This window comes from Alexandriicola marinus, from assembly GCF_004000435.1.
In the GTDB taxonomy this organism is placed as follows: domain Bacteria; phylum Pseudomonadota; class Alphaproteobacteria; order Rhodobacterales; family Rhodobacteraceae; genus Alexandriicola; species Alexandriicola marinus.
In genome coordinates this window covers 1,244,136-1,301,255 of the sequence record NZ_RBVZ01000001.1, presented here as the reverse complement: position 1 = coordinate 1,301,255, position 57,120 = coordinate 1,244,136, and the positions used below count along the sequence as shown (strand labels likewise).

Here is a 57,120-nt window from a genome sequence, read left to right as displayed (position 1 = left end):
CCTTGGGCCGACCGCCATAATGCTCGGCCGCCGCCTTGGCCGACGTGAGACGCGGGTTATAGATCACCTCCAGCCGCAGGCCGGGGTGGGCGTTGATCTTTGGGCCATAGACATGCGCCATGCGTCCGGTGCCCATCAGGGCCAGTCCCAGCGTCTGCATCAGGCATGCTCCTTCGCGTCTTCAAGGATCATCGCGGCGGCCTTTTCGCCGATCATGATAGCGGCGGCATTGGTGTTGCCCGTGACGATGCGCGGCATGATCGAGGCGTCGGCCACCCGCAACCCGTCTATCCCGCGCACCCGCAGGCGCGGATCGACCACCGCGTCGGTGCCCACCCCCATCTTGCAGGTGCCGACCGGGTGCAGCAGGGACAGGCCATTGGCGCGGCAATAGGCCAGTAGCTCGGCGTCGGACTGGACCTCTTTGCCGGGGGACAGCTCGTACTCCACACAATCCGACATCGGGGCGGTCGCCGCGATCTTGCGACCGAATTTCAGCCCCGCGATGGCGGCGCGCTGGTCGGCCTCGTTGGCGAAGAAATTGAATTGGATCTCTGGCTGGTCCGTCGGAGACGCGCCGGAGATCCTGACATGTCCGCGTGAGTTGGGGCGCATATGTTCGGCAAGAATGGTGAAGCCCGAGAACGGGTGCGGCTTAAGCTGTTCGTCAGTGCACCACGCCATGAAGGTAACCATCATGTCGGGCCGGTCGATCTCCTCGCCAGAGCAGATGAAAGTATTGGAATAATTGCCATTATCGGCAAAAGGTCCGGTCCGGGAAATCAGGTGCCGCAAGAGCTGCAAACCGCCCTTGAGCTTGTTGTTATACAGGTCGTTGACAGTGCTGTGGACGGTGGAGCGATACTCGGCCCCGATACCGAAATGGTCCTGAAGATTCTCGCCCACTCCGGGCAAGTCGTGTTTCACTTCGATGCCATGCTGCCTCAGCAATGGCCCCGGCCCGATACCCGACAATTGCAGAAGCTGCGGAGAGTTGAAGGTGCCGCCGCTCAGGATGATCTCGCGCCGGGCGCGGGCCTCATGGGTGCCGCGCCGATCCGTCCAGCGCACCCCGGTTGCATGTCGCCCGTCGAGCATGATCCGCTCGACCATGGCATGCAGCGTCAGGTCGATATTGCGTTTCGCGGCGCCACGAAGATAGCCCGCTGCCGTGCTCCAGCGCAGGCCGTTCTTGGTCGTGGTCTGGACGTATCCGGTGCCCTCCTGCTGCGGGCCGTTGAAATCGTCATTGCGCGGCACGCCAAGCGCCTCGGAGGCCGCGTGAAAGGCTTCGCCAAGCGCGTGAACGGTGCGGATATCCGACACCGCAACAGGGCCTCCCGTGCCATGGAACGCATCGGCGCCGCGTTCCTGGTCTTCGCAGGATTTGAAGTATGGCAGGACGCCGTCCCAGCCCCAGCCGGTACACCCGCTCTCTTCCCAGCCGTCGAAATCCTGCGGCTGGCCGCGCATATAGATCATGCCGTTGATCGACCCGGTTCCGCCCAGCACCTTGCCGCGTGGCTGAAAAAGGCGACGGTTGTTGAGATGGGGTTCCGGGGCGCTTTCGTAGCACCAGTTCACCGATGGGTTCGCGTAGAGCATCGAATAGCCCAACGGAATATGGATGAAGGGGTTGCGATCCTTGCCGCCGGCTTCCAGCAGCAGAACGGTTTGACCTGCCTCGGCCAGCCGACCGGCGACTGCACATCCGGCCGAGCCTGCGCCAATCACGATATAGTCGTAGTCTGATTGCGCCATGGTCTCCTCCCCGACATGTCTTGTGGGATAGCGTTGCATGGCGTGACCTTATCGATGAACATGGGAAATATCAGATTTGGACGAATCGTTTCTGGTTTGTCAGTCCGGCTCTGAAATCGTGGGGCCGTCTGCCCCGCCTGATGACAGGAGTGTTCTCAGATGACGCGCGAGGAATTGTTGCGGATCCTCAGCTTCGTAGAAGCGAACCGCGAGATATCCGAGGAGAGAACGCGCCTGTCGACGGTGGATCCGCGCTGGAACATCGTCGCCTATGCCATGCGTCGGCATCTTGAGGGCAAGCTGCTCACCGTCACCTCGGCGGCCATGGCGGCGAACGTGCCCTATGGCACCGCGATGCGGCGCATCACCGAGCTGATCGACGAAGGACTTCTGCACAAGCGTCCCAAGTCGCGGACCGGCAAATCCTTTTCACTGCATCCGACGCGCAAGCTGATCGCGGAGTTCGAGAGTTTTGCCATGCAACTCAAGGCGATGGTGGGTAATACCTTCGGTTTCACCACCGGTGAAGGCGAGATGGGAGATTTCTATTTCGGGGGTTACTACATGGCCTCCCGCACCTTGCCTTATCCAAGCGCAATGCGGCAGGGTGTCGGGGCGGACCGAACATTCCGCATTCTCAGTCCCATAGACCCGACCTTCAAGACGCTGAGCGAGTTTTCGTCCAATCTGGACGAGTTGTGCGGCACCAACATCGAAATCGTGAACCTGCCGCTTGATGAGCTGCATGGCGAGATCATGAGAAATGCCGGTCAGCAGATGTCCAAATATGACCTGATGGCGGTCGATCTGCCGTGGATTGGCCAGTTGGCCACCGAAGGCGTCATCGAACCGCTCGACGAAGTGATGCGCGACGAGCGGTATAACCCGTCGGATTTTCACAACGCCGCTTACAAGGGATCGTCGTGGAACGGCAATCAATACGGCCTGCCCATTCAGCCGACGGCGGAATTGCTTTTCTGCCGTTCCGACCTCGTCGAAGAGGCCGGGTTGTCCTACCCGAAGACCACGGATGAGCTATTGCTTGCGGCGCGGGTGCTGCACCGTTCGGGCTTCAACATGTCGGGGATTGTCATGAACTTCGGTCGCGGCACGCCGGTTGCGCATACGTTCATGCAGACGCTGGCGGATTTCGGCCAGCCGATCATCAACCTCGATCCGCTGGGCGATGAATTCAACGTGTCCGAGATCGACAAGGAGAATTATCGCCCACAACTTGATACCGACGCCGCTCGGGACACTGCGGAATTCCTTTTGGAACTGGCCGAATTCTCCCACAAGGACAGCCTGAACTGCAATTGGGACAGGCGGATCGGTATCTTTTCGCGGGGCGAGGCGGCGATGACTTATGGCTGGAGCATTCGCGCCGCGGCCTTTGAACTGGACAAGAATTCTCCGGCCCATGGCAACGTGAAATTCATACCGCATCCGCACGGTCCGGGGGCGCGCACCGTGTCTCCCATCGGGGGATTTTCGCTGGCGATGCCTGCCGGGCTGAGCGCAGAGCGCAAGAAAGCCTCGTGGAAGGTCATGGAATATCTGACGCGGCCGGAAATGCTCAAATGGTATGTGCTGAACGGCAATCTCACCAGTCCGCGATTTTCCACAAGTGCAGACCCCGAGGTGCAGGCCAGTTCGTCGCTTATCAGCGAAGTCGACGGAATGGAGCGGCGCGGCGAATTGCAGATCTGGCCGCGCCCGCCGATTCCAGAATTCAGTGAATTGCTGAATGTCCTCGGCGACGAGATCTACATGATGCTCCAAGGGGCGCTTTCCGTCGAGGACGCGCTTGGCCGGTCGCAGAACCGAATCGACGCGATCATGCGTGAGCGGGGACGATATTGACGGTATTCACAATCCGTCATTCAGGATGATCTGCGTCTTCAGATCCTGTGGACGCTCTGGCAGGGTCTCGAACGCAGCTTGGATGTCCTCCAGCGGATAGGTCGCCGCGGTGAAGGCGGTCGTCTCGAAACGGTGATGAGACAGAAGGGCAAGCGCCCGGTGCATCGCCTCGCCGGGCCCGGCCACGCTGCCCATCAGGCTGTATTCCCGCAAGACCGTGCTCAGCAAATCCAGCCTGAGCTCAGAGCCTTCCGGCGGTAGACCAAACGCGGCCAGATGACCGCCGGGGCGCAATGCGTTCTGCGCAACTTGATAGAGTGCCGTATTACCAACGCTTTCGATCGCCAGATCGACACCCCGTCCGCCTGTCATGTCATGAACGACTTCAAGCAGCTTTTCGGGATGACTGATGACCGCATCCGCACCGGCCGCTTCTGCCAGCCGAGCGCGTTCCGACGACGTTTCGGCAACGATGATCGGCGCCGCTCCGGACAGTCGCTGCATCTGAACGTGCAGATTTCCGATCGGACCAGCCCCGATGATCAGGACCGAACGCGCCGGATCCAACCCGCTGCGACTGGCTGTATGCACGACACAGGCAACCGGTTCTGTCAGGGCCAGCACATCGAATGGCGTGGTTTCCGGCGCCTCGATGACAAGATGCCCGGGCGCGCGAACATATTCTGCAAATCCGCCATCAACGTCGATTCCTATCTGTTCGATTGTGGGGCAATTCATCAATTCACCGCGTCTGCAATAATAGCAGCGTCCGCAGCCATCATTGATATCGACGACCGCGCGGATACCCTCGGTGACGCCGCTTTGCGTTCCAGCCTGAACCACGCGACCGGAAAATTCATGTCCGGGGATCAATGGCAACCGATGCGCCATGAACCCGCCATCATAGATATGCGCGTCCGTTCCACAAACGCCGCAGCGCGCGACTTGCACAAGGACCTCATGTGGCTGAATCTCGGGAACCGGGCGCAGATCGATTTCAAATCTTCGCGGCTCGACCAGAACCGCTGCCCGCATCTTTTGTGTCATTTCGTCCCCCTTTCCCCGGTACCTGGTGAAACGAAAAAGCGCAGGCTTGCCGACGGCAGGCCTGCGCAAGTCTGTCATCTGGATTACCAGGTCGGGCGTTCGAACTCTTCCACGTTCTCGGGCGTGATCTTGGCGCGCTCGATTTCACGCAACTCCGGAACCTCGATGCCATTGGCAACCTGGATCGCGGTCTGAATTGCCAGGATCGCATCATCGATCGGGGATTGCTTGCCAGAGCCGGAGATCCAGCCTTCCCGCATTGCGTCCCAACCTTCGCCGAACTGGTTGCAGCTCACGACCTTGACATCGCCCGGCTCGAATCCGGCACCCTGCAGCGCGCTGACGACCCCGAGTGCCATGCCATCATCGAATGCATAGACACCGTCGATCTCGTCGCCGAACTGGGTCAGGAAGGTTTCGGTCACTGTCTGGGCCTTCTCCCGGTTCCACTCGGCGGTCTGGCTGCCGAGGACATTGATGTCGGGGTAGTTGTCGGCAAGACGATCGAGGAAGCAGTTGCCGCGCAGGATGGACACCGCATAGCCCGGCGTGCCTTCGACAACCACGATGTTGCCTTCGCCGTCGAGTGCGTCACCCAGCATATCAGCAGCCTGGGACGCCAGAGCACAATCATCAGGGCCGGTATGGCTCTCGATGTAGCGGCGGCCCGCTTCGCCAATGGGCGAGTTGGACGTGATCACCGGAATGCCTGCACGCGACGCATTGCGAATCGCCGGGATCAGCGCGTTCTGAGACGTCGGCCAGACGACAAGCGCGTCGAGATTCTGCGATGCCATGTCCTGGATCTGGTCGAATTGCACGGCGGGGTCGCCCTGCGGGTCCATTACGGTCGCCTGAATGCCCAGCTCGGCTGCATATGCCTCGGCGGTTTCTGCATACATGGCCTGATAGGAATTCGAGCCGGGATAGAGCACGGTAATCCCGATCCGGGTCTCGGACAGCGGCTTGACAAGGTCACCGCCAAGCCAGTCCGGGGCTTCCTGCGCGCTCGCAAGACCCGCGGTGAAAGCGACCGCGGTCGCGAGGGTCAGTGTTGTTGTGAATGTCGTCATAAATTCCTCCTCTGGACGCTGCCGTTCCTCCCGTGAGCACGCCCCGTTGGCAGCGTTGCGGGGTGCTTGCCTGAAACTGTTCGGCATAAGCTGGACCCGCTCAATTGCTTAAATGTCCAAATCTGATTTTCGGCAATTTGCCCACGCGTCTGTTCTTCTTGATGTGTCTGCTACTGGGGCAACATGAAGATTCATTTTGGATATAACTGTAGTTTTTTGCTCCCTGAGCGCTGCCTATCGTCGCGGGAGGGAGGACATCTTTACATGGGACAGACGATTAACGGCCTATTGCGACGTCACGGCTTGTTGCTGGCCTTCCTGGTGTTTCTGGGTGGCGTGGCGGTGAATGCGGACGCCTTTCTGACCCTGGGCAACATACTTGATGTGCTCAGGCAGGTATCGATCACCGGCATGATGGCGTTGGGGGTCACCTTCGTGGTGCTGACCGGGAGGCTGGATCTCTCTGTCGGCTCAATGCTGACATTGCTGACGGTCATCGTGGTGGATCAGCACAACGTCGCCGGGCCGTTCCTGGCCATCGTCATGACGTTGCTGGCCGGGTTGGCTTTGGGGGCGTTCAACGGGCTTCTTGTGGGCTTCGTCGGGCTGAATTCCCTGATCGTGACGTTAGCAATGTTGTCCTTTTTACAGGGGCTTGTGCTGTTCTATTCAGGTGGTTCGAACGTCAACATAGCCAATGCTCAGGAGACCTGGTTCAAGGTGTTCGGGCGGGGTGATTTTCTGGGTTTGCCGGTGCCTGTGATCGTATTCCTGATGGGGGCTGTGATTGCCGGTTTCGTCTTGCAGTTCACGACTTTCGGCCGGCGGATCTACGGCGTGGGTGGCAATGAAACCGCCAGCATCTTTTCCGGGATCGATGCGCGCTGGACCGTGTTTTGGGCCTATGTCGTGTCCGGCCTCACCACGGGTGTCGCGGCCATCATCATGGGCAGTCGGGTCATGGGCGCTCAGAACACGATAGGCCAGGGCTATGAACTTACCGTGCTGGCCGGCGTGATCCTTGGCGGGACCTCGCTGTTGGGCGGCTCCGGCAGCATCTGGCGCACGGTGATCGGCATCTCGATGCTGGGTTTCATCCAAAACGGACTGCTGTTGCTGGGGTTTGCCTACTACGTGCAGTGGCTCGTCACATGGGCTGTCATCATCATTGCCGTCTGGATCGACCTGGGCGCCAAGCGGGGGAGGATCTTCGCATGAGCGTTGTCACCGACAATCGGGCAGGATCGCCGCTTTCCGGCCTGCTGAGACTGCTGTTGCGCAACCATATCTGGGTGTTTCTAGCACTGACCGTGATCGTCTTTTCACTGTCCAGCCCCTATTTCCTGACCGTCAACAATATCGGCAATATCCTCACGCAGGGCGCCTTCATCGGCATTCTCGCCATCGGCATGACCATGGTGATGATCGACGGCGAGATCGACCTGTCTGTCGGCGCGATTCTGGCGCTGGCCTCGGCGCTGGCGATCGGGTTGCAGGATCACATGGGTGTCTGGCCGGCGGTGTTTCTTGGTCTCATGTCCGGCGCGGCGCTTGGCTTTTTGAACGGGACGCTTGTGGCGCTGTCGGGGATGCATTCCTTCATCGTCACGCTGGGCGGTCTGATCGGTATTCGCGGTCTTGTCTTTGTCTATAGCGGCGAGAACGCGCTGATGGTGCCGGATTTCAGCTATACCGAGATACCCGAAATCTACCTTGGTCCGATCTCGCTGACGGCGATGCTGTTCTTTGCGCTGGCATTCTTCTTCCAGTGGGTGTTGTCGAGCACACGGCACGGGCGCGAAACCTATGCGGTGGGCGACAATATCGAAGCGGCGCATGATGCGGGTATCAACGTCAAGCGTCACAAGATCATCAATTTCACCATCTGCGGCACGCTGGCGGCGGTCTGTGGCATCCTGCTGTCCATGCGGCTTGGCACGGCCGAGCCCAATGCCGGGAAGATCTGGGAACTCTGGACCATCATCGCCGTGGTGCTGGGCGGGACGCGCCTGCAGGGTGGGTTCGGTAGCATGTGGATGACGATTGGTGGCGTGTTGACCTTGGCTGTGCTGCGCAACGGTCTGCGGCTGCTCAATACCCCGAACTATGTCGAGCTGATGGTCATGGGCGGGGTGTTGGTGCTGGCACTGGTGCTGGACAAATTGCTGAACCACAAGGGGGACACATGATGGACGACGTCATTCTGAAAGTCGAAGCCATCACGAAGACGTTTCCGGGCGTCAAGGCTCTGGACGATGTCAGCTTCGATATCCGCCGTGGTGAAGTTCATGCCTTGGTCGGTGAAAACGGCGCCGGCAAATCCACCTTGATGAAGGCGCTGGCCGGGCTGCACAAACCTGACAGCGGTCAGATCGTCTATCAGGGCGTGCCGACCGAAGTGGCCGGACCTCTGGACGCGCGGCAAAAGGGGATATTGTTGATCCACCAGGAATTGTCCCTGTCTCCAGAGCTTTCCGTGGCCGAGAATATCTATCTTGGGGCCTGGCCGACCAATCGTTTCGGCGTGTTGAAGAAACGGGAATTGCGCCGCAACGCGTCAGCGGCCCTCGAAGCGCTGGGATGCGGATTTGGACCGGACGTGCGGGTGGGTACATTGTCGGTGGCCATGCAGCAGATGGTGGAGATCGCCCGGGCCGAAGCTTTCAGCGCCAATGTGGTGATCTTTGACGAACCTACCGCATCGCTCACCGATACGGAAAAGGACCAGCTCTTTCACACCATTCGCGGGCTTAAGGCACGTGGTGTGGGGATCGTCTATATCAGCCACAAGATGGACGAAATCTTCGACATCACGGACCGGATCACCGTGCTGCGTGACGGTCAGGTGCAGGGCACCGTCGAGACCGGCGAGACCGACCTGAACCATGTTACGCGCATGATGATCGGGCGGACGCTGGATTCATTCTTCGTCAAGGCGAAACCCGAATTCGGCGCAGAGGTGCTGCGCGTCGATGGCCTGAGCAAGCATGGGCATTTCCGCAATGTCAGCTTTTCAGTCCGCGAAGGCGAGGTGCTCGGGCTGTATGGCCTTGTCGGAGCGGGACGCTCGGAAGTGGTTGAAACGATCTTCGGCGTGCGTAAGGCCGATGACGGCAAGCTGTTCTGGAAGGGCAGCGAAATCGATCTGCCAACACCGCGCCAATCCATTGACATGGGCATGGCCCTGGTGCCGGAAAGCCGAAAGGAACAAGGGTTGGTCCTGATGATGGGCGGGCGCGAAAACACCTCGCTGCCGCATCTTCGCCTGTTCTCGGAACTGTCGCTTATGAATCGCACCAAGGAACTGGCCACGTTCGAGAAATACCGCTCGGCGCTCTCGATCAAGACCACCGGACCGGATCAAGCGGTGTCGCAGCTGTCGGGGGGCAACCAGCAGAAATTCGTGCTTGCAAAATGGCTTTGCGCCGATCCGAAGCTGATCATCCTTGATGAGCCGACGCGCGGTATCGATGTGGGCTCGAAATCGGCGATCCACAAGCTCATCGCCGAACTGGCGGAACAAGGCCTGGCGGTGATCGTCATCTCTTCGGAAATGCCCGAGGTTCTAGGCGTCAGCCATAGGGTCCTTGCCATGTCAGAGGGTGCCGTGGTGGCTGCGTTCGAAGAGGGTAACATGTCCGAGGAAAACCTGATCGATGCGGTATCCCACCATCAGGGCGAAGCGGCGGCGGCCTGAGCGGGCGGAGGGCACAAGGATGCGCAAACCTGAGATTGGCATCGGACTGGTTGGCTCCGGCTTCATGGGCCGCTGCCATGCAAATGCGTTTCGCTCGGTATCAGGGCTTTTTGACGTGCCGGCTGAGCCTCGACTGGAACTGATCGCAGATGCAAATGACGATCTGGCCGCGCATGCGGCGCAGGCGCTGGGTTTTGCCCGCAGCACCGGAGATTGGCGGACGCTGGTAGCCGATGACGCGATCGACATCGTGGCCATCACCGCGCCCAACGTGTTGCATGCGCCGATTGCCCATGCGGCGATCGCGGCGGGCAAGACCGTGTATTGCGAAAAGCCGTTATCGACCACGGCCGCGCTGGCGCTTGAGATGACCGAAGCCGCTGACGCTGCCGGCGTGATCACGATGGTGGGGTTCAACTTCCTGCGAAACCCGATGGTCAAGCTCGCGCGCGAGATCATCGCGGCAGGCGAGATCGGCGACGTCACCGGCTTCCGCGGACGCCATGCAGAAAACTATATGGCCGACCCCGATGTGCCGCATTCCTTTCGTACCGATCCTCAGGGCGGCGGCGCATTGGCGGATATCGGCAGTCACATCATCTCGATGGCACGCTATTTGCTGGGTCCGCTGGCCGAGGTTCAGGCAGATTGCCGGACGGTCCACGCGACACGACCCATGTCATCCGACACCGATCAGCGCTCCTCGGTCGAGGTTGATGACATGACGCACGCATTGATCAGGTTCGAAAGTGGCGTCAGCGGGAGCCTCGAGGCGAATTGGGCGGCAACGGCACGCACGATGGACCTGTCGTGGGAAATCACCGGAACCAGGGGGGCGCTGGCCTTCACCCAGGAACGAATGAACGAATTGCGTCTCTGGAGAGGCGCGCCCGGGCGCAGCGGCTATACCAGGATCGAGGCGGGACCCGCGCATCCGCCCTATGGTGCGTTTTGTCCGGCTCCCGGTCACCATCTGGGTTTCAACGATCTGAAGGTCATCGAAGTCGCCGAATTGCTGGCAGCTCATGCAGGCCACTCTGTCTGCAGCCCGGATTTTCGAGAGGCCTATGAAGTGCAGCGCACGGTCGAAGCGATGCAACAGTCGCACAGGCTTCGGCAATGGGTTGCCCTATAGGGTCTCAGCGCTGTTCTCACGCCGCTGCATGTGCCGGAAACGACAGCGTTGAGTCGGGCAACAGTTCTGTCGCGCGTTCCTGGTCTCGTCCAGTCAGACCTGGTCGCAGTCATGGCCCGGGCAGGTCTTGACGCGATCACGCCAGAGCGGGCCACGGCTCGGGCCTGTGGATGATCTCGGCCTTGAAAAGACCAATGATCGTCTCCGTCGTCGGCCGCTCGTCGCTCGGCGGGTTCAGAGTCGCCAGCGGTTCGATCTGTTGTGCTCTTGCAAGGCGCCAATCATATCCGGGCTATGGAGCCACAAAAGCAGATTTGAAATGTCACTCCGGGCCGATCCGGACAAACCATTAAGGCTATGACCCTACTGGCTTTTCGAGATGCGGACTTGCGCTTTCACGTCGATCTCGTTCGATCAGTATGAAGATGAACCAAACCGCAAGTTGGGAACGTGAATGGCGGCTCGAAAGGGATGTTGCAGTGCTACCTTGGTCACGACGAGGGGCGGTCGGGCGTCAGTCGAAGGCCGCGCGGATATCCGTGTGCGCGGCACCGGCTGACAGGAGCAACTGCAAGAGAAGACGTGCCTTGATTGCCGGAAGGCGCCCCGCGGGGATCAGACCACGCCCGATCAGGTCGGTTTCAGAGCCGTTGAACCCGTAGGTTCGTTGAAAGACCGGGCCGTCACCGGTGCGACTGGCGAGGATGACAGGCATCGTCACGGCCAGTTGCCCCAGAGGTTCAGACAGGACCTCGGCCACATGCCCGGCACCCATGCCTTCGACGACGACCCCCGCATACCCGAGATCGGGCAGCACCGAGAGAAGCCGGGCGTCTTCGCCGAGCCCGGGCTTGAACAGGGCCACTGGGGGCACGCTGTCGCCCGGAAGCGGCAGGGTGCGGGCCTGCCGTGCCACCGACGCGAGGACATGCAGGCGCCCCTCGAACACCTCGCCCATCGGTCCCGGTCCGATTGAACGGAAGGCCGAGCAGAGCCCCGTATGGGTCTTGGCGACATATTCTGCGGCGTGCACCTGATCATTCATGACGACCGTCACGCCCCGACCACGCAATTCCGGGCTGGCCGCGGCAATGGCCGCCGACAGAAGGTTGGCCGGACCGTCCGCGCCTGCGGCCTCGGGCCCGCGCATCGCCCCGGTGACGACCAGCGGCGCATCCAGCGACCACAGGCAGTCCAGCGCAAAGGCCGTTTCTTCGATCGTATCGGTGCCCTGCACCACGATGACACCGGACGCGCCTGCCGCCACCGCTGCTTGTGCGGCAGCGGCGACCTGACCCAGTTGCGGCAACGTCAGCGAGGCGCCCGGAATGCGGAACGGCGACGACGGTGTGACATGCGCCACCTCGCTGAGGCCGGGCACAGCCTCGATCAGCGCCTCCGCCGAGAGCGAGGGCACGATGCCGCCAACCGTGTCCTTTGTCATCGTAATCGTGCCCCCGAGCAGGATCAGGGCAATTTCGGGCAGGGTGTCGGTCATCGGGGCCTCGGTTGGCAGTGGATAATGTCCGGGGTCGCGTGGATAGGGCAGGGACGGTTACTCGGCCCCTGACGTCTGTTCAAGGTACCAGTCGAGGATCTCTGCCCCCGTCCACATCTGGGCACCGCCATGATCCAGGATGTAGTCGTAGAGCTGTTCGAGATATTTCATCCGGTGCGGAACACCCGTCAGGTACGGATGTATGGAAATGGCCATGACCCGGGGCGTCGTCGCGCCATCTTTGTAGAGCTGGTCGAACTGATCCTTGCCGCGCCTGAAAATCTCGTCCGATGGCTGCCCCTGAACGGCAGTCATGATCACATCGTTGATCTCGACCGTATAGGGAACAGAGGTCAGTCGACCGGTCTCGGTCTTGATCGGCACGGGCTGATCGTCCAGCACCCAGTCCGCGACATATTCGATGCCGGCCGCGGCAAGAATATCGGCCGTCTCGTCGGTCTCGGTGATGCCGGGGCTTTCCCATCCCCGGGGCGGCTTGCCCGTGACACTCCGGATCGCCTCGATGGTCTTGGCGACTGCCTCGGCCTGATCCTCAACCTTGTGCATGGGTTTTTGGTGAAAGCCGTGGCCCATGAAGTCCCAGCCGGCCTTGTGAGCCGCTTCGGCGATTTCGGGATAGGCCTCGATGACGGAGCCGTTGATCGCCAGCGTCGCCTTCAGGTCGCGCGACTCGAGCGCCTCGAGGAAACGCCAGAACCCAACACGCATTCCGTATTCGTGCCACGCCCAGTTCGGGACATCCGGCAGCATCGGCACGCCCATCGGCGGTGGCAAGACCGTGCGCGGCATCGGACCCGCAGGATCCCAGCATTCGACATTGACGATGGTATAGACCGCGACCCGGGCATCTCCCGGCAGGGTCAGTGCCGGGCGGTCCGTGATCGGGCGGTAGGGAATGCGGCCACGGACGCTGTGGCCGACGGGGGATGAGGCGTTCGACATGGTTGAGATCTTTCGTCTTGTCTTGGGGCGATCAGGCGGCGAAATGACCGAGCGCTTCTTCGGCACTCATCACCCAGCCAAAGGCAGCGCGCAGGCAGGTGAGCGCCGCCTCGTGCAGCACCGGTCCGTCCATCGTATCCACGCAATCCTCGATGCAGACAGAGGCATAGTCGAGGACGTTGGCCCGGATCGCCGTGGCGAGCACGCAGCTGGAGGTATTCACGCCGGTGATCAGCAGGGTGTTGATGCCGTGCCGCCGCAAGGTGAAGTCCAGATCGGTCGCAACGAAGCAATCATAGCGCTTCTTGGTGTCGACCACCCTGTCGCCCTCGCGCCAGAGACGCGGCATCACCTCGCAGCCGGGCAGCCCGTCGAGATTGTGCCGCTCCACGTTCTTGCGTGTTGCATTGGGGTCGTCTGCCCGGGTGCGCCAGAACGGGTTGGACCGGATCTCGGCCACATCGCGGTAACGCGTGACGATATGATAAATCGGGATGCCGGCCTCGCGGCATGCGTCAAAGAAAACGCCGTTCGCCTCGACGATCTTGGCGGCGCGCTCGGCCTCCAGCGGCATCGTCGCGACCTCCGGGTCGAGATGGCCGCGATGCAGGTCGATGGCGACGACGGCGGGTGTCGGATTGTCTACGCCGAAATCCATGTGTTTCCTCCGGTTTGTGTATGAAGCGTCTAAAGTCGCACGAGCCACATGATCGACGTTGGCAGATAGGTGGCGACGATCAGCACGCCGAGCGCGATGGCGATGAAGGGAAGCAGACTGCGCACGACTTCGAGATAGCCGATGCGGAACGTTGTCATGCCGATGAAGATGTTCAGGCCGAAGGGTGGGGAGATCATCCCGATGGCAAGGTTCAGGACAAGCACCGCGCCCAGATGCGTCGGATCGACCCCTGCCGCCGTGGCCGCCGGATAGATCAGAGGGGACAGAACGATAATGGCCGAGTTCGGATCGACGAACATCCCCGCGATAAGAAAGATCACATTGATGATGGCAAAGATCGACCATGCCGGCATGCCTTCGAGCCCGCCACTGATCATCTGTGGCACTTGCAGCAACGTGAGATACCAGCCCATGCTGCCGCCAACCGCGATCAGGATCAGCAAGGTCGCGATCACCGCCCCCGATGTGCGCGAGATCGAGAACAGCTCCGACACCGACATGTCGCGGTAGATCAGGCATTCGACGACAATCGCATAGACACAGGCCGCCGCCGCAGCCTCCGTGGGGGTGAACACGCCGCCATAGATCCCGCCGAAGATCACGGCAGGGAGACCAAGCGCCCAGCCCGCATTTCTTGCCGCGGTCATCCTCTCGGCGCGGGTGGCACGCGCGGTGCCCCCGATGCCCTTCATGCGCGCGTGGATATAGACATAGACGGCAAGCGCCACGACGAAGAGGAGCCCGGCGCCAAGCCCCGCGAGGAAGACGGAGCCGACCGAGGCGGAGGTTTGCACCGAATAGAGGATCATCGCGACCCCGGGCGGGATCAACATGGCCAGCGTCGAGGCCGACAGGATCAGCCCAGCCGAAAAGGCGCGCCCGTATCCCTGCCGCAAGAGGGCGGGGTAGACCAGCGGACCGATCGACACGACCGCCGCGGCACCGATCCCGCTGATGGCGCCGAAGAGCGCACAGGAGATCACGGTCGCCATCGCCAGACCGCCAGTCACATGCCCCACCAGCGCCTCGACCAGCGCAACCAGCCGCGCACCGATCTGGCCCCTTGCGATGATGTCTGCGGCAAAGATGAACAAGGGCACCGCGAGCAGCGAGAAGACGTTGACCCCCTCGATCACCCGCTGCGCCATGACAAGCGACGGCATCTGCGGACCGAAGATTTCGAACGTGCCGATTGTCGCGGCGAGGATGCCGAGAAAGATCGGCACCGACAGCGCCAGCAACCCGATCATGATGACCGCGAATACGGTGACGGGCATGGCGATCAGCTCTCTTCTATCGGGAGGGACGGTTTCGGGTCCGGACCTTCGGACGCGCGCGCCAGCTCTGTCGCCGGGTCGAACAGGAACGACAGACACATATGGACGAAGGCCAGCACACTCAGCCCTGCCCCGACCGGAAGTGACAGGTGCAGCAGGCCGCGCGGAACCGGCAGCACCGGGCTGAGCTGACCTCCGGCAAGCATACGGGCGGCCAGTGACCAGCCGTTCCAGAACAGGTAGAACATGAGAACCGCGCCCAGTGCACCGATGAAGACCCCGAGCCATCGGGTGACGAACGGCGGAGCAAAGCGCGGCAACACGTCGATGGCGATATGCCTGCGCTGGCGGATCAGAACATAGGTACCCAGAAAGGTCATCCAGACCATCAGGTATCGCGCCGCTTCTTCGCCGCCAAGCAGGCTCTGACCGATGGTGTAGCGGCCAACTGCACTGACAAAAAGCGTGCCGGTGATCACCAGCAGCGCCAGCCCGATCAGAACGCTGGCAATAAGGTCAGGGCCCCGCAGAGCCCTGTCCAGTAATCTAACGGCGCGGATGGCCGCGGAGGGCACATCGCCATCCCCGACCGACCCGCCCGGTGTCATTCGAGCCGACCCATTTCGGCCTTGAGAGCATCGATGATGGCCTGGCCCTCAGCACCGACTTCCTGCACATAGAGCGCCTCGACGCCAGGCAGCGTCGCGTCGCGCAGGGCAAGGAATTCCTCTTCCGTCAGTTCGGTGACCGTGATGCCCATTTCGGCAAAGGCCGCCATGGCCTCACCTTCCATGCTTTCCGTCGCATCCATGACAATCACCGATGCTTCGGCCGAGGCGGCGCGAATGGCGTCCTGACAGCCGGCGTCGAGACCGTCGAACCAGCTCTTGGAGACCATGAACAATTGGTCAAGGTTGCCATGGCTCGTCAGGGTCAGGTGGGACTGAACTTCCATGAACTTCATCACATAGCTGGTGACGACCGGGTTTTCCTGTGCGTCGATCGTGCCGTTCTGAAGCGCGCCATAGGTTTCCGGGAACGGCATGTTGACGGGGTTGAGGCCCAACAATTCCTGCTGTTCCACAAGGATCGGCGAAGGCATCACGCGTGACCGCAGACCTTCGAAATCGGCCAATGTGCGCAGCGGCTTGTTACCGGTCCATTCCTTGTAGCCCGTGTGCCAGACGCCGATGCTTGTCACGCCGATCTCGTCGGTGGTGTCCAAGACGCTGCGCATCGCGTCACTCTCGAGCACCTGGGTCAGGCTGTCAGTGTCGGTCGGCCAAAAGAACGGAAAATCGAAAATGCCGATCTTTGGCTGGAACCCGACCATGAAGGCCGCGGGAAGGATCACCGCCTCGATTGAGCCGATCTGCATGCCCTCGATCAGGTCGGTGGTGCCGCCCAGCTGACCCGACGGGAAAACGGTCGCGGTCAGGTCGCAGCTGTCGGACGCGGCCAGGAAATCGGCGACGGAATGGGCGCCCAGATCACGCGGATCGCCCGGAGGGGCCACGTGGGCGATCTTCATGTCCTGGGCCATCGTTACGGCGGGCAGTGCGGCGGCCGGGATCGCGGCGGCCATCATCATCATAAGTGTCGTGCGGCGCATTTCAGTGTCTCCAATCTGTCGGTTGTCATGCAGGCAGGAGCCGCTTTACGCGGCTTTCTTGCGTCCCTGCACATCAGCGCAGGGACGAGTTCTTTCAGGTTGCATAGGGCCGTTTTTGATCCAGCCCGAAGCGGTCAGCCAACCAGTCAGACATTTTTTCCTGTCCGATGGAGGGGTTGTCGTGCTGGCAATGTTCGGCGCCGGTTTCTTCGACCTGGATCATCTCGAGCGTCACGTCGACCCCGTTCTCCTTGGCGTAGTCATAGACCTGCTTGGCCTGCTGAACGCTCAGAACATCGCTGCCGCCATGACAGATCAGGTAGGGGCACGAGATCTTGTCGATATGCCCCTCCAGCTTGAACGGTTCGCCCTTTTCCAGAGCGCCCGCCATGTCGTCCGCGCCGAACACCCACTTGATGTGATCGGCAAGACCGTGACTTTCGCCCGCCTTGCCCCAGAGCGCGTTCACATCCCAGACCGCGCCATGCGAAATTGCCGCTGCAATCCGCTTTTCATACGATGCGGCGCGTGCGGCATAGAAACCGCCAAGGCTGGAACCGCAGACCCCGATGCGGTCCGGGTCGATATCGCCGCGCTCCAGCAACCAGTCGATCATGACGCCAACGGGCGTTTCATAATCCACCTGCGTGTTGATGCCGTGGCGGCGAAGCGTGCCACCTTGTCCGGGGCCGTCGATCATCAGCACCGAGATGCCACGCTGATACGGCCCGCGCGCGCTCATGAACCACATCTCGTCCTTGATGCTGTCCAGGCCGCCGAAGCAGATCAGAACCGGCGACGGATCGGCGGACGTGGGCGATTTCAGAAAGTAGCCATACATCTTGCCGTCAAGATAGGGGATCTCGACCTCTTCCATCGCGGGCGTCAGCCACTTGCCCCATTTCTTGGAGCAGTTTTCCATCTTCGTGAAAATCTCGAGCCGACGCGGGTCCGTGCCTTCGAGCCAGAATTCCGCCTGCCGGTAGTAATCGGCAGCCCGAAGCCAGCAGGCCTTGGCGGTTTCGATGTGACCCGCCTTTTCCTCGCGATCGCCGCGCTCGTCGTTGCGTTCGGCCACGCGCAGCCACTCGATCCGCCAGCTGTCCTTATCGCCCGGGATCATGCGGGAGGCGGCTTGGAAACACTCCGAAACGGCGCCGCCGCCTTCTTGCGTCTCACCCAATGCGCGCCGGAACTGGTAGGCCATCCACGGATGATCAGGCCAATGATGCCAGCCATAGGGCTGATAATGTGCGTCATGCCGGTCGCTGACGGCGTCGATAAGTTTCTGCTCTGCGGCCACGGTACGTCCCCCACGTTAGATCATGCAGTCGTAGAACTGCCTTTGAGAGGGGAGACTACAGGGATGTGCACACAGGTCAAGTTACTTGAATTTTGTTACCGGCAATCTGCACAAAAGTGTATTTTTTAGAATGATGGCGGTGTGTTGAGCCAGATAACCCGTGCCGTTTCGTCCCCGACATTGCGGTATCCATGCGACCGCTCCGAGCGAAAACAGAACGAATCTCCGGCCTCCAGCGCATAGACCCGGTCATCGAGAAGAAGTTCGATTCGTCCGTTCAGCACATAGCCGAACTCTTCGCCCTCATGGCGCAGTGCCCCTTCGCTGCTGCCGCCCACCTCGATGTGGTGAATGTTGCCCTGCAGCAGGTGTCCGTCATCATAGGGGATGAGCCGTTCAAGCATCAGCCCGTTTCCACGACGCTGCGGATCGGCGTGAATCATCGTGCGTTCATTGGCCTTTGTGACAGGACCTTCGTTCACGGGGGCTTGTGCGAACATCTGCCCCACCGTCATCTCGAGCCCGCTCGACAACTTCTGCAGCATCTTGAGAGACGGGGTCGCCCGACCGTTCTCGATCTTGGACAAGAGCGATTCAGAACACCCTGCCGCGTCGGCCAGCTGCTTGAGGGTCAGGCCCTTGACCTTGCGCGTATGGCGAAGTTTCACGCCGATTCCGATCTCGGCCTGCTGCCCGTCCAGATCTACTTGACTCATCCAAGACCTCATTAATGCGTCCACTGAGAATACCCATACTTGAACGATTTTCAAGAATCTCGCAATGTCATCGCGCCTGCTTCTTCATGAGGGGGTGTCAGCCCGGTTCGGCAGAGGTCTGAAACCCCGACACGATTGGGACATTCGAATGGAAACTAACGCGCGCAAGGCGCATATCGACCTCGTCAGGATCGAGACGGACACCCATCCCCTCGATGGGCTCTATTATTCGCCGGTGGGGCCCACCCGGGCGCAGGCTATGATCCTCCATGGCAATTGCATGAACTTCTATACGGGCGCGGCGCGATTTCTGCCTGAACGACTGGCCGACCTCGGGATCGCCACGCTGGCGTTCAACCGGCGCGGCCACGATATCTTGGCCACGCTCAACAGTCGCGAAGCCGTCGGCGGGGCATTTCAACGCATCGACGAGGCGATTGCCGACAACAGCTACGCCGAGGGGTGGCTGCGTGCGCGGCGCGATCAGGCGCCTATCGTGATCGGCCATAGCAACGGTGGCATGCTGGCTGTCCGCCATTGCGCGGGTCGATCGGACATACCCGGCATGATCCTGCTTTCGGCACATCAGGGCGGCACTGGCATGGTGCCGTTTGCCAGCGGAAACGGGCTTCTCGCGCAGGACAGATTGGCGGAGGTCACCCTTGACGCGCGCGCAAGGGTTGCCGAAGGCCGGGGCGAGGAACTGATGCTGCTTCCGGGCTGGTGGTACGCGGTAACGGCGAACAGCTTTCTCGACAATCTGGAGCGGTTGCCGGAATTGCTGCCGCTTGCGGCGGAAATCCAATGCCCCAGTCTCTTTGTGGCGGGCGGCCTCGAGCCGCCCGAAATGTATCCGGCCGAAGCGTTTGCAGCCCGCACCCCGCACCCCTGCACGGTGCAGATTGTCCCGGATTGCGACCACTTCTATTCGAACCATGAAGAAGAGGTGTCGGGCATCGTGACGGATTGGCTGGTGCAAAATGTCCTGGAGCCATAGCGCGGGATCAGGTCGCCATAGACATCGACACGCGCGTTTCGGCGGCAAAATTCAGAATGGCGCGAGCCTGCGGTTTGCCGACGCCGTCATGATTGGCGGCCGAGGGCAGGGCGCGTCATTGAATTCTATCCGTCGGAATTGTCGGGGACACTCGGCTTGATCTGGGGCAGGGTCGTCTCGTGGCCGCGCTGAAAGATCAAGCGGCCGATCATCGAGTCCGACGAGTTCAGACCTGAGCGGACCCGTCGGGCGAATATGTTGCATCTCAGGTCACCTCTTTTGCATTCCAACGCCCATGATCGTCCGCGCGAGGGCAGTATGGATAGCGTCGGGTTGGGGCATTTCTCACCGGCGATCGCGAGTGCGCGGGGGGAGTCGTCGAAATCTCGGCTCCTGGCAGATATTGCCCACCTGAATTCAAGGCGTGTCCTGTCGGGGGCGCGACCCGCGCGGCCGGTTGAACGGCACCGGGCTATAATCCGGGGTGGGGTTATCCGCCGAACTCAAGCACCATCTTGTAGGCGTCGGGCCGGAACAGGGCTTCGGTGAATTCGATGATCGCGCCCTGCGTGTCATAGCCTGTTCGGGTCAGGCGCAAGGCCGCAGCGGCGGGCAGGGCCTGCAGGCGGGCGGCTTCGCGCGGGGCCATGTTGACGGCTGTCACGCTTTGAACCACCCGGACGGGCAGGGTGCCGCGATCTGCCAGAACTGCGTAGACGGATTGGTCGAGGGTCGACAGATCGGGCAGGGCGCTGGTACGGAACAGGGACCGTTCCGTCGACAGGGGGCGTTCGTCGACAAGCCGCAAACGCTCAAGCCGGGCGATGCGTTCCGGTTCGGCCAACTCCAGCACCGTCATCTCCCGATAGCTGGCGCGCGTGATCTCGCGATGAAGCCAGATCGTGCGGCTCACCTGGCCCTTGTCGCGCAATTCGTCGCTCAGCGAGACGACGGGCATGATGGCGCGTTGGTTCGTCTTGGTCGCGGCGACGAAGGTTCCGGCGCCCTGACGTTGCTCGACGAGGCCCTGTTCGGCCAGCGTGGTGAGCGCCTTTCGGATGGTGACCCGGCTCATCCCGCTCAGATCCGTCAGCTGGCGTTCCGAAGGCAGCCGGTCGCCGGGCGCGAGGGCGCCTGTTTCGATCAGTCGGGCGAGGATGTCGCGGACCTCCTGATGGAGGGCCTGGTCTGGGCGCCGTGCGGCCAGAGCATCGCGAATCGTGGCCAGTTGCATGGCGGTCCTTTCCAATGCGGAAGGGATACCACTTTAATACAAGTGACGCAATGGGCCTGGATTTAGTTGCCGGCCGCGCGATGTCGACCAAAAAAGAGCGATATATTCCGACCATTTCGTTAAAAGGTATTTTAGTGGTATTGTTATATTGGAAATACCGGTTGAAATTGGTTTGCTGCTTGGTATGGTCACCTCTGCTGGGAGGGTGGCATGGCACAACTATCGCTGCGTGGTGTGCGCAAGAACTTCAAGAATGTTGAGGTTCTTCAGGGAATAGATCTCGATATCCGGGACCGCGAGCTGATCGTGTTTGTCGGGCCGTCGGGCTGTGGCAAGTCGACCTTGCTGCGCCTGATCGCTGGTCTCGACCCGATGACCGCGGGGGAATTCGTGCTGAATGGCAAGTCCATGCAGGGCGTGGCGCCGTCCAAGCGCGACATCGCGATGGTGTTCCAGTCCTACGCGCTTTACCCGCACATGAACGTCTATGACAACATGGCCTTCGGGGCGCGGCTGATGGGGCTGTCCAAGGCCGAGGTTCAGGCCCGCATCGACGAGGCCGCCGGCATGCTCCAGCTGGAGCCGCTGCTGGATCGCAAGCCGCGCGAATTGTCGGGCGGGCAGCGTCAGCGGGTCGCGATCGGCCGGGCGCTGGCGCGCAAGCCTTCGGTGTTCCTGCTGGACGAGCCGCTGTCGAACCTCGATGCGGCGCTGCGTTCGGATGTTCGGCTTGAGATTGCCAAGCTGCACCGCAAGATCGGCGCGACGATGATCTATGTCACGCATGATCAGGTGGAGGCGATGACGCTGGCCGATCGGATCGTGGTGATGCGTGGCGGCCTGATCGAACAGGTCGGCACCCCGCGGGAATTGTATGAAACGCCGGCCAATGCATTCGTCGGCACCTTTATCGGCTCTCCCCGGATGTCGCTTCTCGAGACGACCCGTGACGGGCCGCATTTCGGCATCGAGGGCAGCGGGTCGATCGCTTTGCCCGGCGCGCCGGAGACAGGGCAGAAGGTGACGCTGGGCCTGCGCCCGGACGCCATGCACCTTGGTCTCGCGGATGCGCCGGACGGGTTCGACGCCGAATTCGAATATGCGGAATACCTTGGCAACGAGGCCTATCTGTATGCCCGGCTGGGCGATGGCACGCGTGTCAGCCTGAAAGGCGACACCGCCAGTTGCGCGCATCAACCGGGCGATACCGTCCGGATCTGCCCGGACCCGGCCCAACTCCACTATTTCGATACCGAAACCGGCCGGAGTTTCCGGTCGGCATAAAACCTACCCCAACTTGTGAGGCTAACATGAAGAAAACATTCAAATTGCTGACGCTGGGCCTCGCGGCCACGGCCATTGCCGCGCCTGCCGTCGCGCAGGACCTGTCGTTCTGGAGCTGGCGCCAGGAAGATCGCGCCGTCTATGAAGACCTGATCGCCGCCTTCGAAGCCGCGAATCCGGGCATCACCGTCGAATTCGAAGCCTTCGAGGCATCGAGCTATGCCACGATCCTGTCGACCGCGCTGGCGGGCGAGTCCGGGCCGGACATGATGATGGTGCGGGCCTACGGGGCCTTCGAGGCCGTGGCCGGTGCCGATTACCTCATGCCGATCACGCAAGATGACGTGCCGGGTCTGGCGTCGATGAATGAAACCGCCCTGCTGGCGCAGACCCTGCGCGAAGATGGCGAGATCTATGGCGTGCCCTTTGCATCGCAGACGATGCTGGTGATCTACAACAAGGGCATCTACGACCAGCTGGGCCTGTCCGAGCCGGACACCTGGGATGAATTGCTGGCGAATGCGCAGGCGATCGAGGACGCGGGCATGTTCGCCTTCGCCAACGGCACGGCCACCGCCTGGCAGAACGAAACCATCGTATCGGCGCTGGGTTCTTCCACCATCGGTCAGGATTTCTTCCGGGAGGTCGTGGCGGGAACCACCGACTTCACCGATCCGCGTTTTGTCGCCGGTCTGGAAAAGGTTCAGGAGATCAGCGCCTATTTCCCGGACGGCTTCACCGGGCTTGATTATGCCTCCTCGCAGCAGCTGTTCGTCTCTGGTCTTGCGGCCATGTTCGCCGGTGGATCGTTCGAGATTGCCAACTTCCGCAATCAGAACCCCGATCTGGAGATCGGCGTCTTCGCGGCACCCGGACCTTCGGCGGATGACGCCAAATTGGTCGGTGTCTTCTTCGATGGGGGCTATGCGGGCAATGCCTCGACCGAACATGCCGAAGCGGTCAAGAAGTTCCTTGCCTATACGGCAACGACCGAATTCGGTCAGGTCTTCGCCAACGAGTTGCGCAACATCACCCCGATTCAGGGCGTGACGCTGACGGACGACCTGCTCAACGAAGTGGCTCAGCTCAACCAATCCGCGGTGCCCTACATCATGCTGACGAACTTCCGCTATGAAGAGCCGTCGGGCTCGGTGCTGCTGCAGGCCGAAGTGCAGAAGATGCTGGCCGGCGAGACAACCCCGCAGGATGCAGCGCAGGCTGTGACCGACGGGATCGCAACCTACTACGCGCCGTTCCAGGACTGATCCTGGAACCCCGGCCGGGTGTTTCGGCACCCGGCCACCGCGTCTCTCTTTTTTTCGTCGCCGGCATTCACCCCCCGGAGGTCCGCATGGACGCGCCCGACACGACTGAGGCCCCCACGCAAAAATCCAGATTGCCCCGCCTGAGGATGTCCGGGCGCGGGATGTGGATCACGTTCCTTCTTGTGCCTCCGCTGGCGGTGATGGCGCTGTTCGTGATCTATCCGATCGTCTCGGCGCTGGCCTATGCGTTCTATGACTGGCAGGGGCTGCGGCGCGGCGAGTTCGTGGGCTTTGCCAATTTCAGCAAGGTTCTGTTCGACGAGCCCTTCGCGACCACCACCTGGAATGCCTTCAAGAACAACGTGTTCGTCTTTTTCGCGCTGATGATCATCCAGAATGGTCTGGGCTTCATCCTGGCCTACGCTCTGTGGCGCGATCTGCCCGGTGCGCGGTTCCACCGAATTGCGGTCTTTCTGCCGGTCGTGCTGTCGACGGTCATCATCGGCTATGTCTGGAAGCTGTTCTTCCATCCCATCTTCGGGGCGGTGAACCAGCTGCTGCGCTCGGTGGGACTCGATGTTTTCGCGGGACCATGGCTGGGCGATCCCGACACTGCGCTGAATGCGCTGATCTTCGTGAATGCCTGGGCCTGGGTCGGGTTTCCTACGCTGGTCTTTCTGGCCGGCCTGCAGCGCATTCCCTCCGAGATTCTCGACGCGGCCCGGATGGAGACGGACTCGGAGCTGCTTCTGATCCGCAAGATCATCTGGCCGCTGATTGCGCCCTCTGCGACGGTGTGTTTCATCCTGCTCTTCATCGGCTCGTTCAACTGGTTCGAACTGCCCTACATCATGGTGGGGCTCGATGGCTCGCCCTTCGGCACGACCGATGTGCTGGGCCTGTATTTTTATCGCACCGCCTTTGGGAACCAGTCGGCAGGGATACAGGATTTCGGCATGGGTTCGGCCCTTGCGGTGCTGATGTTCCTGTTCATTGCCGTGGTTGCGACGGTCTGGACCATCTATCTGCGCCGCCGGGAGATCGAGGTGTGAGCAACACGGGCACATATGAGAAGCCGGGTCTTCTGGGGACCTTCGGGCGCGACGGGCTGATGCAGATCATCCTGATCGCCAACACGATCGTGATGCTGTTTCCGATCATCATCATGGTGATGTCCGGGTTCAAATCGAATGTCGAAATCTTTCAGAGCCCGTTTTCGATCCCGGATTTCACGGACATTTCCAATTTCGTCGCCATGGCGACGCAGACCTCCTTCCTGCGTTATCTGATGAACTCCTTCATCGTGACGGGCGCGTCGATCCTGCTGCTGCTGACGTTGGGAACGATGGCGGCCTATGCCATCGCGCGCTATGACTTCTTCGGATCGAGCTTCATCCTGCTCTTCTTCATGGCGGGGCTGATGGTGCCGCTGAAACTGGCGATCATTCCGCTGTTCATCCTGTTTCGCGATCTGGGCATCCTGAACAGCCACTGGGCGCTGATTTCCGTCTATACCGCGATGGGTCTGCCCTCGACGGTGTTCATCATGACCGGATTCATCCGGACGCTGCCCAGAGAGTTGGAGGACGCCGCGCGAATGGACGGCGCGTCCGAGCTTCGCATCATGTGGAGCGTGATGATCCCGCTGTGCCGTCCGGCACTGGTGATCGCGGGGATCTATAACCTCGTGCCGATCTGGAACGATTTCTTCTTTCCTCTGGTTTTCATTCAGGATGACGCGCTCAAGACCCTGCCGCAGGGGATGACAACCTTCATCGGCGAGTTCAGTACCAATTGGGGCGTGATGTTCGCGGGCCTGACGCTTGCGGCGGCCCCGATCACCATTCTGTACATCGTCCTGTCCAAGCAATTCATCAACGGGATGACAGCGGGGGCCGTGAAATGACGCTGATCCCGCAAGGAGGCCTTGTGGTGTCCTGCCAGGCCCGGGCCGACAACCCGCTGCATGGACCGGTCCATATGCGCGCGATGGCCCAGGCGGCAGAGCAGGCTGGGGCGGTGGCGTTGCGGGCCAATGGCCCCGAGGATATCCGCGCCATTCGGCATGACACATCCCTGCCGGTGATCGGCATCAACAAGGTCTTCGGTCAGGCCCCGGTCTACATCACGCCCGACCGTGCGGCGGCAGAGGATGTCATGGCGGCCGGGGCGCAGATCATCGGGCTGGATTGCACGGATCGGGAGCGCGGCACACCAGATCGCTGGCAGGAGGTGCTGCGCGCGATCCTCGACGCCGGCTGTGAGGCCTTTGCCGATATCTCCACCCTCGACGAGGGGCGCCGTGCGGCCGATGCCGGGGCGAGCTATGTAGCGACCACGCTGTCCGGCTATACCGATCCGGCCGCGCTGGTGCCCGATGGTCCGGATTTCGCTCTGGTGGAGGCGCTGGCGAAAGCGGTGCGGGTTCCGGTCGTGGCCGAAGGCCGGATCGCCACGCCGCAACAGGCGGCCGAGGCCCTCGATCGCGGGGCGCATGCAGTCGTGGTCGGCACGATGATCACCAATCCCCGAGCCATCGCGCAGGGGTTCGTCCGGGCAGTGGCCCGGCAAGGCAAGGGGTCCTGAACGTGTATCTTGGCATGGATATCGGGGGAACCGCATCGCGCTGGGTCGTCGTCGACGCCGCGGGCAAGATGATCGACCGGGGCTTGTGTGACGGGGCCAGCGGGCTGATCTACGATGCCCGCAGCCTCGCGCGGTTTCGCGGTGCGATGGAGGCGGTCCGGGATGCGCTTCCCGGACCAGTGAGCTTTGCCGAATTCGGCATCACCGGGGCGGGGTTCTCGCACCACCCGCAGATCGAAGCGCAGGTCACCGAAATCCTTGGCCTGCCGCCCGAGCGGTTTAGCTATGCCAGTGACACGAGCCTTGCATGGCAGGCGGTGTTTTCTGGGCGGCGCGGGCATCTGGTGTCCGCGGGCACGGGCTCAGTGGGGATGTCCTATGACCAGAACCACGAACAGGTCGTGGTGGGCGGGCGTGGCATCCTCGTCGACGATGCAGGGTCCGGCGTCTGGATCGCCTTGCAGGCCCTGAACCTTCTCTTTCGCAAGATCGACGAGGGAGAGGGGCCAAAGGGCGCGGAAATCCTGGCCTCCGCGGTGTTCGCGGCCCTTGGCGGCAACACCCATGATGCGATGCGCAACTATGTCTATGGCGGCGACCGGGGCCAGATCGGCCGCCTTGCGGTCGCTGTGGCCGAGGCCGCGCGCGAGGGCGACGCGATCGCACAGGACCTGCTGCGCCGCGCCGGGCGCGAACTTGCGCGTCTGGGCAAGACGATGCTGAAGCGTTGCGGCCCGGCCCCTGTGGCCTTTGTGGGCGGGGTGCTGGCGCTGGACCCGGTGATCCGTGCCGAGATCCTTTCGGAGCTGGAGGGCTGCGAGGTCGAGTTTCCCCGTGTGGATGCAGCCTTTCAGGCCGCTCAGATTGCGAGAGAAAAGGACAAGGTTGCCCATGATACCCACTGAGCGTGCCGCTCTTCGCTACAGGTCGGTCGAAACCTGGCCGACCCGCGATATCGTCGATGCGATGCTGGAGGCGCAGATTGCAGCCGTCTCCGCGGCACTTGGCACGGCCGAGGCGATGACCGGGGCGGTCGATGCCGCCGCCCGTCGGCTCGAGGCAGGCGGACGCCTGATCTATCTCGGGGCGGGCACGTCGGGCCGGCTCGGCGCGATCGACGCGGCAGAACTTCCGCCGACCTTCGACTGGCCCGCCGTGCGGGCGCTGAACCTGATGGCGGGCGGGCAGGGAGCCTTTGTCACCGCGGTCGAGGGGGCCGAGGATAACGGAGCCGCCGCCATCGCCGCGTTGCAGGAGTCTCAACTGGGCGCGCAGGACGTGGTGATCGGTCTGGCGGCGTCGGGGCGGACGCCCTACGTGGTTGACGGGTTGCGCCACGCGCGCGAGGTCGGCGCGCTGACAGTCGCGGTGGGCAATGCGCCCAATGGCGCGATCGGCGCCGTGGCGGAATACTATCTTGTCGCGGATACCGGCCCGGAGATCGTGGCGGGCTCGACCCGGATGAAGGCCGGGACGGCACAAAAAGCGATCCTGACCTGTTTCTCGACGGCGATCTTCGTGCGGATGGGATATGTCTACCGGGGCCGGATGGTCGAAATGCGTCCCACCAATGAAAAGCTGCAGGGCCGTGCGGTGGCGATGGTGGCGGAACTGGCCGATGTGTCCCTCGAGGAGGCCGACGCGGCCCTTGCTCAGGCCAGTGGCTCCATCAAGACCGCTGTCGTCATGTTGATCCGTAAGCTGACCACCGCCGAGGCAAAGGCCTGCCTCGAACGCGCGAACGGCAGGCTGCACCTCGTGCTGCAAGAGGCGCCCGGGCCCTGAACATCAGTAAGCCCCGGCGAGAGAGGGGCGTAGCAACGCCAAAACCTCAGCGGGAAGCTGTGCCGTTGCGGGGCGTGGCAAGCTGTCCGCCGGTCATGGGGGCGGGGACACCCGTCGTTCCCGGGTAGCTTATCGGTCGGCCCAGCAAACGGCGCGCGGCAAGGAATGCAAAACCCTCCGCTTCCACCGCGTCACCCCGCAAGCCGTGGATGTCTGCATCCTCGACCCCGACGCCGGCGCGCTGCGCAATGGCCTTCATCAAAGTCGGGTTGCGGCGCCCGCCGCCTGCCACGATCAGCTTGGTCGGCCGGACCGGAAGCAGATCGAGCCCTTTGCCAACGGCCGCGGCGCTGAAGGCGGTTAGCAGTGCTGCCCCATCCTCGGGCGACAGGCCCCGGGCCATGTCGGCCGTGAAATCGAACCGGTCGAGCGATTTCGGGTAAGGCGCGGACAGGTAGGGATGCTCCAGAAGGGGCGCCAGCCGGCTTTCATCCACATGCCCCGTTGCCGCCAATGCGCCGTCGCGGTCCATCTCGTCCAGACCAAGAGACTTCATCCAGTCGTTGATCGGTGCGTTCGCAGGCCCGGTATCGAAGGCGACAAGCTGACCATCCTCGCTTTGCCAGCTGAGATTTGCCACACCGCCCAGATTCAGAATTGCCGTATCCGCGCCGGCCCCGGCCCGCGCGAGCAGCGCGGCGTGATAGGTTGCACACAAGGGGGCGCCCTGTCCGCCGGCTTCGACGTCGGCGGTCCGCAGATCATAGACCACGGGGATGCCAAGCCTGTCGGCCATGAGCTGCCCGTCCCCAAGCTGGCGGGTCTTGCCCCTCCGGGCGGCCGTCGGGGCCCGGTGCAGAACCGTCTGGCCATGAAAGCCAACGGCGGCAATGTCCGTCAGGGGCAGCCGTGCGGCTTGCGCGACGTCGGCCACGGCCTCTGCCTGCGCCACGGTCAGGGCGTGTTCGGCGCGCGTGAATACCTCGGGCTCCGCGCCCTCGAAATTCCATGTACGGGCGGCGGCCAGCGTCTCTTCCAGCAGGTCGCGGATGTTCTGCGGGTAGGGCACCAGATCATAATGCCCGAATTCGGCGATGCTGTCCCCATCCGTGCGCACAAGCGCCACGTCGATCTGCCCGTCCAGTACCGTTCCGGTCATCAGACCGGCGAACCATTTCGCCGTCATCGGGATCTCCATTGTTCCGAGTTGATTGCATCCCCGACGGCGCGGCGCAGGTCGGCGATGCCGCTGTGTGTATGGCGCGAGGGGTGGACGCGGTTGGTCAGCAAGGACCACGCCAGTCCCCGGTCGAAATCGACCCAGAGCCCGGTCCCGGTAAAGCCCGTATGGCCGATCACGCTGCCGTTGCAGTGATCGCCTCCGCTCCAGCCCGGGTGACTGCGCTCCCAGCCGTGGGTGCGTGTGTCGCTCAGCGCGGTGCGCATGAGCGCCACCGTTTCAGTCGCGAGGCCTCGGCCCGTCAAGACATCCTGCGCGACGTCGAGAATGTCCTGCATCCGGCCAAAAAGCCCTGCATGACCGGCGCCCCCGAGGGCGAAGGCGTTTTCATCATGCACCGCACCGCGCATCACGCGGCCACGCCATGTGCAGTTTTCGGTCGCCGCACAGGCCTCTGGGGGCGGCGCGAAACGGAACCCCCAGCCCGGGTCCATCGCAGACACCTCCTTGCCGCGCAGGCGTTCCAGCGCGAGGCCCAGTAGGATGAAGTTGATGTCCGAATAGACGCTTGGGCCCCGTGGCCACACGCGTTGTAGGATGAAGGCGCGCAGTGTCGGGCGATCCTGCCCATAGGTGTAAAGCGGCTCGACGGCCGGGAAAGCTGTCTGATGCCCGAGGCATTGGCGAAAGGTGACCTGACGCTCCCAGCAGCCGGTGTCATACTGGCGAAAGTCGGGCAGGAGCGTCGTGAGCGGCGCATCGAGGTCGATGGTGCCCTGCGCGGCTTCCTCGAGGATCTGAACCGTTGTGAACAGTACCTTGGTCAGCGACGCGAGGTCGAACCACGTGTCTTCATGCATCGGCGCGCGGTCGGGGCGGATCTGTGCCGCTCCACCGTGCAGAACCGCACGCTGCCCGTCGGCACGCAGCACGCCCAGAACCGCGCCCGGAATGGCGCCGGTCTCGATGGCCGCGGCGACGGGCGCGAAGGCCCGTTCTGTCAGGTCGTGTACAGATGACATGCGGTTTCCGACCCGGCCGGTGCGCCGTTGCCTGCCCCCAGTTCGGGCCGGGTTCTCCTGCAGATTTCCATGACTTTCGGGCAGCGGCCGTGAAACGCGCAGCCTTGGGGCGGGTTGGCCGGATCCGGCGGCTCTCCCGTGACGATGGGCCGTGCGGCATGGCGGTCGCCGCCGATTTTGGGCACCGCCGCCAAAAGCGCCTGCGTGTAGGGGTGCCGTGGATCGGTCATGATCTGCGCGGCCGGCCCGATTTCCACGAGGCGCCCCAGATACATCACGGCGATCCTGTCACTGACGTGACGGATCACCGACAGATCGTGGCTGATGAAGATGATCGACAATCCCAGCTTTTCGCGCAGCTCAGCGATCAGGTTGAGGATCTGCGACTGGATCGAGACGTCGAGCGCCGAGACGGATTCATCGGCGACGATCAGTTTCGGATTGAGTGCGAGGGCCCGCGCAATGGCGATGCGTTGTCGTTGACCGCCGGAGAATTCATGCGGGTAGCGATCGACGGCTTCGGCGGGCAGCCCGACCAGATCAAGCAACTCTTTCACCCGCGCAAGGCGCTCGGGCCTGGTGCCGATCCTGTGAACGATCAGCGGCTCCGCGATCACATGGCCCACCTTGTGGCGCGGATTGAGGGAGCCGAACGGGTCCTGAAAGATGATCTGGATGTCGCGCCGGCTGTGCTTGAGTTCGGCCTTCCGGGCCTTCGCTAGATCGAGGCCGCCGAAGGCGACTTCGCCCGCATCCGGCTCGATCAGCCGCACGATGGAATGGCCCAGTGTGGATTTGCCGCAACCGCTCTCGCCCACAACGCCAAGGACCTCGCCTTCTTCCATGGAAAAGGACACATCGCTGACGGCCTGAACGCGCGTACCGTTCGGGCCGGGAAATGTCTTTGTCAGATGTCTGACGTCGATCAGGCTCATGTGACGGGGTTCCAGCAGGCGGTCTTGTGAGTGTCGCCCTCGAGCGGCGGGATGTCCTGCGCGCATCGCGCCGTCGCCGCAGCACAGCGGGGATGAAACGCGCAGCCCGACGGCCGATTTGCCGGCTGAGGCACGGTTCCCGCGATCGCGGGGAGCCGGTCACCCGGCGCGTTGGTCGAGGGGATCGTCCGCATCAGCGCCTCGGTATAGCGATGGCGCGGGTTGGCGAACAACTCATCGGCCGCCGCGTATTCCACGATGCGGCCCAGATACATGACGGCCACGCGGTCGCAATGCTGCGACACCACGCCAAGGTCATGGGTGATCAGCAGGACCGCCATGGCGGTTTCTTGTCTCAAACGGTCGATCAGATCGAGGATTTGCGCCTGAATGGTCACGTCGAGCGCCGTGGTCGGTTCGTCCGCGATCAGGAGTTTGGGCTCGCAGGCAAGTGCGATCGCGATCATCACCCGCTGGCGCTGACCGCCTGACAATTGGTGCGGATATCTGCGCAGCGTCGTGGCGGGGGACGGGATGCCGACGCGGGCCAGCAACTGCTCTGCCTGCTGATCCGCCTGCCGCTTGCTGACATCGCGGTGGAGCCGGATCATCTCGCGGATCTGCTGCCCGATGGTGAACACCGGATTGAGAGAGGTCATCGGCTCCTGAAAGATCATGGCGATCTCTTCGCCGCGAAGCGCGCGCAGGTCCGTCTCGTTCATCGATGTCAGCTCGTGGCCGTCAAACCGAATGCTGCCGCTTGCGATCTTCATCGGGGGCTCGGCCAGAAGGCGCATGACCGACAGCGCCGTCACGGATTTGCCGGACCCGGACTCGCCCACGAGGCCCACCATTTCACCCGCTCTGATATCAAGGGAGACAGCCTCGATGATCGGGACTTTGCCGACATGGATACTCAGGTTTTCCAAACCCAGAAGTGCCTCGTTCTGCACCCTGTCGTCCTTCCTGGTCGCTATGAAAGCAGCCTGTCGTGATCACCAGCGAGCCCTATGACCCACCGCTGATCTAGAATACCAAAGTAAAACCAAATCAACAAGAGAATGACCTTGGATTATTTTGGTATCATGCTAGGCTTTTCAGGGAAAATCCATCGCGGCCGCCTTGCGGGCAGTCTGCCCCGCGTTTCAGTTCAGGGCCGGAAAAGGAGGGAATATGCGAATTAAGACACTTGGTGCCGCGTTACTGGCATCCACCTGCCTGTTTTCCGCGGCGCAAGCCGCGACGCTCGACGTGGCAGTCGATTCTTCGCCCGCGGGTCTTGATCCACATCTGGTGACGGCCTTTTCCTCGGTCGTGGTGATCGGTGACACGATCTATGAAGGTCTGACAACCATCGCAGAGGATCTTTCGGTGCAGCCGGGCCTCGCGAAGTCTTGGGAAATTTCCGAAGACGGTCTGACCTATACCTTCAGTCTGCACGAGAACGTCACGTTCCACGACGGCTCCGCGATGACCGCAGAGGACGTTGCAGCCTCGATGCGCCGTGTTCTGAACGAGGAAATGGGCTCGCCTCTTGCCAGCCGGATTTCCCCGATCACCGAGATCACCATCGTCGATGACACGACCATCGCCCTGACGCTCGATGCGCCGTTCGCGCCGATCCTGACCTCGCTCGCCGGGATCGCAATCGTTCCGTCCGAAGCGGAAATGGATACCGAGGCCCTGCAGCAGGTCCCGGTCGGCACCGGGCCGTTCATGTTCTCGGAATGGGTGCCGAATTCCTACATCAGCCTGACCGCGTTCGATGGCTACCGGGACGCCGAGTTGCCCAAACTGGACGAGGTGAAGTTCCATATCGTGCCAGAAGCGGCCACCCGTCAGGTGGGCCTTGCCTCTGGCCAGTATGACCTTCTGCCCGGCGTCGATCCGGCAACCGCGCTTCAGCTTCAGGCCTCCCCCGGTGTGACGGTGCTTGAAACCCGGGATCTGTCCTACACGCTGATCGGTATCAACACGAGCCGTCCGCCATTTGACAATGCAGTTGTGCGCCGGGCGTTGAACATGGCCGTGAACCGCGACGAGATCATCGCCGCGGCCCTGTTCGGCAATGGCGTGGCTGCCGGCCCGCTGAGCCCGGCCCTTCAGGCCTGGGCGCTCGATCCGGCCACCTTCGATTGCTACAGCGGTGATGCGGCTTCTGCCGCGGCTCTTCTGGCCGAGGCCGGCGTCGAGACCCCAATCCAGGCAGAGCTTCTCGTGCTGCCGCGGCAGGATGCCAAGGACATTGCGCAAGTCGTGCAACAGCAGGCCAGAGCCGCCGGATTCGAGATCGAGCTGGTCAACAAGGAGATCGGGGCCTTTGTGCAGGACTGGCGCAACTCTGATTTCGATCTGTTCGCCTCGGCCAATGGCGGCAACCCCGATCCCGACGGGTATTTCTACCGGACCTTCTACGGCGGAGGCTCGACCAACGTGTTCATGTATGACGATGCCGAGGTCAACAGCCTGCTGGACGAGGGCCGGACCTCGACGGACATGGCAACACGTCAGGCGGCCTATAACGCCGTGCAGACGAAACTGGCCTGCGAGGGGCCGATCGTCCACGTGGCCTACGGGTCGCTGTCGACGGCCATCAATGACAACGTGTCGGGGTTCGTGATCAACCCCAATCGCCGCCTCTCCAGCCTGAAATCGGTTGAAGTGAGCGAGTAAGCCCACCACGCCCGGCGCATCCGGTTCTTGCCGGGTGCGCCGGTCTTTTGTCTGCCAAGGTCCAGAGCATGAACCGGATACTTCCGATGCGGTTTCTCGCGGGGCGACTTCTCGACCTCGTGCTCGTGCTGTTCGGCGTATCGGTCATCGTCTTTCTGATGATCCGCCTCATCCCCGGCGACGCCGTGGCGATCATGCTGGGCGCCAATACCGAGATCACGCCGGAGCGGATTGCCGAACTGGAAAGCCGTCTCGGCCTCGATCAGCCCATTGTCGTGCAATATTTCGACTGGATCAGCGGGATATTTCGCGGCGATCTGGGCACGTCGATCTGGACCGGTCGCCCGGTGGCGCAGGAGATTGCGGCCAATATCTGGCCGACGCTTCAGCTGACATTTCTTTCGGTGCTGGTGGGGGCGGGCCTGGCGATCCCGATCGGCTGCTTCATGGCCGAAGCGCGCGGCAAGACCGCCGAGGTTCTGGTGCGCGTGGGTGCGATTGCCGGGTTGACTATTCCCTCGTTCTGGCTGGGCATCGTGTCGATTTTTCTGGTGGCCAAACTGATGCCCGGCTCTGCCATGCTGGGCTATGTCCCTTTTGGCGAGGATCCCTTGGGCAACCTGCAGCGCATGATCTTGCCGGTCTTTGCCCTGTCGCTGCCGATGCTGGCGAACCTGTCGCGTCTTGTCCGCTCGGCCATGCTGGATGCCCTTGGGCAGGATTACATCCGCACCGCGAAATCCAAGGGCGCGGGCCGGACGCGCGTGGTCTATGTGCATGCGCTCAGGAACGCGCTCATTCCCTTTATCACCTCGGTCGGCGTGGCCACCGGCTACCTGCTGGGGGGCGCCATCGTGATCGAACAGGTCTTTGCGATCCCCGGCCTCGGGCAGCTTGTTCTGGGCGCGATTTCCGAGCGCAACTACCCTTTGGTCCAAAGCGCGATACTGGTTCTGACTTTCGCCTTCGTTCTGGTGAATTTCCTGGTCGACATCCTGTATGCGGCCATTGATCCGCGGGTGTCACAGCGATGATGGCCGCCTTGAGACGGGACAAGCTGCTGTCCTTCGCGCTGATCTTCGTGATCCTTCAGCTGCTGCTGGCGATCTTTGCGCCGATCGTCGCGGGCGATCCGATCGAGCAGGTGATCATGTCCCGGATGCAGGGGCCGTCGCTGGAAAATCCCCTTGGCACCGATCAACTGGGTCGTGACGTCTTTGCACGGATCCTCTTTGGCTATCGCACCTCACTGCTGACCTGCGGCGTGGCCGTGGTGCTGGCGCTGATCGTGGGCGGCTCTCTGGGGATGCTGGCGGCCTTCTATCGGGGCTGGTTTGACCGCATCGTGATGCGGATCATGGATGTGCTCTTTGCGTTCCCGATCATTCTTCTAGCCATCGGGATCATCGCGGTGCTCGGGCCGAATGCCCTGAGCGCCTCGATCGCGATCGGGGTGGTTTACGTGCCGATCTTCGCCCGCCTTCTGCGGGGCCCGTCGCTGGTGATCTGCGAAAGCGAATATGTGCAGGGCGCGCGCGCGATTGGCGCGTCGGACAGCCGTATCGTCTTCACCCATCTGCTGCCCAACCTGTCGTCGCTTATCCTCGTGCAGGCCAGCCTGCTCTTGTCGGCCGCCATACTTGTCGAGGCGTCGTTGTCATTTCTGGGGCTGGGCGCGCAGCCGCCCACGCCGTCTTTGGGGCAGATGCTGTCGGAAGGCCGCAATTTTCTGCTCCTCAACCCGTGGCCCGCGGTCTTCTCGGGCTTTGCGATCCTGTTCCTGTCGTTCGGTTTCAATCTGTTGGGCGATGCCCTGCGCGACACGCTCGATCCGCGTCTTCGCAACAGCACCGATTGAGATTTGTGCCGGGCCGTTTCGCCCAGGCCCGGGCGCAGATTGACGAAATACCAAATAGATACCATTATTTCGGGCACCCACCGACCTCCGGTTCGGCGGTTCAAAATGGTATTGTGTGTCGGGGTGGCGCGACACAAGCCGGAAACTGATCGCAGATCCTCAGGGGCAGAGAGGCACATTCGATGAATTTCAACGAGATATTCGCGCCGGAGCTTTGGCTGTCCGAGGCGGGTGGCCCCCGATACATCCAGCTCAAGCGACATCTGCAGAGTGCGATTGAAAGCCAGCAATTGCCCCCGGGAACACCGCTTCCGCCAGAGCGTGAAGTGGCGCGGATGACGGGATTGTCCCGTGTGACGATCCGCAAGGCCGTCGCGCCGCTCGTTGAAATCGGCCTGATCGAGCAGAAGCAGGGGTCAGGAACGGCGGTCGCAGCGCCGATCACCCGGGTCGAACAATCGCTGTCGCGACTGACCTCCTTTACCGAGGACATGGCCCGACGGGGCATGAAGGTGACATCGACCTTTCTGTCGCGTGGGATTTTCCTGCCGTCACCGGAAGAGATCATGACGCTTGGCCTGAGCGCGCGGGATTCGGTCGCACGGCTGGAGCGGCTGCGCCTTGCCAATGGGACACCCGTGGCGATCGAACGGGCATCGTTGCCGACCGACGTGCTCCCTAATCCGCTTGAGGTTGAGGAGTCGCTTTACGAACTTCTCAAGAAGACGGGCAACAAGCCCGTGCGCGCGGTTCAGCATATCATCGCGACGAACCTGCTTGCACCCGACGCGGCGCTTCTCGACGTCGACGAAGGCATCGCGGCCCTGCAAATCTCGCGCGTGTCCTACCTGCCAAGCGGCAAGATCGCCGAGTTCACCCGCTCGCTTTATCGCGGGGATGCTTATGACTTCGTGGCGGAACTTCAAATCGCGGAGAGCGGATAGCCGCAGCCGATTTGCCCCCCGCCATTTCTTCAGGAGTTGGTCCGTGCGCTCGTGCGGGAGCATGTGGAACACGCAGTCGAAGCTCAAACGCGGACGCGCGTAGTGTTTGCGGCATTGTCACGGGACATCGGACAACAGCGACAGCAAGTCCTGGGCCTCCAGGTCCTCGCTTAACCGGCCTTGTCCCATGCGGTCTCGAGCCGCGCGAAATCGTCCTCGTCCAATGCGTCGTTCAAATGGCGGAAGTCTTCGTGAACCGAGATTGTGTGCAGCGGGTAGAGCACGTCCGGATCGTGAACCATGATACCGGCGATTTCGAACGCCATCGGATGCTTGTCAGCGTCGTCCTCATCTACACCTTCGCAAATGAATGTGACCTCATCGCTGATCGGACGATCGGGAAACGGCGATGGAAAGCTGATCAGCAGCAGATCGCGGTCCATTCCGAAGTAATGGGACCGGCCGACATCAAGGAGAAGGTCATCCTTTTCAGAGATCAGGCGCCCGATGCTCCGGGTGGCATTGTAGGCGACCCCCCTCAGCACATGCCGCCGACCGGGAGGCGGCGCCGGAACGGTTATGCTCTGCCCGGCCCCGATCTGTAGAAGTTGCAGCCGCAAAAGCCTGTTGGATCGCTCGACCGTGGAGAGACCCTTCGTGATCAGGGCCCCGGCCGGGATGAACCCGACACGACCGTAGACAGCATCCGTCTGCCGTCCCACCCGGTCGATCGCCCCCGCGCGTCTGCATCGCTCAAGCAGTCTGACGGCGCATTGGCCGATCTCGAACGCAACAGGCCGTTTCAGGTGAGCCTCGTCGAGGAACAAGTCCTCGACGGGCCGGCCAAGACGTCGGGCAAGGGTCTCGATCAGCGATTGCGCATCCAGCATCGGCACGCCACGCGAGACGAATTCCGCCTCGAGCATAGCCGGGACGGGCATGTCCTGACCAACGGCGGGACGTGTCGGAAGGTTGACGAGAACGGGCAGGCAGCCCTGACGGACCGCAAAGTCGATCAGCGCCGCCATGTGCCGAAAGACATTCTCGATCGTTTCGAGACCATTCGAAACGAGGAAGGCTTCGTTCACGCAGTAATCGATCAACAGATACTGGTAATTCGTCAGGTTCAGGTTCGGCATATGTGCCGGAATCGCGACGGACCCCGAGGCACCCGTGGATTTGTTCAGAAACAGACCCACGTCCGGATGGGTCCCGATCCCCGCGGAAAATCCATTCCCGAGGATCGAATTCGACGTGCCTGTCAGCGCCACGTGCAGCGTGCGACCATCCTCGAGCCGCCGAATGTTGCTGGGGATTGTCAGGCCGTTCGCGGATGTTGAGCCGTGTTCGCCGGGCCTTGACCCACCGTTATCCGACCGGTCCGGAAACTGGGTCATCCAAGTCACGAAACGGGCCTCCCCAAAGACGGTCTGACGGTCAGGACTGATACAGCCATCGTCTTGAGCCAACAAGAGAGGCGGCATGAGACCCGGCCCGAGACCGTTCGCGGTGACACCGTCAACCCTGAGACAACAGTTGAGAACGGGCAAAGGGATGCGATTGCAGGCGTTGCCTCATCCGTCTTTGCCGATATGTCCTGCATCAAGGTGATGGCCATCCGTCCTCGTTTGACGCTAACGTGATCCCGACATCTCGGGATAGTCACGATGGGAGCCTTCATGATCCGTCCACTCTTCCTCGCTATTGCCCTGGCCGCCTGTGCCGGGCCACCGACCCCGCGCGAAATCTACGTGGCCGAATATGTCGGCTCTTACGGCCAGACAAACCTCTGTCTGGGCGAGGAGGTCAATCTCGATCTCACGCCGACATCCGTGATCTTTCGCGAGACCGCCTGCGAGATCGGGGCCGTCACACCGGCGCGTTTCGGTCTGACGCTCGATCTGGTCGAATGTCGTGCGGGCTCTGTCGCGATTCCCAATTTCGACGTGACCGTCGCACAGACAAGCGCGGGCCTGAGCTATGCCAGCCCCACGGAGAACCTGCTCCTCGACGAATGCACGGATCGTTAGCGTCCGGCGCCGGGGCCGTGTGACCCTCGGATATGAAACATGGCGCCCGGTCGCTGGTCTGGCGTCAGACCTTGGTAGCCGCGATCCCGTGCGGGCCTGATCCGAGGCCTTGGCCCGATCCGGACCCCGCGCCGTAGTGGCCGCGGGATCATCCGCATGACTTGCGACAAATCAAGGAAAGTGCCCGTCATGTGCCGCGACACTGCAACCGGCGACGGCGGGACACTCGTTTCATCCCGTCGCGCTCTGAAGAGGGTCCGTTGAAACATCACCGCGGGATCATTGCGACACTTGTGGCAGCGCTTGGCCTGTCGAACCCGCTTTGGGCTCAGGGCGAGGCAGGCTCTCAGCCGACCTCGCCAGAGATGTGCCTGATCACTCCCGATCCCGGCTGCATGAACAGTCAGGTCATTCCCGACGCATTGGCACAGGACAGCCCCGGCGTCCGATTGCAGGAGATGGCGGAGGCGCTGTTGGAGCGGGGCGAACAGGCCTATGCCCGGCAGCTGCTCGAGGCCGCGATCGAGATCGGGTTCGACGGGTTCAGCACCACGACCGGCTTTGGCACAAACAGCGATCTGTGGACGGTTTCGCGGATTGGTCGTTTTCTGGATCTTCTGGAACAGAACGGGTTTGCCGATCTCCAACGCGCGACAATCGACATGCTGGACGGCTTCGTTGAGGGTCATCCGGAATCGAATGCGCGCGAGGATGCCCTCTACCAGATGTTCTCCGCCTTCCTTGATCTTGGCGCCCATGACGACGCGCTTTCCACCGCTGACCGGATGGCCAGCAAATGGCGGAGGTATGGGGACGTCGCCGTCGCCTATGCCGAAGCAGGACGAACGGACGACGCGCTTGCCCTGTCGGATGCGATTGGCAACAGCGCCCTGAGATTGGAGGCGAAGGCCCGGGTTTCGCAGACCCTGGCGGAACGGGGCCAGATCGAACTGGCGATCGAGGTCCTGCCGTCCGGGGCTCCCGGTATCGAAGTCACGAATGCGCACAAGGCGATTGCATCGGCGCTTGTGCTTGCCGGTCGGACCGATGAGGCCATCGCCTATGCGGACGCGCTGCGCGGACCGTTCCGTCGGTCCTATGTGCAGGACAGCACGGCCGGGGCTTTGGCGGCCATCGGCGAGTTCGGGTTGGCATTGGCGCTGGCGGACCGCATTTCCTTGGGTCAGCAACGCGCACAAGCGCTCGCATCGGTTGGAGAGATCCTTGTGGCGCAAGGTGAGGTGGACCGCGCCCGCGACATTCTTGCACGGTTCCCAAGCGTCTCGATCTGGAAGGATCCGGTCGATGAATCGATCGATGAGGCACGAACACGGCTGGAACAGGCGATAGACGCGGCGGTTAGTCGTTAGGCAAGCCCCGTCGGCTATGACGACAGCGCTGTCCTGTCACTGCCGGAGGGCCTAGCTGCCCGATGCCCGGCTTTCGCGCATCTCCATGATCTCCCGGGGCGCAGGCGCGCGCCAGACGGACTGGTAGCCGCCGAGAATTCCGGCGGGCGTGATCGGGATGCCGGGCAGGGCGATCCACGCCGGGGTCTGGCGCCCCAGAAGCGACAGGATCGTGACCTGCGCCATGGCGACGCCCTGCGAAAACGGGTTCTGCGCAGCTACCCCCTTGAGGATCGTGCCATCGGCAAGGCGCGGGGCGACCTTCTCGCCCAGATCGACGGTCGTCACCGCCATTCTGGCGCCCAACTCTTCAAGCTGTTCGAGGACGGGAACCGCCGGTTCGTCCCAGACCACGAAAAGGCCGTCGAGAGCGGAGTGTTCCTCGAGGAAGGAGCGGGCGGTTTCACCGGCGAGGTGGGGCGCGCCGAAACCTGCAGTATGCAGCGTCACATCGGGGCGTTGCGTGGTCATCCACTTGGTGAACGCGATCTCGCGCTGGTTCGTGGCGAAGAAGTCCACGTCATAGCTCAGCACGCCGACCGAGGCGCCCTGCGGCAGATGTTCGGCCATGAGTTCGGCCGCGGTGCGGCCCAGCCCGAAATTGTCCGCCGACACGAGCGAGACGTAATCCTTTCCCGGAAGAAGCCCTGTCGGCGCGTTGTCGAGCAGCAGAAGCTTTATCCCCGCGCGCGCCACGCGAAGATGCGCCTCGGCCACCGCGGTGTTGTCGACGGGCAGCGAGATGATGGCGTCGGGGCGTTCAGCGATCAACCGGTCGAGCGCCGCGATCTGCCTGTCGGGATCGAATTCGCAATCGATGACGTCCAGCAGCGGGATCGACACATCGCCCAGCGTGCCCGCGATCGCGGCAAGGTGCTGTTCCGACCAGTTGCCGGACAGGGTGTGCAGGACAACGGCCACCCGGAATCCGCCTGCGCGGGCCGCCGCCGCGTCGCTTGCCGTGATCACGAGGCGGCGCGGATCCGAAGCCCGTTCGCCATGGGGCCCGAGGCCCGAGATGGTATGGCTCGCCGCTGGGGCGGGGGTCGTCGTGCGCATGATGAATTCGGCCCTTTTCGTGATCTAGAGGGATGGCGCGGGGGGCGTCGGCGGGGCGGGCGTGGTGGTCAGCCGATCTGCGGCCGCGTCGCGCGCGGCACGGAACCCGGGGTGGGTTTGCGGCACGCCCTGCACGATCCAGCCCCGCATCAGGTCGGGATCGAACAGCGCCTCTGTCACAACGGTGGCGGCGCCCACCAATGCGGCCGAACTTCCCATCTGGGAACTGATGATGCGCAGGTCGCGGGTCACCAGCGGGTGGCTCTCGCGGTAGACGACCTCGCGCACGGCGGCGAGCAGGGTGTCGTTGGTCATGGCGACGCTGCCCCCAAGAACGATGATCTCGGGGTTCAGCATGGTGGCAAGATAGGCGACGGAATGGCCGATCATGCGGCCACTGCGCGACAGGATGTCCATGCTGGCCGGGTCGCCGGCCTGTGCCGCCTGACCCACATCGAAGGGTGTCAATTCGCCCATCCGCGCGAGGATATCGGCCAGATAACTGCTGCTGCCGTCCTGCGCGGCGGCAAGGCCTTCGCGCTGGATCATGTCGGCCCCGGCCATCGCCTCGAGCGGGCCGGTGCGGCCGGCGTCGGTGACGGGCAGTTGCCCGATCAGGCCCGCGGCGCCCTTTGTGCCGCGAAACAGCTGCCCGCCGACGGCCAGCCCCGCGCCGATCCGCTTGCCGACCTTCACGAACAGCATCGTGTCGACATCGGTCGCGGCCCCGGCGCTCAGCTCGCCCATCGTCATCGTCTCGACGCTGCTGCGGATCCACACCGGGGCGTCGAACCGGCCGATCAGCGTCTCGACCACGGGGATGTGTTCCCAGCCGGGCAGGAAGGAGGGGGTGGCGCTCAGAAACGTCTCGGACGATGGGGTCAGGACGGGGGCGGGCACCGACAGGCCGATGCCCCAGAGTGTGCCTGCGTCGGTGTGGCGGGCAAGGATCCAGTCGAACAGCTTGACCAGCCTGTCGAGGATGCCGCGTGGGTCGAGCGACAGCTCCATCGCCTCGTGATGTTCTGTCAGAAGGCGGCCCGACAGGTCGGCCAGACCGATACTCAGCGAATTCTGATCGAGCGAGGCCACCAGGATACAGCCCGCATTGCGGTGAAAGGTGACCAGCTTGGGTGCGCGGCCGCCAGTGGCGATGCCGGTCTTCGTCTCGTCCACCAGATCGAGTTCCGCCAGCGTCGCAAGCCGGTCGGCCACGACGGCACGGCCCAGTTCGCAGGTCCGCTCGATCTCCTGGCGCGTGTCGGCAGTGCCTTTGCGCACGAGGTTGAGGATGGTGATCAGGCTTCGGCTGGGCGTCTCGCTGTTGCGTTTGCGGCCCCGACCGTTCGGGCGCGACGTATCAGGCATCGGCACCCCTCCGGGCTGAATGGGGGGCATCGTGATTCTGTGGTGCGCGGACCGTTCTCATCGGTGGATGACCTTCTGAAGGCTCTTCAAGTGCATAACATGGGCTTCATAAACCCTTCAATACATTACTTTTGCCGAAAAACAGCAAAAGAAATATCGCTTATGCAGATTTAATATTGACTTGAGCGGGATGTGCGCAGAGTTTGACCGACATCAGGTGAGGCACGGAACGAACGGCCCACCAATGAAGCGAGGAGGGATCACGTCATGGATGCAAAACTGGCCTATCACGCCAATTGCTGGGGCCCGCTCGGCGGGCATCCGGTCGGGGTGACGTCGATCGGCAATCTGACCTACATGACCTTTGCCGACATGGCGCAGGCATTCAGCGATATCGCCGCGGCGGGCTACAAGGGCGTCGAGATTTTCGACGGAAACCTGCTGGAATATGCGGATCGCAAGGATGAGCTGAAGGCGCTTCTTCAGCGGACGGGCCTTGATCTGCTGGCGGTCTATTCGGGCGCCAACCTGATCTTCCCGGACGTGGCGGCCGAGGAATTCGAAAAGATCCGGCGCGTGGCCGATCTGGCCGCCGAATTCGGCACGACCCATCTGGTCGTCGGTGGCGGCGCCAAGCGGCTTGCCGGCGCAGAGCCGGGCGATCGCGCCGCGACGGGCGCCGGGCTCGAGACCTGCCGCGAGATCGCGGAAGGCGCGGGGCTCCGAGCGCATTACCATCCGCATCTGACCACGCTGGCCGAGGCGCCGGACGAGATCGCCGAGATCTTTGCCCATACTGGCATCGATTTCTGCCCCGATACCGCACACCTCGCCGCCGGCGGCTGCGATGTGCCCGCGCTGATCCGCCAATGGGCCGACCGCATCAGCTATGTCCACCTCAAGGGTCTGCAATCCGATCCTTTCGGATTTACGCCGCTAGGGCAGGGCGATCTGGACATGACGGCGATCATGACCGCGCTGTCGGAGACCGGCTTCGACGGCTGGATCACCACAGAACTCGACGCCTGGCCCGATCCGACCGAAGGCGCGAAGCAAAGCTACCAATGGCTCACGGCCGCGATGGCCGCTGCCTGAACTCAACAACAATCATCACATTCGGGAGGAGACCGAGATGAGCTTTTTGAAACTTTCCAGCGTTGCGGCGATCGCATTGGGCGCCAGCCTTGGGGCGACGCAGCTGTCTGCGCAATCGGCGGCCGAGGCGCTTGCGCAACTGGCAGACCAGGTTCTGTCGACAGGTCCCAACGGGGAGACGCCGACGGCGGCCTCCGAGATCATGCTCAGCGATGAGGACCTGGCGACGATCCGCGCGATGAACGCCACCGCCGCCATCGTGCTGCATTACGGCGGCAACGACTGGAGCCAGGCGCAGGTCAACGGTCTGCGTCACCAGTTCGAGATCATGGGCATCGAGGTGATCGCGGTCACCGATGCCGGGTTCTCGGCGGCCAAGCAGGTCTCGGATATCGAGACGATCCTTGCCCAGAACCCCTCGATCATCGTGTCGATCCCGACCGATCCGGTCGCGACGGCCAGCGCCTACCGGCTTGCTGCCGAACGCGGTGTCGAGATGGTGTTCATGGACAACGTGCCTGCCGGTCTGACGGCGGGAGAGGATTACGTCTCCGTCGTGTCTGCGGACAATTACGGCAACGGCGTCGCCTCGGCCCACCTGATGGCGCAGGCCCTTGGCGAAGAGGGCGGGGAAATCGGGATCGTCTATCACGCCGCGGATTTCTTTGTGACGCGCCAGCGCTATGACGCGTTCCGGGCAACCATCGAAGAGACCTATCCCGAGATCGAGATCGTGGCCGAACAGGGCATCGGCGGTCCGGACTTCACGGGTGACGCCGAACGTGCGGCCAGTGCCATGATGATCTCCAACCGTGGGATCGACGGGATCTGGGCGGTCTGGGACGTGCCGGCCGAGGGCGTGATCGCGGCGGCTCGTGCCGCGGGCCGGGATGATCTGATCATCACGACGATTGATCTGGGCGAGAACGTCGCGATCGATATGGCGCGCGGCGGCTATATCCATGGTCTGGGGGCACAGCGCCCGTTCGATCAGGGCGTGACCGAGGCCATGCTGGCGGGCTACGGCCTGCTGGATCGCGAGGCACCGGCCTACGTCGCGCTCCCGGCGCTGCCGGTGGTGCAGGACAACCTGCTCGACGCCTGGCAAACGGTCTATTCGACCGACGCTCCCGACACCGTTGTGGGCAGCATGCAGTAAGCCTGCAGCCGGCGGCTGGCCGTCCCTCCCTCGGCCAGCCGCCAAATTTCCCTGATTTTCCGAACCGCGTGCTGTGCCCCGGCGGGGCGCAAACGCCCGAATTGCGAGCGATGCAATGAAAAAGATGAATGTAGCGATGATCGGTGGCGGCTTCATGGGCAAGGCCCACGCCATGGCCTATGCGGCGATGCCGATGTTCTTCTGGCCGGCCCCGGCGATCCCGGTCCGCAAGGTCGTGGTCGATATCGATCAGGCCCGCGCCGACGAGGCCGCGGCGAGGGTCGGGTTCGAAGAAGGCTCGGCCGACTGGCGCGCCGTGGTGGCCCGTGACGATATCGACGTCGTGGATATCTGCACCCCCAACGACACCCATGCCGAGATCGCCATCGCCGCCGCCGAGGCGGGCAAGCACATCATCAGCGAAAAGCCCCTTGCCAGGACCGCGGACGAGGCCAAGACGATGCTCGACGCCGTCCAGAAGGCCGGGGTGATCCACATGGTCGCCTTCAACTATCGCCGCACGCCGGCGGTGGCGCTGGCGCGCAAGCTGATCGAAGAGGGCCGCATCGGCGAGGTCGTCAATTTCCGCGGCACCTATCTTCAGGATTGGTCCGCCGACCCCGACAGCCCCCTGTCCTGGCGGTTCCAGAAGGATGTCGCGGGCTCAGGCACGATCGGTGACATCGGCACGCATGTCGTCGATTTCGCCCGCTATCTCGTGGGCGAGATCGCGGCGGTGAATTCGGTCAACCGGACGCTGATCCCCACCCGCCCCATCCAGCAGGGCAATGTCGACAAGCTGGGCGTGGGCGGCGGTGACGCCTCGGCCAAGCGGGGCGTTGTCGATGTCGATGACGAGATGATCACGCAGGTCCGATTCTCGAACGGTGCCTATGGCTCGATCGAGGCCAGCCGCAACGCCTATGGGCGCAACAATTACCTGACCTTCGAGGTTCACGGCACCAAGGGCTCGATCCATTTCAACTATGAACGCCGCGACGAATTGCAGGTGATGTTTGCCGACGATCCGGCCGACGCGCGCGGGTTCCGCACGATCTATACCGGCGCGCCGCATCCCTATGGGCATGGCCTCTGGCCGATCCCGGCACTGGGCATCGGTTATGGTGAAACCAAGATCATCGAATGCTATGACCTGTTCCGGGCGATCACCTCGGGTGAACAGCCAAGCCCGAATTTCGACGACGGGTTCCGCATCTGCCAGATCGCGGATGCCATTGTTGCCTCGGGCGAAAGCCAGAGCTGGATCGAGGTCTGAACATGCCACAGGCAGCCGAAAATGCATTCGAGATGCGGGCGATGGTCAAGAATTTCGGCGGCGTCCGCGCCCTGAAATCCGTCGACCTCGCGGTTGCCAGTGGCGAGATCCACGCGCTTCTGGGTGAGAACGGGGCGGGCAAGTCGACGATCCTGAAAATCCTTCAGGGCGTCTATGAACCCACCAGCGGCACCATCGTCGTCGGCGGCAGGGAGGTGTCGGGCCTGACCCCGCGCCTCGCCTCCGAACTGGGGATCGGGATGATCTTTCAGGAGATGAGCCTCGTTCCCACCCTGACCGTGGCGCAGAACATCTTTCTTCTGCGCGAGCCGTCGAACGCCTTTGGCATGATCTCGGACCGCAAGATGCTGGCGAAGGCGCGCGAGATTTTCGCGAGCATGGGTGTCGATATCGATCCCCGTGCCGAGGTCGGCTCCCTGAGCGCGGGTCAGCAGCAGCTGACCGAAATCGCCAAGGCGCTGAGCCAGGATGTCTCGATCCTTATCCTGGACGAGCCGACATCCGCGCTCACGGCCTCCGAGGTCGAGATCCTGTTCCAGCTGCTCGACAAGCTGCGCGCGCAGGGCAAGGCCATCGTCTATGTCTCGCACCGGATGGACGAGATCTTCCGCATTGCGGACCGTGCGACGGTCCTGCGCGACGGGACCAGGATCGCGACCCGGCCCTTGTCCGACTACACGCTGGAGACGCTGATCGCCGACATCATGGGCAAGGCGACCCGGGACATGTCCGATCTCATCGCAGAGCCCAGTGCCGCGGCGCAGGTCGTGCTTGAATTGCGTGGCGTCGGCGTCGAGGGGCGGCCGGGGGCTGTCGACCTTGTGCTGCACGCGGGCGAGGTTCTGGGACTTGCGGGCCTGATGGGCGCGGGCCGGTCCCGCATTGCCCGGACGCTTTTCGGCCTGCAGCCGGGCGCGGTGGGCGAGATCAGGATCAACGGGTCGCAGGTGGATATCCGCTCTCCGTCGGATGCGATGGCGCTTGGCATCGCGCTGGTGCCCGAAGACCGGCGCCGGCAGGGTCTGGTTCTGGAACATTCGGTCGAGGACAACATCGCCCTGCCGGTTCTGGGTTCGGTCTCGGGCAGGATCATGGTCCATGGGGCGCGGCGGGCCAAGCTGGCGGATGACACGATCGCCCGGATGTCGATCAAGACCGACAGCCGCAAGGCCCCGGCCAATTCGCTGTCGGGCGGCAACCAGCAGAAGATCGTCATCGGCAAATGGCTGGCGGCCTTGCCCGAGATCCTGATCATGGACGAGCCGACCGCCGGGATCGACATCGGCTCCAAGACCGAGATCATCCAGCTGGTACGCGCTTTGGCCGCGGCCGGAAAATCGGTGATCTTCATATCGTCCGAACTGGCCGAACTGCTGGCGGTCTCCGACCGCATCGCGGTGATGAAGACCGGCAGTGTGACCGGCACGGTCAGCCGCCACGACCTGCATGTCGACCCCGAAGAGGTCGATAGCCTGAGCGGCAGCGCGTTCCAGCGTGCCGAGCAGCGACTGCAATTGCTTGTTCAGAAAGGAGCCGAATGATGGCCCATACCGACATACGCCCAGGCGGCTTTGACCTGGTGGCCTGGTTCAAGTCCAGCTGGCGTCAGAACATCATCTATTTCGGCTTTGTCGCGGTGTTCATCTTCTTTGCCGTGACGCTGCACGACAAGGGTTTCACCGATCCGGTGAACCTGCTCAACATCTTTCGCCAAAGCGCGATCATCGCGGTGATGGCGGTGGCGATGACGCTGGTTCTGGCCTCGGGCGAGATCGACCTGTCGGTGGGCGCCGTGGCGGGGCTCGCCTCGGTCACGACAGCGCTTGCAATCGCGTCGGGCGGGCTTGTGATGGGGGTCGCCGTGGGTCTGCTGACCGGGCTGACGGTGGGGATCATCAACGGGTTCCTGTCGACCAAGCTTGCGATCCCCACGTTCCTGACGACGCTTGCGATGATGGGCATCGCCAAGGGGGCGGCGATGTGGATCAGCGATACGCGCGCGGTGCCGGTCCTGAACCAGGATTATGCCGGGTTTTTCGGCGGCGGCTCTCCGTTCGGCATTCCGTCGCTGTTGTTGTGGATGATCGTCTTCGGGATCCTCGGTCATGTGACCCTGCGCCATACCCGGTTCGGCCGGCAGGTGCTGTCGGTCGGCGGCAATGCGGTGGCCGCGCGCTATTCCGGTGTCCGGACAGAGCGGATCAAGATGGGCGTGATGATCCTTTCCGCGACCACCGCGGCCATCGCCGGGATGCTTTATGCCGGCCGGCTGCAATCGGGCCGCTTCCAGCTGGGCGAGGGGGACGAACTGTCCGTGATCGCCGCCGCTGTTCTGGGTGGGACGTCGCTCTTCGGTGGCAAGGGCACGGTGATCGGCTCGATCGTGGGGGCTTTGATGATCGGTGTCATCAACAACGGCCTGATCCTGATGAACCTCGAGTATTCGCAACAGCTGATCGCCCGCGGCGCCATCATCATCCTGGCCGTGGCGGTTAGCCAGGCGGGCCGAAAACGAGAGTAGTCACGGGGCAGGGCGGTCCGGTCCGGATCGTCCGCCGTCTCCCGGTGATGCTTGACCCAAAGCCCGACCATGTGGCGGCTCCGTTCGCGGGGCCGCTGGACTTTCTTATCGGTCGTCGCGTCCTGCCTGATCGGCTCATTAGCTTTTGCGGCGAAAAAGGTCTGGTCCGTCGTTCAAGCGGGGCCAGTCACCCGGGGTCGAACCGTGCACAGGGTGTCGTGCCACCTCGAGATCGAAACCGGCTGTTGCATGCTCATCCAAGTCTTGCTCTCCTCCGTTTCCGGGCGCGCTCCCTGTGTCAGGGCGTCGCTGGGTCGCCACCGGTGCATCATGCGCCTTGCACAGTCGTCGAGCGTTTCCGACACTGTCGAGACCTTGCTGTTTCACGCCAGCGGGGGCGGGTCTATCCGGACGACCCGTTCGAGATAAATCCCGCGGCCGCGGTCTCCCCGGCGGCAAGCGCGCCTTCGATCAGGCCGGGGCTAACCTGCGACACCTCGGAGACGGTGAAGCGGACGCGTCCGTCAAGTTGGGCTTGCCTGAGGCTCTCCGGCCCGATGTCGGGGTGCTGGGCGGGTCCGGCGATATCGAGGTCGGTGACGATATGCGGGTTGGTCGCCCAGTCCTGCACGACCAACTGCCTGGGCTGCCGCGCAGCGGGGCCAAGACACTCCGTAAGCTGGGTCAGGATTGCCTGCTTCAGACCTTCGGGATCCTGCTGGCGCAGATGCGGTGGCCAGCCGACAAAGCCGAAGATCGCCGCCGGGTCATCGTCCCTGCCGGAATGGTCATGCGCCTCGACCAGCGGGCCGGTGCGGCTGGCGATCCGCCCCGAAAGGCCCGCCTCCCGCCAGAACGGCCGGTCATAAAGGGCGACGGCCTTGGCGTGCGTGCTCATCCACGTCGGGGTGCGCCGCATGAGATCGGTTAGATCAGAATGTGCCCACGGCATGTGCAGACTGGTGGCGGCGACCCGCAGCGGGATCGCAAGCACCACGTTCTGCGTATCGATGGTCTCGCCCGTTTGCAGGTGAATGCGGACCGCCTTTGACCCGTCCTCGACGAGGCCCGTCACAGCTGTCGCAACCCGCAGTCGGGCAGGATCAAGTCGCCGGGCCAGCCGGTCGATGATCGCCGATGGGCCGCCCACAATGCGGACCATGCCATCCTGTCCAGGAAGCGGCTGTCGGCGTGCCGCGGGACCGTATCCCGCAATGACCGCATCGCCGTCGTTGAACTGATCGAACGTCTCCAGCCCAAGAGCGCCAAGCCAATGATCGACGACGGGCTGATACTTTGGCCAGACCCATGTCGGTCCCAGATCGGCGAGGGCGCTGTCGGTCTTCGGGTCGCGCAGGGCCTGGATCCGGCCACCGATCCGCGTGCCGGCTTCGATCAATTGCACATCCGCGCCCGCCTCGCGGAGGCACACCGCGGCGACAAGGCCCGAAAGACCCGCTCCGATGACGACAACGTCCAAAACCCACCTCTCAGACCGCGATCCAGCGTGTGATCGAATGCGCGAGGCATGCCGTATCCGGGCATCCTGTGCAATTGCATCCTGCGAGAGCGCCGCAGTGGTTTCTGCCCTTTCGCCAGTGCGATGCTGCGGTTCTGCGATATCGGTGGCAGAAGATATCTCGCACGCTATCGTCTTATCGGCCGGCGCAGACGCCAGACCGACCAGCAAGAAGGAACGCCCCATCCGATTTTCCGTCATCATCGCTTTGATCCTCGTCTTGTCCGCCGTCGGCCTGACCTACGAGATTGCCGCGGGCCGGGTGCTCGCGCCGTTCTTTGGCACGTCGCTGCTGACCTGGACGACTGTCATCGCAACCGTGCTGGGCGGGTTTTCCCTGGGCAGTGCCCTTGGCGGGTTCGTGGCAGAACGACCGCGGGCCATCGCATTGCGCAACGTCCGCAGCGCACTTGTCGCGACCGCGGTTCTGATGGCCGTGTCACCGACGCTTCTGGCCTTTGTCTTTGCCTCCGGCGCGCGGGGGACGGGCGGAATGATGCTGAGCGTCTTCATCGTCTTTTTGCCTGCCTCTGTCTTCGTGACGCTGCCGACGCCCCTGCTGGCCAAGCTCGCGATCGAGGCGCGCCCGGGCCGGGAAGGGTCGTCTCTCGGCATCGTTCTGGCGGCGGGCTCGATCGGGGCGATCTTCGGGGCCATCCTTGCAGGGTTCGTGGCCCTGCCGCTGATCGGATCGACGGCGACATTCGCGGCCTGCGGTGTCGTGGCATTGATCTGCCTGTTCTTCGTGAAACGAGAGGGCCCGGTGGAGCCCGGAATACCCATTGCCGCCGCCGCCTTCGTTGGCTTTGCGGGCCTTGCCGGAGCGCCGGCCTGCCAATTCGAATCCGGTCTGTCCTGCCTGCATGTCGCGGAACGGGGCGCCGAGGTTCAGCTGGTGTCGGACGGAACCCCGCAGGCGGCGGAGCGCACCAGTTCCCGTGCCGGCTCAAGCGGTGAAATCGGGCTTGTCCTGTCCTATACCCGGTGGCTGTGGGCGCGCATGGATCGCGATCTTGGCCCGTCGCCCTCGGTGCTTTTCGTAGGCGGTGGGGGCTATACGCTTCCGACCAGATTGCTTGCCTCGCGGCCGGGGGCCACTGCGCTGGCCGTCGAGATCGATCCTCTCGTGACCGAAGTTGTCCGCGATCACTTGCCGCGTGCGGCAGAGATGATCGCGCAGGCCGGCTATGATGCGACGGGAGAGGCTCGAGGCGAGACGGGTCGCCTTGGCCTGGTGCATGCCGACGGGCGGGTCTATCTGAACCAGACCGACCGGCGCTTCGATGCCGCAGTGATGGATGCGTTCTCGTCCGGTTCGGTGCCGGCGCATCTTGTCACCCGCGAAACCTTCGAGCGCTTGCGCGCCATCGTCGACGGGCCGGTCTACGTCAACCTTATCGACAGGACCGACGGGCCTCTTGCGCGTGGTGTCAGTGCGATCCTGCGCGATCTCTATCCCCATGTGCAGGTCGTCCATGGCCCGCTGAGCAACCGCGACCGCCGCAATATCCTGTTTGCGGCGTCGTTGCAGCCGCTGGACCCCATCAACGGCACGCCGGGGGGCTACTCGCCGACCAAGATTTCGGATGCCCGCGCCTTCACGGACGACCGCGGGTGGGTCGGGCATCGCTGAAAGGGCCGGGCGGTTGCGTCATCCGGTTTCGGCCGGGCGCGGGACGTGCCAGATCGGACCGGTCGCCATGGAGCCTCACGGCGAGACCTGCCCGCAGGGGACATGCGTTCGCCCGATCGGAAGGCGACGTTTCAGAAATCGATCCGGATCAGACCAACCCCCTGGCGCGGCAGAGAGGTCGCCAGCGTCAGCCGGCCGCTGTGGGGCGTGGCGCCGGTGTCCCGAATGCAGGGCAGCCGGGACCGGGCGTCCAGTTCGGCGATCTGTTCGGGCGTCGGGTCCTGCGGTCGGCCCATCTCCTGCCAGACGCCGAAGGCGTTGCCGTGATCGGCGTCCATCCGGTATTCCCGGATCGACACGTCGCCAGAGGGCAGTCCGGTGATGTCCAGCGTGATTTCGGCAGTGCCTGATGGCGAGACCACGTCATCATCGTTGTAGTTCCAGATCAGGATGCTGACGCCATTGGCATCGCGCGTCGCGGCGCAGTTGATGTCCGGTTCGTTCCTGACGCCGTCTTCGAGGATGTGTTCAAGCGGGAGGGCGCCATCGCTGTGGGTGGCCAGCCACGCGCCGTCCAGCTTGCCCAGCATGCGAAAGGCGTTGAGCACCGCCTTGCCCACACCGTTGGTGGCCAGATCGCGAAAGCCGTCGAACCAAGGCTGACCCTCGAAGAGGAAAGCCCATGTCACGGCGCCCTCAATATGGATGCCCGATTGTCGCGACAGTTCGTAGGTCCGCATCATGCTTTCGACCACATAGGCGCCGTAAAGCGGGCCGTTACGGTAGGCGTTTTGAGGATGCACACGGGCCGAGCAGGCGGCGCAGCCCTCGGGATCGGATTCGCCGATGATCACGGGAAGCCGGGCAAGGGTCGGATACTCGGCAATGATCCCGAGATTGTCCCGGATATCCAACAGCTGCTTCGCAAGGCCCATGCGCACCTTGCCCTCGATCAGCTCGGGCCTGCCCTTGGCGTGGAAGGCCAGAAAGTCGATCGGGAGATCGGTTTCCACGACATAGTCCAGAACCGCGCGCAGGAAGCTCTGCGCTGCCGGGTTGTCATGGGCGCCACAGGTGTGCGGCCCGCCGACGCGGGCCTCCGGCAGAACGGATTTGACCGCGCGGACGGTCGCCTCGAACATCGCGCAGAACTCCGCCGGTGTTCCGGTCCAGTAATGGCCGTCCGGTTCGTTCCAGCATTCCCAGGGCCATGACGACACCGCATCGCGGCCATATCGGTCGACAAGGTGACGGGCCCAAGCGGCGACAAGGTCGTGCCATTTGACGAGGTCTTTCGGGGGCGCGGCCCAGCCGGTGGTGATGGTCGAATAGGTATCCTCAAGCGACCAGCTGTGCCGGTAGGGGCCCGGATCGGAGGACAGGGCCTCCGGCGTGAAGCCGACCTGGATGAACGGAATTATGCCCGCTTCGACATAGGCGTCGAAGATCCGGTCCATGATCGTCCAGTCATAGATCGGATTGCCCTCGGCATCTTCTGTGTAGGCGTTGGTAGAGCCCCATTTCAGCGACGCCTCCCCGTCACCGGAGGTCAGCAGGTTATGCGTCCGGAGCCGAGGCGCGTCGCCCGAGGCATCGGCCAGATCGCGCAGCAACCTCTTGCCGTTCTCGGTATAGGTGTAGTTCGGCTCGTCGTGGCCGAACCAGTTCCAGATCGGGTGGTAGCGCCCGGTCGTCCGGTCGGCCTCTATCGTCATGGCGATCTGCATCGCATTTGCCATTCTTGTCGCTCCTCCGCGATACGTCGTCCGGCTTCGGCCCGTGCCGAGCCCGCAACGAACTTGTGCGCCAGCTGGGCGGCGCCCGCAACAGCGACGGAGTCTTGGCCCCTGCAACCATCGACAGGATGGATCAGGGGCCAAAGCGATAGGGGCCCAAGCCTGGACCCCGTTCGCCTATTTCTTCTTGTGCTCGCCAAGGCTGGTGAGTGTCTTGCCCTTCGAGAAGTCGGACGTCGAGGCGACCTTCTCCTTCACCTTCTTCGGCTTTTTGACTTCCTTGTTGCCGCGCTGTTTGTCGCCTTTGGACATGTCAGATCCTCCTGATCCGGATTGCTGTCTATGATGGTCTTGTCGTCTTTGGTCCGTGTCCGATGAGTGTGGTGCGCAAAGGGGCCACCCGGGAAAAGGCTGTTGCCTACATCATGCCGTCCATCTCTGACATCTCTCGGCCGGCGGACGACCGTTCGGGCTTTTGCGCGACCATCGCTTCGGTGGTGATCAACAGTCCGGCAATCGAAGCCGCGTTTTCGAGAGCGATCCGGACGACCTTGGTCGGGTCGATGATACCGGCCTTCAGCATGTCGACATATGCCTCGGTCTGGGCGTCGAAGCCGAAGGTCGGGCTGTCGTTTTCGATCACCTTGCCGGCGATGACCGCTCCGTCGAAGCCTGCGTTCTCGGCAATCTGGCGCAGCGGCGCCTGGATCGCGCGGCGGATGATCTTGATGCCGGCATCCTGGTCGTCGTTCTCGCCATTCAGCGCCGCGAGGACCTTGCCGGCATGAACGAGGGCCACGCCACCGCCGGGCACGACACCTTCCTGAACCGCGGCGCGGGTGGCATTGAGCGCGTCGTCCACCCGGTCCTTGCGTTCCTTCACCTCGATCTCGGTCGACCCGCCGACGCGGATTACGGCAATCCCGCCGGCAAGCTTGGCCAGCCGTTCCTGCAGCTTTTCTTTGTCGTAGTCGGATGTGGTCTCCTCGATCTGGGCCCGGATCTGCCGGATGCGGCCCGCGATCGCGTCCTTGTCGCCGGCGCCGTCGATGATCGTGGTGTCATCCTTGGTGATCGCGACCTTCTTTGCCGTGCCGAGCATGTCGAGCGTGACATTCTCCAGCTTGATCCCAAGCTCTGCGGAAATCACCTGTCCGCCGGTCAAGACGGCCAGGTCTTCCAGCATCGCCTTGCGGCGGTCTCCGAAACCGGGCGCCTTGACGGCCGCGACCTGTAGTCCGCCGCGCAGCTTGTTGACGACCAGCGTCGCAAGCGCCTCGCCCTCGATGTCCTCGGCCACGATCAGCAGTTGCTTGCCAGCCTGGATAACGGCCTCCAGCAGCGGCACCATGGAGATGAGGGAGGTCAGCTTCTTTTCATGAAGCAGGATGACGCAATCATCCAGCTCGACGACCATTTTCTGTGTATTCGTGATGAAATAGGGGCTCAGGTAGCCGCGTTCGAACTGCATGCCCTCGACCACTTCGGTTTCGGTCTCAAGCCCCTTTTTTTCCTCGACGGTGATGACGCCGTCGTTGCCGACCTTTGCCATCGCATCCGCGATCTGACGTCCGATCGAGACCTCACCGTTCGCCGAAATGGCGCCGACCTTCGCGATCTCGTCGCTGTCGCCGACCGGGCGGGACATGGTCCTGATCTCGGCCACGACTGCGGCGACGGCCTTGTCGATGCCGCGCTTGACGTCCATCGGGTTCATGCCGGCCGCGACCGATTTCATGCCCTCCCGGACAATCGCATGAGCAAGGACGGTTGCGGTGGTGGTTCCGTCGCCGGCCTCGTCATTTGTGCGGGACGCGACCTCCTTGACCATCTGGGCGCCCATGTTCTGGAAATGGTCGGGCAGCTCGATTTCCTTGGCGACGGTGACGCCGTCCTTGGTGATGCGCGGCGCACCCCAGGATTTGTCGATGATGACATTGCGGCCCTTGGGGCCAAGGGTGATCTTCACTGCGTTGGCCAGCGTGGAGATGCCCTTGAGCATGCGGTCACGGGCATCGGTGCTGAATCTGACTTCTTTGGCGGACATGATCCGGTTCCCCTGAAAATGAAATGTCGGCGTCGCGGTCGGTGTCAGGCCATGACGCCGAGAATGTCGCTCTCCTTCATGATCATGAGATCTTCGCCCTCGATCCTGACTTCGGTTCCGGACCATTTGCCGAACAGGACCCGGTCGCCGGCCCTGACGTCCATGGCGATGCGATCGCCGTCCTCGTCGCGGGCGCCCGCGCCAATCGCGACGACCTCGCCTTCCTGAGGCGTTTCTTTCGCGGTGTCGGGGATGATCAGTCCGCCCGGGGTCGTCGCGTCGCCGTCGATACGGCGAACGAGGACGCGGTCGTGCAGTGGGGTGAACGACACGTGAGTGCTCCTGTATTCGGATTTTCAAAGGGAGCATGGCGTTTTTCGGACGTCACTTGGCACTCGCCATACCGGAGTGCCAAGGATCTTGAAATGATGGCTGCTCAGAGGATCTGCAATGGTGGCGCGAGAATATCTTGTCGCGCCGGATCAGTGATCTGCACCGATGCGCCCGCAGCGCGTCGGTGTGCGGTTCTACAAACGCCGAACCGGGTGTCCGGCCTCCACGATCGCGTTGATCAGGCCCGCGACCGCGCGGTGGTTTTCGCGCTCGATTTCGGTTCCGACGGCGTTCTCATGGGTCGCTGCGGCATCGCGTAGAACGCCGACGATCTCGTGCTCCGGCAGGAGCCCGCGGTCGTTCAGCGCAAGCAGGAGCGCCTCGCAAATCGACAGGGCAGCCTCGCCCGCATGCTCGTTCGCGGTGGACATCAGAGGGTTCCTTCCTGTGCATCACGAACCAAGGGACGTGACGGTTCATATTGGTCCGTACTTCTTGCAGGGATTTGCCTATGATGGACTGATCCAGAGCAGTGTCGGGCCGATTTCCGCCATGTGTCAGGACGACATGCCGGGAGGCCCCATGACTTCTGCAGAACACAGTCCCTTGACCCGCAAGCTTTCGGCCTTCGTCGCCTTGTCGGAGGTCGAACTGGCCGTGCTCGACCGTCTGCACCAGCGTCGCCGCTCTTTTGTGGCGGGGCGCGATATGGTGCATCAGGGCCAGTCGGCCCGGGCCGCCTATATCCTGTCCTCGGGTTGGGTCTGTTCCTACAAGTTGCAGGCCGACGGGACGCGTCAGATCGTCGATTTCCAGGTGCCGGGGGATTTTCTGGGCTTGCGCAGCATTCTGTTGCGCACGTCGGATCACAGCTTCGAGCCGATTGTCGATATCGAGGCGGCTGAAGTGCTGACAAGCGATCTGCTTGATGCCTTTGCGCAGACCCCCCGGCTTGCGACGGCCATTCTCTGGGCCGTGTCGCGGGACGAGGCCATGGTCGTGGAGCATCTTGTGGGCATCGGCCGCCGCGACGCGGACGCCCGCATGGCGCATTTCCTGCTGGAACTGGGATCGAGGCTGGCCCTCGTCGGCATGGGCAGCAAAACCGGGTTCGACTGCCCGCTGACGCAATATCACCTCGCCGATACGCTGGGTCTGAGCGCGGTGCATGTGAACCGCGTTCTCCGGCAGCTTCGCGAGATCGGGCTTGTCACCTTCCGCGAGGGACACGTGACGTTTCACGACTATGGCGGATTGGTGGAACTCGCCGATTTCGATCCGGCCTATCTGGACCAGACCGGACCGCTCCTGAAGTGAGAGGGTCGCAGTCATTTCCTGGGCAAGTGACCCTGGGGTCCACTTGAGACTACAGCGTTCAGGCGAGGGCGTGCGTCGCGGCATCGAGTTTCTTGTTGGTCTCGGCGTCGTTCTTTGCCGCATGAGCCGTCACGGCTGCCTTGTAGTGCTTGCGTGCCGCGTCCCTTTTCGGACCCGCGGGAGACTTGTCCCAGGCGGCCTTGACGGATT

At 62.9% G+C, this 57,120-nt stretch carries 53 protein-coding genes (2 of these 53 running past the window's edge); 26 read left to right on the top strand and 27 right to left on the bottom strand.

Going from position 1 to position 57,120, the window contains the following annotated elements; translation table 11 throughout:
- Positions 1 to 160 carry the 5' end (the start) of an inositol 2-dehydrogenase gene (gene iolG / locus EP376_RS06315; protein WP_238928587.1) on the bottom strand. Its footprint begins 848 nt before the window's first position, so the window shows 160 of its 1,008 coding nt (coding positions 1-160); it begins with the start codon at positions 158 to 160; the stop codon falls past the left edge of the window.
- Positions 160 to 1,761 (bottom strand): GMC family oxidoreductase, encoded by a 1,602-nt coding sequence (locus EP376_RS06310; RefSeq protein ID WP_127654653.1) that lies wholly within the window; start codon positions 1,759 to 1,761, stop codon positions 160 to 162. Before EP376_RS06310 ends, iolG begins: the two co-directional genes overlap by 1 nt.
- Before the next feature lie 159 nt (positions 1,762 to 1,920).
- Here EP376_RS06310 and EP376_RS06305 point away from each other — a divergent pair, with 159 nt between their 5' ends.
- Complete coding sequence (locus EP376_RS06305) at positions 1,921 to 3,624, top strand: ABC transporter substrate-binding protein (protein ID WP_127654652.1); 1,704 nt, start codon at positions 1,921 to 1,923, stop codon at positions 3,622 to 3,624.
- A 6-nt stretch (positions 3,625 to 3,630) separates the two neighbouring features.
- On the opposite strand, the gene EP376_RS06300 is transcribed toward EP376_RS06305, so the two are convergent.
- Both EP376_RS06300 and EP376_RS06295 read right to left on the bottom strand, forming a co-directional pair.
- Positions 3,631 to 4,671, bottom strand: a complete 1,041-nt coding sequence (locus tag EP376_RS06300) for a zinc-dependent alcohol dehydrogenase (RefSeq protein ID WP_203330860.1) — start codon at positions 4,669 to 4,671, stop codon at positions 3,631 to 3,633.
- An 83-nt stretch (positions 4,672 to 4,754) separates the two neighbouring features.
- Positions 4,755 to 5,744: a sugar ABC transporter substrate-binding protein gene (locus EP376_RS06295; protein WP_127654651.1), complete on the bottom strand. Its 990-nt coding sequence runs from the start codon at positions 5,742 to 5,744 to the stop codon at positions 4,755 to 4,757.
- A 264-nt stretch (positions 5,745 to 6,008) separates the two neighbouring features.
- On the opposite strand from EP376_RS06295, the gene EP376_RS06290 reads away from it, so the two are divergent.
- From EP376_RS06290 to EP376_RS06275, 4 genes are read left to right on the top strand one after another with little or no spacing between them, the layout of a single operon-like run.
- The gene (locus tag EP376_RS06290; RefSeq protein ID WP_127654650.1) at positions 6,009 to 6,962 is read left to right on the top strand and encodes an ABC transporter permease; all 954 of its coding nucleotides are present in this window, start codon (positions 6,009 to 6,011) and stop codon (positions 6,960 to 6,962) included.
- Positions 6,959 to 7,933, top strand: coding sequence for an ABC transporter permease (locus EP376_RS06285; protein WP_127654649.1), 975 nt, complete (start codon positions 6,959 to 6,961; stop codon positions 7,931 to 7,933). The genes EP376_RS06290 and EP376_RS06285 overlap by 4 nt, the downstream gene beginning before the upstream one ends.
- Entirely contained in the window at positions 7,933 to 9,441 is a 1,509-nt protein-coding gene (locus EP376_RS06280) for a sugar ABC transporter ATP-binding protein (RefSeq protein WP_203330930.1), read from the top strand. Before EP376_RS06285 ends, EP376_RS06280 begins: the two co-directional genes overlap by 1 nt.
- A gap of 19 nt (positions 9,442 to 9,460) precedes the next feature.
- Positions 9,461 to 10,576: a Gfo/Idh/MocA family protein gene (locus EP376_RS06275; protein WP_127654647.1), complete on the top strand. Its 1,116-nt coding sequence runs from the start codon at positions 9,461 to 9,463 to the stop codon at positions 10,574 to 10,576.
- Positions 10,577 to 11,090: 514 nt separating this feature from the next.
- Here EP376_RS06275 and EP376_RS06270 read toward each other — a convergent pair.
- The 8 genes from EP376_RS06270 to EP376_RS06235 all read right to left on the bottom strand — a co-directional run bounded on the left by EP376_RS06270 (position 11,091) and on the right by EP376_RS06235 (position 18,624).
- Complete coding sequence (locus EP376_RS06270; protein WP_127654646.1) at positions 11,091 to 12,074, bottom strand: asparaginase; 984 nt, start codon at positions 12,072 to 12,074, stop codon at positions 11,091 to 11,093.
- Between the two features lie 57 nt (positions 12,075 to 12,131).
- Complete coding sequence (locus EP376_RS06265; protein WP_127654645.1) at positions 12,132 to 13,037, bottom strand: polysaccharide deacetylase family protein; 906 nt, start codon at positions 13,035 to 13,037, stop codon at positions 12,132 to 12,134.
- A 31-nt stretch (positions 13,038 to 13,068) separates the two neighbouring features.
- Entirely contained in the window at positions 13,069 to 13,695 is a 627-nt protein-coding gene (locus EP376_RS06260) for a cysteine hydrolase family protein (protein WP_127654644.1), read from the bottom strand.
- Positions 13,696 to 13,724: 29 nt separating this feature from the next.
- Positions 13,725 to 14,993, bottom strand: coding sequence for a TRAP transporter large permease (locus EP376_RS06255; RefSeq protein ID WP_127654643.1), 1,269 nt, complete (start codon positions 14,991 to 14,993; stop codon positions 13,725 to 13,727).
- 5 nt (positions 14,994 to 14,998) lie between these two features.
- Positions 14,999 to 15,601, bottom strand: coding sequence for a TRAP transporter small permease (locus EP376_RS06250; protein WP_127654642.1), 603 nt, complete (start codon positions 15,599 to 15,601; stop codon positions 14,999 to 15,001).
- On the bottom strand, positions 15,598 to 16,605 hold the full coding sequence (locus EP376_RS06245; protein ID WP_127654641.1) for a TRAP transporter substrate-binding protein: 1,008 nt from the start codon (positions 16,603 to 16,605) through the stop codon (positions 15,598 to 15,600). Before EP376_RS06245 ends, EP376_RS06250 begins: the two co-directional genes overlap by 4 nt.
- 94 nt (positions 16,606 to 16,699) lie before the next feature.
- Positions 16,700 to 17,908 carry an alpha/beta hydrolase family protein gene (locus tag EP376_RS06240; RefSeq protein WP_127654640.1) on the bottom strand — a complete coding sequence of 403 codons (1,209 nt, stop codon included), beginning with the start codon at positions 17,906 to 17,908 and terminating at the stop codon, positions 16,700 to 16,702.
- A gap of 125 nt (positions 17,909 to 18,033) precedes the next feature.
- Entirely contained in the window at positions 18,034 to 18,624 is a 591-nt protein-coding gene (locus EP376_RS06235; protein WP_127654639.1) for a cupin domain-containing protein, read from the bottom strand.
- A 148-nt stretch (positions 18,625 to 18,772) separates the two neighbouring features.
- Here EP376_RS06235 and EP376_RS06230 point away from each other — a divergent pair, with 148 nt between their 5' ends.
- Positions 18,773 to 19,621, top strand: coding sequence for an alpha/beta hydrolase (locus EP376_RS06230; protein WP_164744874.1), 849 nt, complete (start codon positions 18,773 to 18,775; stop codon positions 19,619 to 19,621).
- 490 nt (positions 19,622 to 20,111) lie between these two features.
- On the opposite strand, the gene EP376_RS06225 is transcribed toward EP376_RS06230, so the two are convergent.
- On the bottom strand, positions 20,112 to 20,855 hold the full coding sequence (locus tag EP376_RS06225) for a GntR family transcriptional regulator (RefSeq protein WP_127654637.1): 744 nt from the start codon (positions 20,853 to 20,855) through the stop codon (positions 20,112 to 20,114).
- A gap of 210 nt (positions 20,856 to 21,065) precedes the next feature.
- Here EP376_RS06225 and EP376_RS06220 point away from each other — a divergent pair, with 210 nt between their 5' ends.
- The 7 genes from EP376_RS06220 (at position 21,066) to EP376_RS06190 (ending at position 27,775) form a co-directional block, all read left to right on the top strand.
- Positions 21,066 to 22,139, top strand: coding sequence for an ABC transporter ATP-binding protein (locus EP376_RS06220; protein ID WP_127654636.1), 1,074 nt, complete (start codon positions 21,066 to 21,068; stop codon positions 22,137 to 22,139).
- A 26-nt stretch (positions 22,140 to 22,165) separates the two neighbouring features.
- On the top strand, positions 22,166 to 23,404 hold the full coding sequence (locus EP376_RS06215; RefSeq protein WP_127654635.1) for an extracellular solute-binding protein: 1,239 nt from the start codon (positions 22,166 to 22,168) through the stop codon (positions 23,402 to 23,404).
- Positions 23,405 to 23,490: 86 nt separating this feature from the next.
- On the top strand, positions 23,491 to 24,456 hold the full coding sequence (locus tag EP376_RS06210) for a carbohydrate ABC transporter permease (protein ID WP_127654634.1): 966 nt from the start codon (positions 23,491 to 23,493) through the stop codon (positions 24,454 to 24,456).
- Positions 24,453 to 25,310: a carbohydrate ABC transporter permease gene (locus EP376_RS06205; protein ID WP_240652436.1), complete on the top strand. Its 858-nt coding sequence runs from the start codon at positions 24,453 to 24,455 to the stop codon at positions 25,308 to 25,310. The genes EP376_RS06210 and EP376_RS06205 overlap by 4 nt, the downstream gene beginning before the upstream one ends.
- On the top strand, positions 25,307 to 25,990 hold the full coding sequence (locus EP376_RS06200; RefSeq protein WP_127654633.1) for an N-acetylmannosamine-6-phosphate 2-epimerase: 684 nt from the start codon (positions 25,307 to 25,309) through the stop codon (positions 25,988 to 25,990). Before EP376_RS06205 ends, EP376_RS06200 begins: the two co-directional genes overlap by 4 nt.
- A 2-nt stretch (positions 25,991 to 25,992) precedes the next feature.
- Entirely contained in the window at positions 25,993 to 26,895 is a 903-nt protein-coding gene (locus tag EP376_RS06195; RefSeq protein ID WP_240652435.1) for an N-acetylglucosamine kinase, read from the top strand.
- Positions 26,882 to 27,775 carry an N-acetylmuramic acid 6-phosphate etherase gene (locus EP376_RS06190; RefSeq protein ID WP_127654632.1) on the top strand — a complete coding sequence of 298 codons (894 nt, stop codon included), beginning with the start codon at positions 26,882 to 26,884 and terminating at the stop codon, positions 27,773 to 27,775. The genes EP376_RS06195 and EP376_RS06190 overlap by 14 nt, the downstream gene beginning before the upstream one ends.
- A gap of 46 nt (positions 27,776 to 27,821) precedes the next feature.
- Here EP376_RS06190 and EP376_RS06185 read toward each other — a convergent pair whose 3' ends face one another.
- The 4 genes from EP376_RS06185 to EP376_RS06170 are packed head-to-tail and all read right to left on the bottom strand — an operon-like array spanning position 27,822 to position 31,865.
- On the bottom strand, positions 27,822 to 28,961 hold the full coding sequence (locus EP376_RS06185; RefSeq protein WP_127654631.1) for an anhydro-N-acetylmuramic acid kinase: 1,140 nt from the start codon (positions 28,959 to 28,961) through the stop codon (positions 27,822 to 27,824).
- Positions 28,958 to 29,977 carry a serine hydrolase domain-containing protein gene (locus EP376_RS06180; protein WP_127654630.1) on the bottom strand — a complete coding sequence of 340 codons (1,020 nt, stop codon included), beginning with the start codon at positions 29,975 to 29,977 and terminating at the stop codon, positions 28,958 to 28,960. Before EP376_RS06180 ends, EP376_RS06185 begins: the two co-directional genes overlap by 4 nt.
- Entirely contained in the window at positions 29,956 to 30,912 is a 957-nt protein-coding gene (locus EP376_RS06175; RefSeq protein WP_127654629.1) for an ABC transporter ATP-binding protein, read from the bottom strand. Before EP376_RS06175 ends, EP376_RS06180 begins: the two co-directional genes overlap by 22 nt.
- Positions 30,909 to 31,865, bottom strand: coding sequence for an ABC transporter ATP-binding protein (locus tag EP376_RS06170; protein ID WP_127654628.1), 957 nt, complete (start codon positions 31,863 to 31,865; stop codon positions 30,909 to 30,911). The genes EP376_RS06175 and EP376_RS06170 overlap by 4 nt, the downstream gene beginning before the upstream one ends.
- A 220-nt stretch (positions 31,866 to 32,085) precedes the next feature.
- Here EP376_RS06170 and EP376_RS06165 point away from each other — a divergent pair, with 220 nt between their 5' ends.
- The 4 genes from EP376_RS06165 to EP376_RS06150 all read left to right on the top strand — a co-directional run bounded on the left by EP376_RS06165 (position 32,086) and on the right by EP376_RS06150 (position 36,387).
- Positions 32,086 to 33,585 (top strand): ABC transporter substrate-binding protein, encoded by a 1,500-nt coding sequence (locus EP376_RS06165; protein ID WP_127654627.1) that lies wholly within the window; start codon positions 32,086 to 32,088, stop codon positions 33,583 to 33,585.
- Positions 33,586 to 33,653: 68 nt separating this feature from the next.
- Positions 33,654 to 34,619 carry an ABC transporter permease gene (locus EP376_RS06160; RefSeq protein WP_127654626.1) on the top strand — a complete coding sequence of 322 codons (966 nt, stop codon included), beginning with the start codon at positions 33,654 to 33,656 and terminating at the stop codon, positions 34,617 to 34,619.
- Positions 34,619 to 35,443, top strand: a complete 825-nt coding sequence (locus tag EP376_RS06155; RefSeq protein WP_127654750.1) for an ABC transporter permease — start codon at positions 34,619 to 34,621, stop codon at positions 35,441 to 35,443. The genes EP376_RS06160 and EP376_RS06155 overlap by 1 nt, the downstream gene beginning before the upstream one ends.
- Before the next feature lie 182 nt (positions 35,444 to 35,625).
- A complete protein-coding gene (locus tag EP376_RS06150; RefSeq protein WP_127654625.1) occupies positions 35,626 to 36,387 on the top strand; it encodes a GntR family transcriptional regulator in 762 nt (253 codons plus the stop codon).
- A 170-nt stretch (positions 36,388 to 36,557) separates the two neighbouring features.
- Here the strand turns inward: EP376_RS06150 and EP376_RS06145 are convergent, their stop codons facing one another.
- Positions 36,558 to 37,793, bottom strand: coding sequence for a hypothetical protein (locus EP376_RS06145; RefSeq protein ID WP_127654624.1), 1,236 nt, complete (start codon positions 37,791 to 37,793; stop codon positions 36,558 to 36,560).
- Between the two features lie 273 nt (positions 37,794 to 38,066).
- On the opposite strand from EP376_RS06145, the gene EP376_RS06140 reads away from it, so the two are divergent.
- Together EP376_RS06140 and EP376_RS06135 are read left to right on the top strand one after the other, a co-directional pair.
- On the top strand, positions 38,067 to 38,417 hold the full coding sequence (locus EP376_RS06140) for a hypothetical protein (protein ID WP_127654623.1): 351 nt from the start codon (positions 38,067 to 38,069) through the stop codon (positions 38,415 to 38,417).
- A 260-nt stretch (positions 38,418 to 38,677) separates the two neighbouring features.
- Complete coding sequence (locus tag EP376_RS06135) at positions 38,678 to 39,787, top strand: tetratricopeptide repeat protein (protein ID WP_127654622.1); 1,110 nt, start codon at positions 38,678 to 38,680, stop codon at positions 39,785 to 39,787.
- A 51-nt stretch (positions 39,788 to 39,838) separates the two neighbouring features.
- Here the strand turns inward: EP376_RS06135 and EP376_RS06130 are convergent, their stop codons facing one another.
- Entirely contained in the window at positions 39,839 to 40,885 is a 1,047-nt protein-coding gene (locus tag EP376_RS06130; RefSeq protein WP_127654621.1) for a substrate-binding domain-containing protein, read from the bottom strand.
- A 24-nt stretch (positions 40,886 to 40,909) separates the two neighbouring features.
- Positions 40,910 to 42,253, bottom strand: coding sequence for an ROK family protein (locus tag EP376_RS06125; RefSeq protein WP_127654620.1), 1,344 nt, complete (start codon positions 42,251 to 42,253; stop codon positions 40,910 to 40,912).
- A 267-nt stretch (positions 42,254 to 42,520) separates the two neighbouring features.
- Between EP376_RS06125 and EP376_RS06120 the strand changes: the two genes are divergently transcribed.
- The 5 genes from EP376_RS06120 (at position 42,521) to EP376_RS06100 (ending at position 48,325) form a co-directional block, all read left to right on the top strand.
- A complete protein-coding gene (locus tag EP376_RS06120) occupies positions 42,521 to 43,348 on the top strand; it encodes a sugar phosphate isomerase/epimerase family protein (RefSeq protein WP_127654619.1) in 828 nt (275 codons plus the stop codon).
- 37 nt (positions 43,349 to 43,385) lie between these two features.
- Entirely contained in the window at positions 43,386 to 44,507 is a 1,122-nt protein-coding gene (locus EP376_RS06115) for a substrate-binding domain-containing protein (protein ID WP_127654618.1), read from the top strand.
- Positions 44,508 to 44,622: 115 nt separating this feature from the next.
- Complete coding sequence (locus EP376_RS06110; RefSeq protein WP_127654617.1) at positions 44,623 to 45,783, top strand: levoglucosan dehydrogenase; 1,161 nt, start codon at positions 44,623 to 44,625, stop codon at positions 45,781 to 45,783.
- Positions 45,784 to 45,785: 2 nt separating this feature from the next.
- Positions 45,786 to 47,345 carry a sugar ABC transporter ATP-binding protein gene (locus EP376_RS06105; RefSeq protein WP_127654616.1) on the top strand — a complete coding sequence of 520 codons (1,560 nt, stop codon included), beginning with the start codon at positions 45,786 to 45,788 and terminating at the stop codon, positions 47,343 to 47,345.
- Positions 47,345 to 48,325: an ABC transporter permease gene (locus EP376_RS06100; RefSeq protein WP_127654749.1), complete on the top strand. Its 981-nt coding sequence runs from the start codon at positions 47,345 to 47,347 to the stop codon at positions 48,323 to 48,325. Before EP376_RS06105 ends, EP376_RS06100 begins: the two co-directional genes overlap by 1 nt.
- A gap of 403 nt (positions 48,326 to 48,728) precedes the next feature.
- On the opposite strand, the gene EP376_RS06095 is transcribed toward EP376_RS06100, so the two are convergent.
- Complete coding sequence (locus EP376_RS06095) at positions 48,729 to 49,805, bottom strand: flavin monoamine oxidase family protein (RefSeq protein ID WP_127654615.1); 1,077 nt, start codon at positions 49,803 to 49,805, stop codon at positions 48,729 to 48,731.
- Between the two features lie 259 nt (positions 49,806 to 50,064).
- On the opposite strand from EP376_RS06095, the gene EP376_RS06090 reads away from it, so the two are divergent.
- Entirely contained in the window at positions 50,065 to 51,477 is a 1,413-nt protein-coding gene (locus tag EP376_RS06090) for a fused MFS/spermidine synthase (RefSeq protein WP_238928586.1), read from the top strand.
- Between the two features lie 131 nt (positions 51,478 to 51,608).
- Here the strand turns inward: EP376_RS06090 and EP376_RS06085 are convergent, their stop codons facing one another.
- From EP376_RS06085 to EP376_RS06070, 5 genes are all read right to left on the bottom strand, one after another.
- Positions 51,609 to 53,216 carry a GH39 family glycosyl hydrolase gene (locus tag EP376_RS06085; protein ID WP_127654614.1) on the bottom strand — a complete coding sequence of 536 codons (1,608 nt, stop codon included), beginning with the start codon at positions 53,214 to 53,216 and terminating at the stop codon, positions 51,609 to 51,611.
- 174 nt (positions 53,217 to 53,390) lie between these two features.
- The gene (locus tag EP376_RS23505; protein WP_255519391.1) at positions 53,391 to 53,525 is read right to left on the bottom strand and encodes a hypothetical protein; all 135 of its coding nucleotides are present in this window, start codon (positions 53,523 to 53,525) and stop codon (positions 53,391 to 53,393) included.
- 106 nt (positions 53,526 to 53,631) lie between these two features.
- Positions 53,632 to 55,260, bottom strand: a complete 1,629-nt coding sequence (groL, locus tag EP376_RS06080; RefSeq protein ID WP_127654613.1) for a chaperonin GroEL — start codon at positions 55,258 to 55,260, stop codon at positions 53,632 to 53,634.
- A gap of 44 nt (positions 55,261 to 55,304) precedes the next feature.
- Positions 55,305 to 55,592, bottom strand: a complete 288-nt coding sequence (locus EP376_RS06075; RefSeq protein ID WP_127654612.1) for a co-chaperone GroES — start codon at positions 55,590 to 55,592, stop codon at positions 55,305 to 55,307.
- A 195-nt stretch (positions 55,593 to 55,787) separates the two neighbouring features.
- Entirely contained in the window at positions 55,788 to 56,024 is a 237-nt protein-coding gene (locus tag EP376_RS06070) for a hypothetical protein (protein WP_127654611.1), read from the bottom strand.
- A 151-nt stretch (positions 56,025 to 56,175) separates the two neighbouring features.
- On the opposite strand from EP376_RS06070, the gene EP376_RS06065 reads away from it, so the two are divergent.
- Positions 56,176 to 56,910 (top strand): Crp/Fnr family transcriptional regulator, encoded by a 735-nt coding sequence (locus tag EP376_RS06065; protein WP_127654610.1) that lies wholly within the window; start codon positions 56,176 to 56,178, stop codon positions 56,908 to 56,910.
- A gap of 58 nt (positions 56,911 to 56,968) precedes the next feature.
- Here the strand turns inward: EP376_RS06065 and EP376_RS06060 are convergent, their stop codons facing one another.
- On the bottom strand, positions 56,969 to 57,120 hold the 3' portion of the coding sequence (locus tag EP376_RS06060; RefSeq protein WP_127654609.1) for a hypothetical protein. Its footprint extends 37 nt past the window's final position; 152 of the gene's 189 nt are visible here — the last part of the coding sequence; its start codon lies beyond the right edge, outside the window — the gene reads right to left on this strand; its stop codon occupies positions 56,969 to 56,971.

Coding starts and splice junctions, on each gene's coding strand:
- EP376_RS06310 (WP_127654653.1), bottom strand. CDS start 1,761: ATGGCGCAATCAGACTACGACTATATCGTGATTGGCGCAGGCTCGGCC.
- EP376_RS06305 (WP_127654652.1), top strand. CDS start 1,921: ATGACGCGCGAGGAATTGTTGCGGATCCTCAGCTTCGTAGAAGCGAAC.
- EP376_RS06300 (WP_203330860.1), bottom strand. CDS start 4,671: ATGACACAAAAGATGCGGGCAGCGGTTCTGGTCGAGCCGCGAAGATTT.
- EP376_RS06295 (WP_127654651.1), bottom strand. CDS start 5,744: ATGACGACATTCACAACAACACTGACCCTCGCGACCGCGGTCGCTTTC.
- EP376_RS06290 (WP_127654650.1), top strand. CDS start 6,009: ATGGGACAGACGATTAACGGCCTATTGCGACGTCACGGCTTGTTGCTG.
- EP376_RS06285 (WP_127654649.1), top strand. CDS start 6,959: ATGAGCGTTGTCACCGACAATCGGGCAGGATCGCCGCTTTCCGGCCTG.
- EP376_RS06280 (WP_203330930.1), top strand. CDS start 7,933: ATGGACGACGTCATTCTGAAAGTCGAAGCCATCACGAAGACGTTTCCG.
- EP376_RS06275 (WP_127654647.1), top strand. CDS start 9,461: ATGCGCAAACCTGAGATTGGCATCGGACTGGTTGGCTCCGGCTTCATG.
- EP376_RS06270 (WP_127654646.1), bottom strand. CDS start 12,074: ATGACCGACACCCTGCCCGAAATTGCCCTGATCCTGCTCGGGGGCACG.
- EP376_RS06265 (WP_127654645.1), bottom strand. CDS start 13,037: ATGTCGAACGCCTCATCCCCCGTCGGCCACAGCGTCCGTGGCCGCATT.
- EP376_RS06260 (WP_127654644.1), bottom strand. CDS start 13,695: ATGGATTTCGGCGTAGACAATCCGACACCCGCCGTCGTCGCCATCGAC.
- EP376_RS06255 (WP_127654643.1), bottom strand. CDS start 14,993: ATGCCCGTCACCGTATTCGCGGTCATCATGATCGGGTTGCTGGCGCTG.
- EP376_RS06250 (WP_127654642.1), bottom strand. CDS start 15,601: ATGACACCGGGCGGGTCGGTCGGGGATGGCGATGTGCCCTCCGCGGCC.
- EP376_RS06245 (WP_127654641.1), bottom strand. CDS start 16,605: ATGCGCCGCACGACACTTATGATGATGATGGCCGCCGCGATCCCGGCC.
- EP376_RS06235 (WP_127654639.1), bottom strand. CDS start 18,624: ATGAGTCAAGTAGATCTGGACGGGCAGCAGGCCGAGATCGGAATCGGC.
- EP376_RS06230 (WP_164744874.1), top strand. CDS start 18,773: ATGGAAACTAACGCGCGCAAGGCGCATATCGACCTCGTCAGGATCGAG.
- EP376_RS06225 (WP_127654637.1), bottom strand. CDS start 20,855: ATGCAACTGGCCACGATTCGCGATGCTCTGGCCGCACGGCGCCCAGAC.
- EP376_RS06220 (WP_127654636.1), top strand. CDS start 21,066: ATGGCACAACTATCGCTGCGTGGTGTGCGCAAGAACTTCAAGAATGTT.
- EP376_RS06215 (WP_127654635.1), top strand. CDS start 22,166: ATGAAGAAAACATTCAAATTGCTGACGCTGGGCCTCGCGGCCACGGCC.
- EP376_RS06210 (WP_127654634.1), top strand. CDS start 23,491: ATGGACGCGCCCGACACGACTGAGGCCCCCACGCAAAAATCCAGATTG.
- EP376_RS06200 (WP_127654633.1), top strand. CDS start 25,307: ATGACGCTGATCCCGCAAGGAGGCCTTGTGGTGTCCTGCCAGGCCCGG.
- EP376_RS06190 (WP_127654632.1), top strand. CDS start 26,882: ATGATACCCACTGAGCGTGCCGCTCTTCGCTACAGGTCGGTCGAAACC.
- EP376_RS06185 (WP_127654631.1), bottom strand. CDS start 28,961: ATGACGGCGAAATGGTTCGCCGGTCTGATGACCGGAACGGTACTGGAC.
- EP376_RS06180 (WP_127654630.1), bottom strand. CDS start 29,977: ATGTCATCTGTACACGACCTGACAGAACGGGCCTTCGCGCCCGTCGCC.
- EP376_RS06175 (WP_127654629.1), bottom strand. CDS start 30,912: ATGAGCCTGATCGACGTCAGACATCTGACAAAGACATTTCCCGGCCCG.
- EP376_RS06165 (WP_127654627.1), top strand. CDS start 32,086: ATGCGAATTAAGACACTTGGTGCCGCGTTACTGGCATCCACCTGCCTG.
- EP376_RS06160 (WP_127654626.1), top strand. CDS start 33,654: ATGAACCGGATACTTCCGATGCGGTTTCTCGCGGGGCGACTTCTCGAC.
- EP376_RS06155 (WP_127654750.1), top strand. CDS start 34,619: ATGGCCGCCTTGAGACGGGACAAGCTGCTGTCCTTCGCGCTGATCTTC.
- EP376_RS06150 (WP_127654625.1), top strand. CDS start 35,626: ATGAATTTCAACGAGATATTCGCGCCGGAGCTTTGGCTGTCCGAGGCG.
- EP376_RS06140 (WP_127654623.1), top strand. CDS start 38,067: ATGATCCGTCCACTCTTCCTCGCTATTGCCCTGGCCGCCTGTGCCGGG.
- EP376_RS06130 (WP_127654621.1), bottom strand. CDS start 40,885: ATGCGCACGACGACCCCCGCCCCAGCGGCGAGCCATACCATCTCGGGC.
- EP376_RS06125 (WP_127654620.1), bottom strand. CDS start 42,253: ATGCCTGATACGTCGCGCCCGAACGGTCGGGGCCGCAAACGCAACAGC.
- EP376_RS06120 (WP_127654619.1), top strand. CDS start 42,521: ATGGATGCAAAACTGGCCTATCACGCCAATTGCTGGGGCCCGCTCGGC.
- EP376_RS06115 (WP_127654618.1), top strand. CDS start 43,386: ATGAGCTTTTTGAAACTTTCCAGCGTTGCGGCGATCGCATTGGGCGCC.
- EP376_RS06110 (WP_127654617.1), top strand. CDS start 44,623: ATGAAAAAGATGAATGTAGCGATGATCGGTGGCGGCTTCATGGGCAAG.
- EP376_RS06105 (WP_127654616.1), top strand. CDS start 45,786: ATGCCACAGGCAGCCGAAAATGCATTCGAGATGCGGGCGATGGTCAAG.
- EP376_RS06100 (WP_127654749.1), top strand. CDS start 47,345: ATGGCCCATACCGACATACGCCCAGGCGGCTTTGACCTGGTGGCCTGG.
- EP376_RS06085 (WP_127654614.1), bottom strand. CDS start 53,216: ATGGCAAATGCGATGCAGATCGCCATGACGATAGAGGCCGACCGGACG.
- EP376_RS23505 (WP_255519391.1), bottom strand. CDS start 53,525: ATGTCCAAAGGCGACAAACAGCGCGGCAACAAGGAAGTCAAAAAGCCG.
- groL (WP_127654613.1), bottom strand. CDS start 55,260: ATGTCCGCCAAAGAAGTCAGATTCAGCACCGATGCCCGTGACCGCATG.
- EP376_RS06070 (WP_127654611.1), bottom strand. CDS start 56,024: ATGTCCACCGCGAACGAGCATGCGGGCGAGGCTGCCCTGTCGATTTGC.
- EP376_RS06065 (WP_127654610.1), top strand. CDS start 56,176: ATGACTTCTGCAGAACACAGTCCCTTGACCCGCAAGCTTTCGGCCTTC.